At 52.1% G+C, this 57,671-nt stretch carries 52 protein-coding genes (1 of these 52 cut by a window edge); 15 read left to right on the top strand and 37 right to left on the bottom strand.

Annotated elements, in window-relative coordinates; all coding sequences use genetic code 11:
• The 8 genes from AC0YOA_RS06945 to citZ all read right to left on the bottom strand — a co-directional run.
• Positions 1–650, bottom strand: partial view of an NHL repeat-containing protein gene (locus tag AC0YOA_RS06945; RefSeq protein ID WP_475785990.1) — the 5' portion only. It extends 274 nt beyond the left edge of the window; 650 of the gene's 924 nt are visible here — the first part of the coding sequence; its start codon is at positions 648–650; the stop codon falls past the left edge of the window.
• 89 nt (positions 651–739) lie between these two features.
• Complete coding sequence (locus tag AC0YOA_RS06940) at positions 740–1,540, bottom strand: DeoR/GlpR family DNA-binding transcription regulator (RefSeq protein ID WP_475785989.1); 801 nt, start codon at positions 1,538–1,540, stop codon at positions 740–742.
• A 1-nt stretch (position 1,541) separates the two neighbouring features.
• Positions 1,542–2,498 carry a sugar kinase gene (locus tag AC0YOA_RS06935; protein WP_475785988.1) on the bottom strand — a complete coding sequence of 319 codons (957 nt, stop codon included), beginning with the start codon at positions 2,496–2,498 and terminating at the stop codon, positions 1,542–1,544.
• A gap of 23 nt (positions 2,499–2,521) precedes the next feature.
• Positions 2,522–2,953: a hypothetical protein gene (locus tag AC0YOA_RS06930; RefSeq protein ID WP_210046903.1), complete on the bottom strand. Its 432-nt coding sequence runs from the start codon at positions 2,951–2,953 to the stop codon at positions 2,522–2,524.
• A gap of 77 nt (positions 2,954–3,030) precedes the next feature.
• The gene (gene recQ / locus AC0YOA_RS06925) at positions 3,031–5,250 is read right to left on the bottom strand and encodes a DNA helicase RecQ (RefSeq protein ID WP_475785987.1); all 2,220 of its coding nucleotides are present in this window, start codon (positions 5,248–5,250) and stop codon (positions 3,031–3,033) included.
• A 180-nt stretch (positions 5,251–5,430) separates the two neighbouring features.
• The gene (gene mdh / locus AC0YOA_RS06920) at positions 5,431–6,372 is read right to left on the bottom strand and encodes a malate dehydrogenase (protein WP_475768783.1); all 942 of its coding nucleotides are present in this window, start codon (positions 6,370–6,372) and stop codon (positions 5,431–5,433) included.
• Positions 6,373–6,819: 447 nt separating this feature from the next.
• On the bottom strand, positions 6,820–8,115 hold the full coding sequence (icd, locus tag AC0YOA_RS06915) for an NADP-dependent isocitrate dehydrogenase (protein WP_475785986.1): 1,296 nt from the start codon (positions 8,113–8,115) through the stop codon (positions 6,820–6,822).
• A gap of 142 nt (positions 8,116–8,257) precedes the next feature.
• A complete protein-coding gene (citZ, locus tag AC0YOA_RS06910) occupies positions 8,258–9,373 on the bottom strand; it encodes a citrate synthase (protein WP_210046899.1) in 1,116 nt (371 codons plus the stop codon).
• 338 nt (positions 9,374–9,711) lie between these two features.
• On the opposite strand from citZ, the gene AC0YOA_RS06905 reads away from it, so the two are divergent.
• Positions 9,712–11,241: a Ppx/GppA phosphatase family protein gene (locus AC0YOA_RS06905; RefSeq protein WP_475785985.1), complete on the top strand. Its 1,530-nt coding sequence runs from the start codon at positions 9,712–9,714 to the stop codon at positions 11,239–11,241.
• On the opposite strand, the gene ppk1 is transcribed toward AC0YOA_RS06905, so the two are convergent.
• Positions 11,232–13,295: a polyphosphate kinase 1 gene (gene ppk1 / locus AC0YOA_RS06900; RefSeq protein WP_475785984.1), complete on the bottom strand. Its 2,064-nt coding sequence runs from the start codon at positions 13,293–13,295 to the stop codon at positions 11,232–11,234. The two genes, AC0YOA_RS06905 and ppk1, sit on opposite strands and share 10 nt — an antisense overlap.
• A gap of 248 nt (positions 13,296–13,543) precedes the next feature.
• On the opposite strand from ppk1, the gene ytvI reads away from it, so the two are divergent.
• Positions 13,544–14,653: a sporulation integral membrane protein YtvI gene (ytvI, locus tag AC0YOA_RS06895; RefSeq protein WP_475785983.1), complete on the top strand. Its 1,110-nt coding sequence runs from the start codon at positions 13,544–13,546 to the stop codon at positions 14,651–14,653.
• 736 nt (positions 14,654–15,389) lie between these two features.
• Here ytvI and AC0YOA_RS06890 read toward each other — a convergent pair.
• The 8 genes from AC0YOA_RS06890 to AC0YOA_RS06855 all read right to left on the bottom strand — a co-directional run bounded on the left by AC0YOA_RS06890 (position 15,390) and on the right by AC0YOA_RS06855 (position 25,174).
• The gene (locus tag AC0YOA_RS06890) at positions 15,390–15,782 is read right to left on the bottom strand and encodes an FxsA family protein (protein ID WP_475785982.1); all 393 of its coding nucleotides are present in this window, start codon (positions 15,780–15,782) and stop codon (positions 15,390–15,392) included.
• 1 nt (position 15,783) lies between these two features.
• Positions 15,784–16,290: an acyl-CoA thioesterase gene (locus AC0YOA_RS06885; RefSeq protein WP_475785981.1), complete on the bottom strand. Its 507-nt coding sequence runs from the start codon at positions 16,288–16,290 to the stop codon at positions 15,784–15,786.
• Between the two features lie 173 nt (positions 16,291–16,463).
• Complete coding sequence (gene pyk, locus AC0YOA_RS06880) at positions 16,464–18,218, bottom strand: pyruvate kinase (protein WP_475785980.1); 1,755 nt, start codon at positions 18,216–18,218, stop codon at positions 16,464–16,466.
• Positions 18,219–18,322: 104 nt separating this feature from the next.
• Positions 18,323–19,333, bottom strand: coding sequence for an acetyl-CoA carboxylase carboxyltransferase subunit alpha (locus tag AC0YOA_RS06875; protein WP_210038530.1), 1,011 nt, complete (start codon positions 19,331–19,333; stop codon positions 18,323–18,325).
• Positions 19,323–20,195 carry an acetyl-CoA carboxylase, carboxyltransferase subunit beta gene (gene accD, locus AC0YOA_RS06870; RefSeq protein ID WP_210038529.1) on the bottom strand — a complete coding sequence of 291 codons (873 nt, stop codon included), beginning with the start codon at positions 20,193–20,195 and terminating at the stop codon, positions 19,323–19,325. Before accD ends, AC0YOA_RS06875 begins: the two co-directional genes overlap by 11 nt.
• A 41-nt stretch (positions 20,196–20,236) precedes the next feature.
• Positions 20,237–20,425 carry a glutamate decarboxylase gene (locus AC0YOA_RS06865; protein ID WP_188993185.1) on the bottom strand — a complete coding sequence of 63 codons (189 nt, stop codon included), beginning with the start codon at positions 20,423–20,425 and terminating at the stop codon, positions 20,237–20,239.
• Positions 20,426–20,757: 332 nt separating this feature from the next.
• Complete coding sequence (locus AC0YOA_RS06860; protein WP_475768776.1) at positions 20,758–21,243, bottom strand: phosphatidylglycerophosphatase A family protein; 486 nt, start codon at positions 21,241–21,243, stop codon at positions 20,758–20,760.
• A 217-nt stretch (positions 21,244–21,460) separates the two neighbouring features.
• On the bottom strand, positions 21,461–25,174 hold the full coding sequence (locus AC0YOA_RS06855) for a DNA polymerase III subunit alpha (RefSeq protein WP_475785979.1): 3,714 nt from the start codon (positions 25,172–25,174) through the stop codon (positions 21,461–21,463).
• Between the two features lie 137 nt (positions 25,175–25,311).
• Here AC0YOA_RS06855 and AC0YOA_RS06850 point away from each other — a divergent pair, with 137 nt between their 5' ends.
• The 3 genes from AC0YOA_RS06850 to AC0YOA_RS06840 all read left to right on the top strand — a co-directional run bounded on the left by AC0YOA_RS06850 (position 25,312) and on the right by AC0YOA_RS06840 (position 26,579).
• A complete protein-coding gene (locus AC0YOA_RS06850; protein ID WP_210038526.1) occupies positions 25,312–25,638 on the top strand; it encodes a YtrH family sporulation protein in 327 nt (108 codons plus the stop codon).
• Between the two features lie 3 nt (positions 25,639–25,641).
• Complete coding sequence (locus AC0YOA_RS06845; protein ID WP_475785978.1) at positions 25,642–26,148, top strand: sporulation membrane protein YtrI; 507 nt, start codon at positions 25,642–25,644, stop codon at positions 26,146–26,148.
• Between the two features lie 134 nt (positions 26,149–26,282).
• Positions 26,283–26,579: a YtpI family protein gene (locus tag AC0YOA_RS06840; RefSeq protein ID WP_210038524.1), complete on the top strand. Its 297-nt coding sequence runs from the start codon at positions 26,283–26,285 to the stop codon at positions 26,577–26,579.
• 32 nt (positions 26,580–26,611) lie between these two features.
• On the opposite strand, the gene AC0YOA_RS06835 is transcribed toward AC0YOA_RS06840, so the two are convergent.
• Positions 26,612–27,958: a DRTGG domain-containing protein gene (locus AC0YOA_RS06835; protein ID WP_475785977.1), complete on the bottom strand. Its 1,347-nt coding sequence runs from the start codon at positions 27,956–27,958 to the stop codon at positions 26,612–26,614.
• A 157-nt stretch (positions 27,959–28,115) separates the two neighbouring features.
• Here AC0YOA_RS06835 and AC0YOA_RS06830 point away from each other — a divergent pair, with 157 nt between their 5' ends.
• Positions 28,116–29,468 carry a sensor histidine kinase gene (locus tag AC0YOA_RS06830; RefSeq protein WP_475785976.1) on the top strand — a complete coding sequence of 451 codons (1,353 nt, stop codon included), beginning with the start codon at positions 28,116–28,118 and terminating at the stop codon, positions 29,466–29,468.
• A gap of 115 nt (positions 29,469–29,583) precedes the next feature.
• Here the strand turns inward: AC0YOA_RS06830 and AC0YOA_RS06825 are convergent, their stop codons facing one another.
• Both AC0YOA_RS06825 and AC0YOA_RS06820 read right to left on the bottom strand, forming a co-directional pair.
• Entirely contained in the window at positions 29,584–29,919 is a 336-nt protein-coding gene (locus AC0YOA_RS06825; protein ID WP_210038522.1) for a YlbF family regulator, read from the bottom strand.
• A 183-nt stretch (positions 29,920–30,102) separates the two neighbouring features.
• The gene (locus tag AC0YOA_RS06820; RefSeq protein ID WP_475785975.1) at positions 30,103–30,318 is read right to left on the bottom strand and encodes a hypothetical protein; all 216 of its coding nucleotides are present in this window, start codon (positions 30,316–30,318) and stop codon (positions 30,103–30,105) included.
• 33 nt (positions 30,319–30,351) lie between these two features.
• Here AC0YOA_RS06820 and AC0YOA_RS06815 point away from each other — a divergent pair, with 33 nt between their 5' ends.
• The 6 genes from AC0YOA_RS06815 to AC0YOA_RS06790 all read left to right on the top strand — a co-directional run bounded on the left by AC0YOA_RS06815 (position 30,352) and on the right by AC0YOA_RS06790 (position 37,411).
• On the top strand, positions 30,352–31,719 hold the full coding sequence (locus AC0YOA_RS06815; protein WP_475785974.1) for a YheC/YheD family endospore coat-associated protein: 1,368 nt from the start codon (positions 30,352–30,354) through the stop codon (positions 31,717–31,719).
• Between the two features lie 19 nt (positions 31,720–31,738).
• The gene (locus AC0YOA_RS06810; RefSeq protein WP_475785973.1) at positions 31,739–32,965 is read left to right on the top strand and encodes a YheC/YheD family endospore coat-associated protein; all 1,227 of its coding nucleotides are present in this window, start codon (positions 31,739–31,741) and stop codon (positions 32,963–32,965) included.
• A complete protein-coding gene (locus AC0YOA_RS06805) occupies positions 32,962–34,338 on the top strand; it encodes a YheC/YheD family endospore coat-associated protein (RefSeq protein ID WP_475785972.1) in 1,377 nt (458 codons plus the stop codon). The genes AC0YOA_RS06810 and AC0YOA_RS06805 overlap by 4 nt, the downstream gene beginning before the upstream one ends.
• Positions 34,338–35,495, top strand: a complete 1,158-nt coding sequence (locus AC0YOA_RS06800) for a YheC/YheD family endospore coat-associated protein (RefSeq protein WP_475785971.1) — start codon at positions 34,338–34,340, stop codon at positions 35,493–35,495. Before AC0YOA_RS06805 ends, AC0YOA_RS06800 begins: the two co-directional genes overlap by 1 nt.
• Positions 35,496–35,710: 215 nt before the next feature.
• Positions 35,711–36,256, top strand: a complete 546-nt coding sequence (locus AC0YOA_RS06795) for a GNAT family N-acetyltransferase (protein WP_475785970.1) — start codon at positions 35,711–35,713, stop codon at positions 36,254–36,256.
• A 12-nt stretch (positions 36,257–36,268) separates the two neighbouring features.
• Positions 36,269–37,411 (top strand): YheC/YheD family endospore coat-associated protein, encoded by a 1,143-nt coding sequence (locus AC0YOA_RS06790; RefSeq protein WP_475785969.1) that lies wholly within the window; start codon positions 36,269–36,271, stop codon positions 37,409–37,411.
• Between the two features lie 78 nt (positions 37,412–37,489).
• Here AC0YOA_RS06790 and AC0YOA_RS06785 read toward each other — a convergent pair whose 3' ends face one another.
• From AC0YOA_RS06785 to moaA, 12 genes are all read right to left on the bottom strand, one after another.
• Positions 37,490–38,179, bottom strand: a complete 690-nt coding sequence (locus tag AC0YOA_RS06785; protein ID WP_475786622.1) for an HAD family hydrolase — start codon at positions 38,177–38,179, stop codon at positions 37,490–37,492.
• A gap of 109 nt (positions 38,180–38,288) precedes the next feature.
• Entirely contained in the window at positions 38,289–39,446 is a 1,158-nt protein-coding gene (locus AC0YOA_RS06780; RefSeq protein ID WP_475785968.1) for a phosphodiester glycosidase family protein, read from the bottom strand.
• Positions 39,447–39,694: 248 nt separating this feature from the next.
• On the bottom strand, positions 39,695–40,264 hold the full coding sequence (locus AC0YOA_RS06775; RefSeq protein ID WP_210038514.1) for a manganese catalase family protein: 570 nt from the start codon (positions 40,262–40,264) through the stop codon (positions 39,695–39,697).
• A gap of 66 nt (positions 40,265–40,330) precedes the next feature.
• Positions 40,331–40,591 (bottom strand): spore coat protein CotJB, encoded by a 261-nt coding sequence (locus AC0YOA_RS06770; RefSeq protein WP_210038513.1) that lies wholly within the window; start codon positions 40,589–40,591, stop codon positions 40,331–40,333.
• Between the two features lie 8 nt (positions 40,592–40,599).
• Complete coding sequence (locus AC0YOA_RS06765; protein ID WP_210038512.1) at positions 40,600–40,818, bottom strand: spore coat associated protein CotJA; 219 nt, start codon at positions 40,816–40,818, stop codon at positions 40,600–40,602.
• Positions 40,819–41,155: 337 nt separating this feature from the next.
• A complete protein-coding gene (locus AC0YOA_RS06760; RefSeq protein ID WP_475785967.1) occupies positions 41,156–42,502 on the bottom strand; it encodes a hemolysin family protein in 1,347 nt (448 codons plus the stop codon).
• Positions 42,503–42,529: 27 nt separating this feature from the next.
• Positions 42,530–43,666, bottom strand: coding sequence for a radical SAM/CxCxxxxC motif protein YfkAB (gene yfkAB / locus AC0YOA_RS06755; protein WP_475785966.1), 1,137 nt, complete (start codon positions 43,664–43,666; stop codon positions 42,530–42,532).
• A gap of 213 nt (positions 43,667–43,879) precedes the next feature.
• On the bottom strand, positions 43,880–44,995 hold the full coding sequence (locus AC0YOA_RS06750) for an HD-GYP domain-containing protein (RefSeq protein WP_475785965.1): 1,116 nt from the start codon (positions 44,993–44,995) through the stop codon (positions 43,880–43,882).
• A gap of 180 nt (positions 44,996–45,175) precedes the next feature.
• Positions 45,176–46,021 (bottom strand): undecaprenyl-diphosphate phosphatase, encoded by an 846-nt coding sequence (locus AC0YOA_RS06745; RefSeq protein ID WP_210038508.1) that lies wholly within the window; start codon positions 46,019–46,021, stop codon positions 45,176–45,178.
• Positions 46,022–46,058: 37 nt separating this feature from the next.
• Positions 46,059–47,525 carry a bifunctional metallophosphatase/5'-nucleotidase gene (locus tag AC0YOA_RS06740; RefSeq protein ID WP_475785964.1) on the bottom strand — a complete coding sequence of 489 codons (1,467 nt, stop codon included), beginning with the start codon at positions 47,523–47,525 and terminating at the stop codon, positions 46,059–46,061.
• A gap of 24 nt (positions 47,526–47,549) precedes the next feature.
• Entirely contained in the window at positions 47,550–48,023 is a 474-nt protein-coding gene (locus AC0YOA_RS06735) for a hypothetical protein (RefSeq protein ID WP_475785963.1), read from the bottom strand.
• A 51-nt stretch (positions 48,024–48,074) separates the two neighbouring features.
• Positions 48,075–49,076, bottom strand: coding sequence for a GTP 3',8-cyclase MoaA (gene moaA / locus AC0YOA_RS06730; protein WP_210038505.1), 1,002 nt, complete (start codon positions 49,074–49,076; stop codon positions 48,075–48,077).
• Between the two features lie 100 nt (positions 49,077–49,176).
• Here moaA and AC0YOA_RS06725 point away from each other — a divergent pair, with 100 nt between their 5' ends.
• The 3 genes from AC0YOA_RS06725 to AC0YOA_RS06715 all read left to right on the top strand — a co-directional run bounded on the left by AC0YOA_RS06725 (position 49,177) and on the right by AC0YOA_RS06715 (position 52,393).
• Positions 49,177–49,902, top strand: a complete 726-nt coding sequence (locus AC0YOA_RS06725; RefSeq protein ID WP_475785962.1) for a molybdenum cofactor biosynthesis protein — start codon at positions 49,177–49,179, stop codon at positions 49,900–49,902.
• A 172-nt stretch (positions 49,903–50,074) separates the two neighbouring features.
• Positions 50,075–51,166 (top strand): ThiF family adenylyltransferase, encoded by a 1,092-nt coding sequence (locus tag AC0YOA_RS06720; RefSeq protein WP_475785961.1) that lies wholly within the window; start codon positions 50,075–50,077, stop codon positions 51,164–51,166.
• Positions 51,167–51,337: 171 nt separating this feature from the next.
• Positions 51,338–52,393 carry an HD-GYP domain-containing protein gene (locus AC0YOA_RS06715; protein WP_475785960.1) on the top strand — a complete coding sequence of 352 codons (1,056 nt, stop codon included), beginning with the start codon at positions 51,338–51,340 and terminating at the stop codon, positions 52,391–52,393.
• Positions 52,394–52,450: 57 nt separating this feature from the next.
• Here the strand turns inward: AC0YOA_RS06715 and sufB are convergent, their stop codons facing one another.
• From sufB to sufC, 5 genes are read right to left on the bottom strand one after another with little or no spacing between them, the layout of a single operon-like run.
• The gene (gene sufB / locus AC0YOA_RS06710) at positions 52,451–53,848 is read right to left on the bottom strand and encodes a Fe-S cluster assembly protein SufB (protein WP_210038501.1); all 1,398 of its coding nucleotides are present in this window, start codon (positions 53,846–53,848) and stop codon (positions 52,451–52,453) included.
• A 41-nt stretch (positions 53,849–53,889) separates the two neighbouring features.
• On the bottom strand, positions 53,890–54,318 hold the full coding sequence (sufU, locus tag AC0YOA_RS06705; RefSeq protein ID WP_210038500.1) for a Fe-S cluster assembly sulfur transfer protein SufU: 429 nt from the start codon (positions 54,316–54,318) through the stop codon (positions 53,890–53,892).
• Positions 54,305–55,531 carry a cysteine desulfurase gene (locus AC0YOA_RS06700; protein ID WP_475785959.1) on the bottom strand — a complete coding sequence of 409 codons (1,227 nt, stop codon included), beginning with the start codon at positions 55,529–55,531 and terminating at the stop codon, positions 54,305–54,307. The genes sufU and AC0YOA_RS06700 overlap by 14 nt, the downstream gene beginning before the upstream one ends.
• Positions 55,528–56,835, bottom strand: coding sequence for a Fe-S cluster assembly protein SufD (gene sufD / locus AC0YOA_RS06695; RefSeq protein ID WP_475785958.1), 1,308 nt, complete (start codon positions 56,833–56,835; stop codon positions 55,528–55,530). The genes AC0YOA_RS06700 and sufD overlap by 4 nt, the downstream gene beginning before the upstream one ends.
• Positions 56,836–56,853: 18 nt before the next feature.
• Entirely contained in the window at positions 56,854–57,633 is a 780-nt protein-coding gene (gene sufC / locus AC0YOA_RS06690; RefSeq protein ID WP_210038497.1) for a Fe-S cluster assembly ATPase SufC, read from the bottom strand.
• Positions 57,634–57,671 lie beyond the last annotated feature (38 nt).

Here is a 57,671-nt window from a genome sequence, read left to right as displayed (position 1 = left end):
GGCATTTTCATATCGTCGGTAATAAAACGCTTGTGCTGGCCGTCCAGAGTGAACACTTGAATCCGGTTGTTGCCGCGGTCCGCCACGTACAGCTCCGGCTCCTCGCCGCGCAGATCGACGGATATGCCATGCGGGCAATTCACTTGTCCGGTCTCGCTTCCTTTTCCGCCCCATGAACGGATCAACTGACCTTCGCTGTCGTATTGATGGATCCAGCTTTGCCCGTACCCGTCAACCACATAGATATCGCCGTTTGGCCCCACAGCAACGTCAGTCGGCACAAATTTGCGATCCTCATCGTAAATGTCCGGCAAATCAGGTGTTCCGATGGTCAGAATTTCTTTTCCGTCCAACGTTGTTTTGACCACGATCCGGCGGGAAGTGTCCGTCAGGTACAGATACTGGCCATCACTCTCCTGATGCAAATAAAAGCCGTGGGCGCCGCCAACGAACTGCTCTCCCCAGCTGCGCAAAAAATTCCCTTCCTTATCGAACACGATTACCGGATTGTTCCCCGTGTGGAAGACCAGTACATTCTCATCGGCGTCCACGACGATACCATGGGTATAACCAAATTCAACTCCCTCCGGAAGCTTCGCCCAGCCTTCGGCAACTTCATAAACATGTGTTCCAGATCCCATCTCAGCCATTATATTCACTCCTTTTAGTTTTCTTCGTAAATGCTCAACCTATGAATTCCATGGCGGCAAGGCTTATCCTGCTTACCGGCAAGAAATAATTATTGCTGGTCCGGCTCCTCGCGATGCTCCGTGACAAAAACTTGAATGCCATGGGCATTTGCCACGGACGAAAGCTGCTGCGGCAGCGGCATATCGGTAATAAAGCCCTGAAGCACCGACAGCGGGGCAATCGAGAACAGCGAGGTCCTTCCTATCTTGGTATGGTCAAACATCGCATATGTCGCTTGCGAACGGCTTATCATCGCTTTGGCCATATGGGCTTCCTGCTCGGAATAGGTTGTGATCCCGCCCGTGGAGGACACGCCGTCCACTCCGAGGAACATTTTGCCCAGATTAAGCTGTTCCAGCATGCCTTCCCCCAGCGGTCCGCACAGCTCGAAGCTGTTGTGGCGCATCAGGCCCCCGGTTACGACCACCTGGATATCGCTTCCTGCAAGCTCCATCGCCACATTCACGGTATTCGTTACGACGGTAATCCCCCGGCGTGTTTTGAGCAGCTTGGCCAGATAATAATTGGTCGTGCCGCCTGAGAGCCCGACCACGTCCCCTTCATTAATCAGCTCCGCCGCAGCTGCTGCGATCCGTTCCTTCTCCAGAAACGACAGCCCCTCCTTCTCGGCAAAAGGGAGCTCTCTCACAGCATTCATGCCGTCGTACATAGCGCCGCCGATCGTACGGATGACCGGCTCCGCCTTCTCCATCAGCTCAAGGTCGCGGCGCGCCGTCGCTTCCGAAATGTGAAAGCGGTCCACAACCTCCTGAATGGTAATCCGGCCCTGCCGCTTAAGCACATTCATTATTTGTTCTCGTCTGCGTTGTCCTTTTGAACCATCAGCCATTTCAGCGTTCCACCCAGGCCTTATCCGATAATCGCTGATCGACGGACGCCCAGTCGGGAAGCGCTTCCCAATCGCCGCGCATTTGAACGACAAGCGACCCGCTTATACTGCCCAGACGCACGGCCTCCACCGGGTTCATTCCCTTCAGAAGGCCTGTCAGAAACCCCGAGCAAAAGCCGTCTCCCGCCCCGACGGTATCCACAACTTTATCCGCTTTGTAGAAGGGCACTACCTGGGATTCCCCATTTTCGATCACGATGGTTGTGTCGTCCACGCCCTTGACAATACACACCGCGTTCAACTGCTTCAGCTTCGTTTTCACTTCATCCAGATTGTCCGTTTCGTAGAGAAGCTTAAGCTCGTCCCAGCCAGGCAGAAAATAATCGGCCTGCTCCGCCAGCGGGAGCACAACACGCCGGGCTTCTTCAATCGTCCACAGCTTGAGGCGCAGGTTGGGGTCAAAGCTCACCTTCACTCCCGCCTTCTTCGCTGCGGCAACCGCCGCAAATACCGTTTCACGGGCGCTCTCGCTGATCGCAAGCGTAATGCCCGTCACATGAAGGATCCTGCAGCCGGCTATGTAATCCAGATTCAGATGCTCGGGCCGCATCTTGCTTGCCGCCGAATGCTTCCGGTAATAATGAACCGCGAGCTTCCCTGCGACCGTTTCCCGGAACATTAATCCGGTCTGTTCGCCTGGCGTCAGCCTGGCCTCGGAAACGTCGACGCCTTCTCCTCGCAGCTGCTTGAATATTGCACGACCGAACGGGTCTTCTCCCAATGCGCCAAACCAGCCGACTGAGCAGCCCAGTCTGGCCGCTCCGATCGCCACGTTGCTTTCGGCACCGCCGAAGCCCTGCTCAAGGGCAGCGGCTCCTTCAAGACCGCGATGCTCCTGCGGCATGAACAGCGCCATTGTTTCGCCGAAGGTTAATAAATCCGGTACTTCATTGGTCAAGCGTATCGCCCCCCAGTGTTGGATTACATATCTTTATAAATCGGGAATTTCATGAAATAGATAATGACCAGATAAACCAGCAAAATGATGATGCTGAGCGTACGCGCTTTGCCAATGTTTGACGTTGCGCTTTGCCCTGCCTGGATGGATGCGACAATCTGTTTAAGCGGCTTCGTCACAATTCCGCCAATTGCTGCAATAGCGAGGAATAAGACGATAACCAGAATCATCCAAACAACCTCATAATCCCCCTGCGAAATCAAATATCCGCCTGTCAACAGCTGCAAGACGAGAAAATATTGCGCGATTCGGTTCGCAGACACCAGACCTTCCGCAAGTCCGGCTTGTCCGGCACCATTGAGCTTCGTAGCGCGTCCGATCAAGAATGGAAGCACGATATAAAAACCCATGCCTGCAGCGCCGATCACATGCAGAAAAACCATTACATTCAACATTTCTTTTCCTCCTGCCACTCATATACAATCCCATCAAGTATACTAGAAGAATCGCCCAAATTCAAAAGAGAAATGGCCTATTTTCCGCCATGCGACAAACTGAGCTTCATCATGACCGCTTTAATGGCAAAATAATCGATTTCATCCGGCAGCGCTTCCTTGATCGGCTTCAGCTTCTCCGCTCCCAGCCGCATAATCGTCTCTGCAATGAGCGCTTCATGCTCTGTGGGGATAAAACCATCCCACTCGATCGTTTCACCTTCCTCGGCGCAGCGCAGCAAATGGTTCTCGATCGTAATTCTGCCCATATCGCGCAGAGCAGCGATTTCAGTAATGGAGCGCCCTTCCCGCAGCAGCGCCAATGATTGCATATGGCTGCTCAGGCCCACATCCGTGACGGATATCGCCGCTCTGCCTCGCCCGCCGGTCGAAGCGACAGGTCCTGCCTTTCCTCTCTCTTCTTCATCCGTCTTCATAACCGGGGAAAATGAGTCCATTTGCTGTGGGCTGCTGCCCAACTTAAAGCTTCTGACAATGGCAATGACATCGCTGCCGTATTTTCCGGCTTTTGCCGCCCCCACCCCTTTGACAGTGAGCAGCTGCTCGGTCGTAACAGGCTGCCTGTCGGCAATTTCACGCAGTGCAGCATCGAAGAACAGCATAAACGGCGGTACATGCTCGCGCGCCGCCGTCTCCTTGCGCCAATCGCGAAGCGCCTCGAACAAGGGAGTGTTCTCCGTCTGGCTTGCGCTTGAAGCTGTTCTGCGCTTCGCAGCCGTGCTGCGCCGCCTGAACACGGTTTTCTTTCCCTCCAGCACGGGCAGAGCCTCTGCCGTCAGGGATACCGTAGGAAATTCTCCCTCACTTATGCGCATATAGCCTTCCGCCACCAGCCAGTAGAGCCAGTCGGAAATGTCCTTCTCCACCCAATCGCGCAGCAGCGCGTACGTGGACAGACGGTCCAGACCGAATTCGAGAATACGCTTCTCGCGGGAGCCCTTGAGCACCTTGGCCGCGAGCGCGATGCCGAACCGGCCTTTCAGCCTGCCCACGCAGGACAAGGCCTTCCTTGCATCCTCCGTCATGTCCAGCTTCTCGCTCTGATCCAGACAATTGCTGCACTTGCCGCACTCGGGAACATCGGCTTCGCCAAAATAGCTGACGATAAACTGCAGCAGGCATTTCTCCGTACGGCTGTAATGCATCATCGTGTACAGCTTGTTTAATTGAATCCGCTGTCTGTCCGGATCGGTTGTGCTCCGCTCGATCAGGAAGCGCTGGACCTGAACGTCCTGCGGCTCGAACAGCAGCACGCATTCGCTCTCCTCCCCGTCGCGCCCCGCACGGCCCGCCTCCTGATAATAGGACTCCACATCGCTTGGCATCTGCCAATGGATGACATAACGGACATTCGGCTTATCGATGCCCATGCCGAATGCGTTGGTTGCGACCATAACCCGTGCTTCGTCGAAACGGAATTTCTCCTGCGCTTCAGCCCGCTCATCATCGCCGAGTCCTCCATGATATTTGCCCGCCGATACGCCCAGCCTGCTCAAGTCGGCACAAACTTCTTCGGCTTCCTTCCGGGTAGCCGTGTAGATAATGCCCGATTGATCCGGCCGCTGCGCCACATAATCACGCAGAAATTTCCGTCTGTCTGTCCCGGTCACAACCGACAAGCTCAGATTGGTCCGGGCAAAACCGGTCACAAACACATTGGGCCGACGAAGTCCGAGCATGGCCGAGATATCGTCTGACACCTCGGGAGTGGCTGTTGCCGTAAAAGCCGCAACCGGCGGCCGGTTCTCCAGCCTCCCGATCCAGCCAGCCAGCTGTCGGTAGCTCGGCCGGAAATCATGTCCCCACTGCGAAACGCAGTGAGCCTCATCGATGGCTATAAGGGGGATGTGCAGCTGGCTGGCTAGTGATTCGAACATTGTCCCATCCAGACGCTCCGGCGCAACGTAGAGCAGCTTGTAGACGCCCTGAGCGGTCTTTCTCACGACCTCCCGATAAGTCGCTGCATCCAGAGAGCTGTTCAAGTAGGCAGCGGATACACCCAGGCGGCCAAGCGCGTCGACCTGATCCTTCATCAGCGAAATCAGCGGCGATACGACAATCGTTGTGCCTGGCAGCAGAATCGCCGGCAGTTGATAGCAGACCGACTTTCCTCCGCCTGTAGGCAGAATCGCCAGCGTATCCTTGCCTTCCAGCAGACCTTCGATTATATCCTGCTGTCCTTTGCGAAAGCTGTCAAAGCCATATACCTCTTTAAGCATCCGCTGTGCTTGCTCCATCCTGATTCCTCCTTCCCAACTAAAAAGATGGCCTCGCCGCCTCTTGGGCGGCAGCGGTCATTTCTTCCCTCAAACTTTTATAGAAGTGAAACTAATACCTGCTATCAGGTTAAAAAAATGAAGACCCTGACAACAATCAGTCAGGGTCTCATGTCCTTCATGAGTACAACGGCTTTGGAATTAACTGTTAACGACAGAGATGACGTTGCGAACCGAAACGGCGGATTTCTCCAGAGCGGCTTTCTCATCCCCGGTCAGATCCAGTACAAAAATCTTCTCGATTCCATCGCCGCCCAGCACGACTGGAACGCCCATGAACAGGTTGTCATAGCCATATTCGCCTTCCAGCAAAGCGATTACTGGCGTAATCCGCTTTTTATCCTTCAGAATCGCTTCAGTCATTTGGACCAGCGATGCTGCAGGCGCGTAATAAGCGCTGCCGTTGCCAAGCAGGTTGACAATTTCGCCGCCCCCAACGCGTGTGCGCTGTACAATGGCTTCGATACGGTCAGCCGGAATCAGCTTCTCGATTGGAATGCCGCCCACATTGGAGTAACGAACGAGCGGAACCATGTCATCGCCATGGCCGCCAAGCACGAAGCCGCGGACGTCTTCAACCGATACATTCAGCTCTTGGGCGATAAATGTGCAGTAACGGGCTGTATCCAGTACGCCGGACTGACCGATTACGCGGTTTTTAGGGAATCCAAGCGCATTGTAAGCCACATAAGTCATGGCATCAACAGGGTTGGAGAGAATAATAACATAAGCGTTCGGGCTGGTTGCTTTGATGTTCTCGCATACCGATTTCACAATGCCGGCATTGGTGTTGACCAGATCGTCACGGCTCATGCCCGGTTTGCGGGCGATCCCTGCAGTGATAATCACAACATCGGAATTTTGTGTATCGGCATAATCGGAAGTACCGATGATGTTGGCGTCGCTGCCTTGTACGGGCGTGGACTCCATCATATCAAGCGCTTTTCCCTTAGTTGGGTTTTCCAGCTGCGGGATGTCAACAAGAACAACATCGCCCAGTTCTTTCTGTGCAAGCATAAAAGCCGTCGTAGCCCCGGTAAAGCCTGCTCCAACAACGGTGATTTTTTTCCGTTTAATCGCCATTATCCATTGCCTCCCAAAAATTTCTTCGCTATTGTTTCTCAGCTCTTCGCCTTTATCCCATCGCTCTCGGTCCTTGTCTCTCCGCACTCGGTCCTTGTCTCTTTCGCACTTGATCTTTGTCTCTTTCGCACTTGATCCTGTCTCTTCGCACTAGGTCCTTGTGCTGTTGCTTCTCAGACCTTCTTCCATCGCCCTTGACCTAAGTCGCCCCAAGCGACCCCTCGAACGAACACTAAAAATGCGTGCCATGAACTGCATCGGCCGATGAGGTTCATGGCACAAGCATTCCTCGCTCAAACACCCCAGCGCCTGTCCGGCACCCACGTTACTCAACGGGTGTCCAGAGGGCAAGCCCTCGGGGTCCCCCTTCCAGGGGGATTTAGGGGGTCATCCCCCTGGATACGGGGCCAATCCAATCAAAACTATTTTAAAAATTAACCGGGTAATCTATACCAGGTTCTTGATGATCTCATCAGCAAACGCCGAGCATTTAACTTCAGTCGCGCCTTCCATCAGACGGGCAAAGTCATAAGTAACAGTTTTATTGTTAATCGACGTTTCCAACCCTTTGTAGATCATATCAGCCGCTTCCAGCCAGCCAAGATGCTCCAGCATCATAACGCCGGACAAAATAACTGAACCCGGGTTTACAACATCAAGATCCGCATATTTTGGAGCCGTACCATGAGTCGCTTCGAAGATAGCGTGTCCAGTCAGGTAGTTGATGTTCGCGCCTGGTGCGATCCCGATACCGCCAACTTGTGCAGCAAGCGCATCGGACAGATAGTCGCCGTTGAGGTTAAGCGTAGCAATGACATCAAAGTCAGTCGGACGAGTCAGTACTTGTTGTAGGGCGATATCAGCGATTGCGTCTTTCACAATCAGCTTGCCTGCAGCTTCCGCGTCCTTCTGTGCTTTGTTCGCAGCATCCGTGCCTTCTGCTTCTTTAATGCGGTCGTATTGACCCCATGTGAATGTTTTGTCGCCGTATTCCTGCTCGGCCACTTCATAACCCCAGTTTTTGAAGGCACCTTCGGTGAACTTCATGATGTTTCCTTTGTGTACCAGGGTCAGCGTTTTACGGCCGTGTTTCAGCGCGTACTCGATAGCTGCACGGGCAAGTCGCTTGGAGCCTTCAGCCGAAACCGGCTTGATGCCGATACCGGAGGTTTCCGGGAAGCGGATTTTGTTAACGCCCATTTCTTTTTGCAGAAACTCAATGACTTTCTTCACTTCGGCCGAACCTTCTTGATATTCGATACCTGCATAGATATCTTCTGTATTCTCACGGAAAATAACCATGTTAACCAGTTCAGGACGTTTGACCGGTGAAGGCACGCCGTCAAAATAACGTACAGGACGCAGGCAAACATACAGATCAAGCTCCTGGCGAAGCGCCACGTTCAGGGAACGGATACCGCCGCCGATAGGCGTAGTCAATGGACCTTTGATAGCAACCATATATTCACGGATAGCCGTAAGCGTATCTTCCGGCAGCCATTCTCCATAGTTATTGAATGCTTTCTCGCCGGCAAACACTTCGTACCAGGCGATTTTTTTCTCGCCGTTATAGGCTTTCTCAACAGCTGCGTCAAGCACGCGCTTGGATGCCTTCCAGATATCGCGGCCTGTTCCGTCGCCTTCGATGAAAGGAATAATCGGGTTGTTTGGAACCTGCAGTACGCCATTGTCAATCGTAATTTTTGCGCCTTCGGTCGGAAGATCGTATTGTTTAAGCTGCATGAATAAATTACCTCCTGAATGTTTGTTGGATATGAAGTTTACATAACACGACGGGAGCTCGCTGCATGGCCACTATTATATGGCCATGCGCTGGCACCCCGTCACTCTTAAGCGGATTATGATAGCCGCCGGCAGCGGATTTCTACTGACGCTGTGCAATCGGCGTCACTTTTTGATCAACCGGACCGACGTACTCGGCACGCGGTCGGATAAGACGGTTATTCTCATACTGCTCAAGAATATGCGCGGTCCATCCGGATACACGGCTGATCGCGAAGATCGGCGTGAACAGGTCCCGAGGGATTTTGAGCGATGTGTAAACAGAGGCGGAATAGAAATCAACATTAGGCTTGAGGCCTTTTTGACCCGTCACGATCTCTTCAATCTTGATGGACATTTCATACAAATCCATATTGCCTGTCAGCTTGCCAAGCTCGCGCGACATTTTTTGCAGATGCTTCGCGCGCGGATCGCCGTTCTTGTAGACGCGGTGGCCGAATCCCATGATTTTCTCTTTATTGGCGAGTTTCTGGTTGATCACGGCCTCTACATTAGCAGGCGTGCCGATTTCTTCCAGCATCACCATGACCGCTTCGTTCGCCCCTCCGTGCAATGGACCCTTCAAAGCGCCGATAGCGGAAGTAACGCCCGAATAGATGTCCGACAAGGTGGCAACCGTAACACGGGCGGCAAATGTGGATGCATTCAGCTCGTGGTCGGCGTGAAGCACAAGTGCCTGATCCAGCGCCTTAACCGCTACCTCGTCCGGCTCTTGTCCTGTAAGCATGTATAGGAAATTGTGGGCAATCGATACGCCCGTTTTAGGAGCGACCGGCTCTTTGCCTTCACGAATACGGGCAAATGCAGCGACAACAGTTGGAAGCTGAGCCTGCAGTTTAACCGCTTTATGGATATTCGCTTCTTGTGACATGTCATTGGCGGATTCATCATACAATGCCAGACTGGAAATCGCCGTCCGTAGGCTGGCCATTGAATTAGCTTCCTTAGGATAAAGCTTGAGCTGATCTAGCACACCTGCCGGAATGGGCGCGTATTCTCCGAGCTGCTTTAACAACTCGTCCAGTTCCGGCTTCGTCGGCAATTTTCCATACCATAGCAGATAGGCCACTTCTTCAAAAGAAGCGTTAACCGCCAGGTCATCGATGTCTATACCGCGATAAGTCAATACGCCATCAATAATCGAGCTGATGGATGACGTAGTAGCGACGATCCCCTCTAGGCCTTTGGTTGCTGTCATTTTTTTCTCTCCTTTAACCTTGGTTTAATGATTCGCAAAATACCAAAAAATGGTTTCGATATCCGTATCGTCAAGTTAATCATATCGGATTTTGACGGGGAAGTGAACATAAACCGATATAAAAATGCTTTATCAGCGCCATCAAAAAAATTTTATACTTATTTGCCGCGTAATGCAACGATCATGCCCCTTGTGGCAAAATTGACATTTGAATTCCCGAAAACACCCCTTTGTGTAAAGCCCGGCAAATGTTAAACTATAGAGATGATTCGGGCACAACTATGCAAAGCATCAGACATAGCGGCAGGTACATAATTCTTGAAACCGGAGGCTCAATTATGACGGAACAACGCATCGGCATCATAGATTTGGGCTCCAATTCCATCCGGCTTGTCGTATACGAGCGGACGGCAGGAGGAGCTCACCGGGTTATTGACGGCAGCAAGCGGTCGGCGCGGCTCAGCGAACAAATCGATGAGAATGGCGCACTGCCGGATCATGCTACGGATGAGCTGGTCGATACGATCAACCATTTCCGCCTGATTTGCGCGCATCACCGCACCGGCCACATCCGCGCGGTCGCAACAGCAGCTATCCGCAATGCGGCCAATCGCGAGCACATCCTCTTTCGCCTCGAGGCCGAGACCGGTCTGCCCGTTGAAATCATCACTGGCGTGCAGGAAGCCAGCTACGGCTTTCTCGGGATGATCAATTCCATGAATATCAATGACGGTTTTCTCATTGATATCGGGGGCGGCAGTACGGAAGTCTCCTTATTCAAGGACCGCACGCTGATGCAGGCAGTTTCTTTCCCCTTCGGCTGCGTCAGCCTGACCAAGCGATTTACTCAAGGCGGACAGCTGCCGGACGACAGGCTGCAGGCTCTTGAGCATTTCATCGAGAAGGAAGTGCGCAGCGAGTCCTGGATCAGACATTCTCCTGGTCTTCCGCTTGTCGGCATAGGAGGCACCGTACGGGCTTTGGGCAAAGTGCATCAGGCGGTTACCCGCTACCCGTTCGAGAGCTTTCACAACTACTCCATGACCGATGAATCCACTGAGGATCTGTTCCATCTGCTTCGCGGGCAGCCGCTGGATAAACGCAACAAAATACCGGGCTTGTCGAAGGACCGCGTTGACATAATTGTACCAGGCATCACTATTTTGCGTACGCTTTACAAGGTCATGGAGGCTTCCCATTATATAGTTTGCGGCTCCGGCTTGCGCGATGGATTGTTCTTCTCCACCCGCTTTCCAGAGCGCCCGAAGCTTGACAATGTACTCAGCTACAGTGTGAACAATCTCGCCGCTTTGCATCCGGAGGCGCCCAGGCAGCACATGGCGCAGGTAAACCGGACGGCCCTGCAGCTCTTTGATGCTATGCAGAGCAGACATTCGTTCCCGGAGCAGGCCCGCTCATGGCTGGATACAGCCTCCACTCTTTACAGAATCGGGGCAAGTATCGACTATTATGAGTATAACAAGCATACCTTTTATCTGATGGTTAATTCTCATATCAATGGCTTATCCCACCGGGAAACGCTGCTTTGCGCAGCCATTGCCTCCTACAAAAGCCGTAACCGCGTGCGGCAGCAGGCAGCTGTCTATAAACCGTTGGTCTCTGATGAGGATATCGCAATCATCAGCATGCTTGGTTCTCTCCTGCAGCTGGCCATTGCGCTGGACCGCAGCGAAACCCAGGCTATTGGCCGGCTTGCAATTGAACAAGCAGACGGCAAGCTCCATCTGCGGGCGGTTATGGCAGAGGGCTCCCTCATCGTCGAACGCAAGGAAGTTGATGCGCTGGCGGTTGATTTTAGAAAGCTGTGGGGCTGCTATCCCGTTCTTTACCCGCCCGATTACCGGTAGGTTTTCCATTTCTTAATATTTATCGCTTTGAACTGGCTCCGCATTGGCGGCAATTCATTGTTGACACGGGCATAAGAACCGTTAGGCAGCAGCTCACGGGCCTTCATGTTGTCGTTCAGGTTGAGCTGTAGAATATTGAACAGATTCCGGCGTAAACGGGCATCAAATACCGGGCACATGAGCTCAATGCGGCGCGTCAGATTACGGGTCATCCAATCGGCGCTGGACAAATAAATCTCTTCTTCACCGCCGTTATGGAAATAAACAATGCGGGAATGTTCGAGAAACCGGTCTACGATGCTGATCACCCTGATGTTCTCGCTCAGACCCGGCACACCTGGACGAAGGCAGCACACGCCCCGTACAATTAATTCTATTTTTACCCCCGCCTGGGAAGCCTCATACAGTTTATCAATCATTTCCTGATTGGATAAGCTGTTCATCTTGGCAATAATTCTGGCAGGCTTGCCGGCAGCGGCATGCCCCTTCTCTCTCTCAATCAGGGTGAACAGCTTCTGCTTGAGATCTGTGGGAGCAACGCCGAAGGCCTTCCACTCGTATGGCGAAGAATAACCGGTCACCTCGTTGAAAAGCGCCGATGCGTCTGCTCCGATTACCGGATGGGAAGTGAATAAACCGATATCGGTATACAATCTTGCTGTGTTTCCGTTATAGTTGCCTGTTCCCACATGGACATATCTTCGCAGCATCTGCTGCTCCCTGCGGACGACCAGCGTGATCTTGGCATGTGTTTTCAAACCGACAAGACCATACACGACATGACAGCCCGCTTTTTCCAGCTGACGCGCCCAGGCGATATTCCGCTCCTCGTCAAACCGCGCTTTCAGCTCAACCACCACCGTTACCTGCTTGCCTGCTTCCGCGGCCGCGGCTAAAGCTTGTACGAGAATTGATTGCCCGCTTACCCGGTACAAGGTCATCTTGATAGCCAGCACATCCGGATCCTGCGCGGCTTCCGTCACAAAATCATCCACCGCTTCAAACGATTCATACGGGTGGTAAAGCAGAACATCCTCCTGGCGCAGCACGGAAAAGATATTGTCCGTTTCTTCGAATTCCTGCGGATAAAGGGGCTCAATCTTCTCAAACCGCATTGATTCGTAGCCGGGAAGCGAGCTTGCGAATTTCATCAAAAAGCTTAAATCAAGCGGACCATCGATCTCGATGATATTATCGCCCTGTTCAAGCTCCTCTTTCAGCATTTGCAGCGCATAGGGATGCATGCCCTTGCCGAATTCAAGGCGAACCGGAAGACCCCAGCGGCGGCGGCGTATTTCCTTTTCAATCTCTTCCAGCAAATCTTCCGCCCCTTCTTCATTGAGGGTCAAATCCGCATTTCGGGTCAACCGGAATGGATGGACGGCGATGGTTTTGTATCCGTAGAACAGCGTGCTGATATGCCTTTCAATCAGCTCTTCCAGAAAAACAAATTCCTTTTTCTTGCTGTTCGTTCTGCAGGGAACCGGCACAAGCCGCTGTAAAATGGAAGGAACCTGGATAATGGCAAAGAATGGCTCTTCCTCAGGCGGCATTTCCTCTTGTCCCAGCAATACGGCCAAATAAAGCTCTCTTGTATGTAAAAGCGGGAAAGGCCTGCTCTGATCCACCGCCATTGGCGTCAGCACCGGAAACACAATTTCATGAAAATATTCATCCACGGCATGCAGCTGCATGGCGCTCAGCTCGTCCATCGTCCGGAACGTAATTCCTTCTTTATTCAGTCCCCGGAGGACCTCGCGATAGGCTTTGTATTGATCGGTCACCATCTGCGAGGCACGCCGCATCAGTCGTTTCCACAATCCATCGGGCGTATAGCCGGTAAAATCCTTCTTGGTATAGCCGGCCTTGATCTGGTCCTGGATCCCAGCCACGCGAACACTCATAAATTCATCCAGATTGCTGGACATAATAGCGAGAAATTTTGCCCGCTCCAGCAATGGATTGTTGGAATCCTGAGCCTCCTCCAGAACGCGGCGGTTAAACTCAATCCAGCTCAGATCACGATTAACATACGGGGACATTGACTTGTTCATTGCAAGACTCCTCCTGTAGAAAAAGCACGGTTAACCCCATTATGTGGGAGTTCTATTACGTTCATGTTAAGGGATTGTTAATGACACGTAAAGTGAAGGCATTTTTTTACGTTTTTTTGGTAAACCTTCCATCCCAATGCTACAATATTCAAAAGGGTTGCCGGTCCACCCATATGGAGCGTGAATTTCACCTGTGAGAAAATGAACCGGCTTCGCACGTTTTTTGATTCACAAAGGGAGGAACGTCCATGGATCGTGCGCTAGGAAGGCGGATTGGCCGCGGACTGTTTGTGGTCATCGGAATTTTTTTACTTATCCTTGTCATAATTTATGTAACTCCGCTTGTTTATCCTTTCATTATCGGCTGGCTCCTTGCTTTTGCCATTAATCCGCTTGTTAATATGATGCACCGAAAACTGAAAATTCCCCGCTGGATTGGCGTCACCTTGTCGCTTTTTATCGTGGTGCTGGCCCTGGTAACGATCGTATCCGCGCTTGTTACGCGCATTGTTGTGGAAATCATTCATCTATCGAAATCACTGGACAGCACGATCGAATGGTGGCGCAATGAATTTGAACGCGTCGTGGCCTCAACGGAAATTCAGGATTTGATCGAAAAGCTGAATGCCTTCTACCAGAACAATCCTAATTATCAGGAGACCATCAACTCCCGCATATCCGATACCGCCAATCTGCTCGCCAAAACCAGCTCCACCATTATCAGCACAATCCTCAACAGTATTGTGAACCTTATTTCGTCGCTTCCCAATGTGGCGACAATCACGGTTGTCGTGCTTCTCGCGGCTTTTTTTATTGGAAAAGACTGGTACCGTCATGTGGGCAAAATGTCCGGCTGGATTCCCGATGACATCCGCAAAACGACCTCTGTTGTCTGGAACGATCTGATCCGGGCCCTCTTCGGCTATCTGCGCGCCCAATTTATTATGATTTCCATTACTGCTGTCGTCGTTACCCTTGGCCTGCTTATTCTGAGAGTCGACTATGCCATTACCATTGGCATCCTGATTGGAATCGTCGATTTGCTTCCCTATCTTGGCGTTGGAGCAGCCATGGTGCCATGGATCGCCTACACGTTTATCTATGGCGATATTTCTCTCGGTATCGGACTATCGGTGCTTTATGGCGTCATCCTCGTGGTCCGTTCATCCGTCGAGCCCAAAGTGCTGGCAAAAAGCGTCGGACTCGATCCGCTTCCCACGCTTATTGCCATGTTCGTTGGTCTTAAGCTGTTCGGCATCGCGGGCTTGATCGCCGGTCCCGTGTCTCTTGTTATTCTGTCCACGATTCATCGTGCTAATGTTTTTCGGGATTTGTACAGGTTTGTTATGAGAAGGTAGTGCCCTCCCTAAATCCCTCCGGAGGAGGGACCCCAAGGGCCGCGGGCCCTCTGGACACCCGGATTGAATAACGTTGGAGCTGCACAGAAACGCTCTGTAGTTACTGCCTGCTCCCTCCCTAAATCCCTCCGGAGGAGGGACTCCAAGGGCCGCCGGCCCTCTGGACACCCGGATTGAATAAACGTTGGAGCTGCACAGAAACGCTCTGTAGTTACTGCCTGCTTGGATCGTTTTCGTCCCTTACGGGACACACTTGCCAGTTGGCGCACCCGGGGTGGTGCCTGGTGGACTTCGTCCCTTAGTAACGTGAGAGTAACAGAGTCTACCTTCAGGTGACTGCTTGCTGGAGGTTTACTCCCTCCCTAAATCCCTCCGGAGGAGGGACTCCAAGGGCCGCCGGCCCTCTGGACACCCGGATTTTGTAACGTTGGAGCTGCACAGAAACGCTCTGTAGTTACTGCCTGCTTAGATCGTTTTCGTCCCTTACGGGACACACTTGCCTGTTGGCGCACCCGGGGTGCCTGGTGGACTTCGTCCCTTAGTAACGTGAGAGTAACAGAGTCTACCCTCAGGTGACTGCTTGCTGGAGACTTACTCCCTCCCTAAGTCCCTCCGGAGGAGGGACTCCAAGGGCCGCCGGCTCTCTGGACACCCGGATTGGGTAACGTTGGAGCTGCACAGAAACGTCTATAGTTACTGCTTGCTTGGATCGTTTTTGTTTATTGATATACTTTCTTTATTTTCTATGGATAGTTAATGCGCCGCCGCGGAGCTTGCGTTCCAGCCACCGGAGAATGGCCATGCGGTAGAATGGGCGGGTGAGCGGCAGCAGGAGCGTGATGCCCACAATATCTGTCAGGAAGCCCGGAAGCAGAAGCAGCACTCCACCAATCAGAATACAAAGACCGTTTAACATGGCATGGCCCGGAGGCTGACCCGTCTGCATCTGACGCTGCACATCCACCAGTGCTTTGCGCCCTTCCATTCTGGACAAATATGCTCCTGCAAATCCCGTTATTATAATCAGCAGAAAAGTCAGCCACCCTCCAATCAAATGACCCACCCTAATGATTCCCCATATTTCTATGGCCGGAATGATGATGATAGCAGCAATAATCCATTTTAACATTCTAATTCCCCTCTTCTTGATCAGTCCTGTCGCCGGATACGGCAGCAAGCAGCTTATAAAGCTCCGGGAAAGCCTTGTCCAGCCTTGAAGGCCGCATATCCGCATTGACCCATACATGGCGCGTGCCGCCCCTTAGAAGCAACTCTCCGGGCAGCTCTGCTCCCCGTAAGGTCTGCGGGAATGAATCTTCTTCCTTTATCTTGCGCACTTCTGAACGAAAGGATAGACGGACCGGTGAAAAGTTTTCAATGGTGGTACAGATTAGAACCAGGTCGTCATACCGCGCAGGCGCCACGTAACTGCATGTCAAATCCACTACCGGTAAAAGCATTCCCTGTTCTTCGATTTTTTTGTATGGATAACCGAAAAAACGGATCAGCTCGGTTCGTCCAATCTCCATCCATGTTACATAATTACTATGAAAAACAACGCCCATCTGATCCGTTTCCTGATATCTCACCCGCAGCGGATGCAAATGCCACAGCTTGTCCGGTCGGTTCTCTGTCAATGTATTCACAACCTTTTTTACGTTGTTGAACTGCAAAAGGTAACAATTATCGAATGATCGCTGCAGGCCAAGCATAGGCCCATTTTAACCTTTCTTCCAGTTAAAGTAAAAGCGATGGTGCATGCGCACCATCGCTTTTACTTTAACTTTCTATTATAAAACAGGTTTTAAATTTACAGCACCTTCGCCTGACCGGAGTAGATAACGCCTACCTCGGCATAGACGGTTACTTCCATGCCATCATGCAGCGTCTCCAGAGCGTTATGGACACCAAGAATTACCGGAAGTCCAAGGTTGAGGGCCACGATGGCCGCATGGCTGGTTACGCCGCCCTGCTCGGTAATGACCGCTGCCGCTTTTTGGATGGCGGGCATATACTCCCTATCCGTCGAAACGGTGACCAGAATGGAGCCTTCTGTCGTTTTGGCGATCGCTTCCTGGGGTGTGCGCGCCGTAACGACTTTACCGGTTGCGCTTTGGCTTCCGATTCCTTGTCCTCTGGCCAGCAGCTCGCCAACCGTATGGATTTTGATCAGGTTCGTGGAACCGGAGCGTCCTACCGGCACACCAGCCGTAATGACGACCGTATCGCCCAGCTTAACCAGCCCGGAATCGATTCCGCCGCGAACGGCGATATCGAACATGCCATCTGTCGTTGTGGCGGGAGTTCCCTTGACAGGGATGATGCCCCAAGTGAGCGATAAGCGCCTCAGCACCTGCTCAATAGGCGTAACGGCGATAATCGGTGATTTCGGACGATATTTGGATACCATTCTTGCCGTATAGCCGCTCTCCGTCGAGGTGATGATCGCTTTGGCATTCAAGTCCAGCGCCGCATTGGCCACAGCCTGGCTGATCGCCTCTGTAACGGTTGTTTGCTGTGCATTGGCCTGCTTGGTGAACATTTCGCGATGGTCCAGCGCCGATTCCGCGCGAACTGCGATGCGGGCCATTGTTTGCACCGACTCCACCGGATATTTGCCTGCTGCCGTTTCACCCGAGAGCATGATCGCATCCGTGCCGTCAAATATCGCATTGGCCACGTCGCTTGCTTCCGCGCGCGTCGGACGCGGGTTCCGCTGCATTGAATCCAGCATTTGCGTAGCGGTAATAACCGGTTTGCCTGCGCGGTTGCATTTGAAAATCATATCTTTTTGAACGAGCGGCACTTCTTCAGCCGGAATCTCGACACCAAGATCTCCACGCGCCACCATCAGGCCGTCGGATACTTCAAGGATCTCGTCCAGGTTGTCAACGCCCTGCTGATTTTCGATTTTGGAAATGATCTGAATATGGCTGGCATTATGGCGCTCCAGCAGCTCGCGAATCTCCAGCACATCGCTTGCTTTACGCACAAATGATGCCGCTATGAAGTCTACATTCTGTTCGATTCCAAAAATGATGTCATTGGCATCTTTCTCCGTTATGCCCGGCAATGAAATGTGAACGCCTGGAACATTGACACCTTTTTTGCTTTTGATGGAGCCGCTGTTGACAACCCGGCATTGAATCTCCGTGCCATGTACGCCTTCAACCGTCAATCCGATCAAACCGTCATCGATAAGTATAGTCGAGCCTATATGGACATCGGAAGGCAAGTCCGCATAGGTTACGGGAATACGATTGCGGTCGCCAAGAATCTCCTCGGTCGTCAGGGTGATGGTGTCATCCTGATTAAGCTCAATCGGTTCCTCTTTCAATTTGCCCAGCCGAATTTCCGGACCTTTCGTGTCCAGCAGAATCGCAACTGTAGCCCCAAGCTCCTGACAAGCCTGGCGGATATTTTTGATACGGTTTCCGTGCTCTTCAAAATCTCCATGGGAGAAATTAAGACGGGCTACGTTCATTCCTGCATTGATAAGCTTCTTGGTGTTTTCCAGTGATTCGCTGGAAGGGCCGATCGTACAAACGATTTTTGTTTTACGCATAAGTAAATTCCATCCTCCGTATAATCCATTTGCTTTATTTTAGAAATATCGGTATCTGACCACCGATGTTATACATAATTTACACATTTTTATTATTAAGCCCCTCAGATCTGGGCAGATTCCACCGTTTCAACTTTTGTTTCCAAGTCCGGTTCGGACGTACGCTCCTGATATTGCCCGATTCTGCGGAATTTCTCATATCGGTCATCTATCAGCTGCTCGGCAGTCAAGCTGCTAAGCTCCTGCAAATGCCGCGTAACCGCGTCTTTAATGAATTCGGACTGTGCATGCAGATCACGATGCGCCCCTCCCTGCGGCTCAGGGATAATCTCTTCGACAATGCCGAACCCGACCAGGTCATCGGCTGTGATCTTCATCACCGATGCCGCTTCATCCGCTCTCGCCGCATCCTTCCAAAGAATGGATGCTGCGCCGTTAGGCGAGATGACGGAATAAATGGCATTCTCGAGCATCAGCACGCGATTGCCGACTCCCAGCGCCAGCGCTCCGCCGCTTCCGCCTTCACCAATCACGACACAAATGATCGGTACGCCGAACGTCGCCATCTCGCGCAGGTTGCGGGCAATCGCTTCGGATTGGCCGCGTTCCTCGGCGGTATTGCCGGGATAAGCGCCCTTCGTATCAATGAAGGTTATGATCGGACGGCGGAATTTGTTGGCCTGCTGCATAAGCCGCAGCGCTTTGCGGAAGCCTTCGGGATGCGGACTCCCAAAGAAACGGGCAATGTTGTCCTTCGTATCCTTGCCGCGCTGGTGGCCGATAACTGTAACCGGTATGCCGCCCAGCTTGGCCAGCCCGCCAACAATAGCCAGATCGTCTGCAAACAGGCGGTCACCGTGAAGCTCCATAAAATCGGTGAAGATCGCCTGTATGTAATCAAGCGACGTCGGGCGCTGATGATGCCGGGCCAAATGCATTTTTTGTGCCGGAGTAAGCTCACTGTAGAGATCCTCCTGAAGCTTGGCGCAGCGCTCCTCCAGACGGGAGATTTCCTCGCTGAAATCAATTCCCGAATCGATGCCGATTTTCTTCAGCTCATCGATCTTCTTGCGCAGCTCGCTCAGCGGCTTCTCAAATGGCAAATCAACCGCCATGGGTGTCCCCCCCTTTAACAGCATGCATATCAAGCAGCTTGCTCAGCGTCGATTTCATATCCTTGCGGTGCACGACTTTATCGAGCTGACCGTGCTGAAGGTTGAACTCCGCCGTCTGAAAATTATCAGGCAGCTTCTGACGAATGGTCTGCTCAATGACGACCCGGCCGGCAAATCCGACAAGCGCGCCGGGCTCGGCCAAATTGAAGTCGCCAAGCATGGCAAAGCTTGCAGACACCCCGCCTGTCGTGGGATCGGTCATAACGGAAATATAAAGACCGCCGTCTCCCTGGAATTTGGCCAATGCCGCACTGGTCTTGGCCATCTGCATCAAGCTCAATATGCTCTCCTGCATCCGGGCTCCGCTGGACGTGGAGAAAATGATAACAGGCAGCTTCTTCGCATGGGCTTGTTCGATCGCGCGGGTGATTTTCTCACCGACAACCGAACCCATACTGCCTGCGAAGAAATCAAAGCTCATACAGGCAACAACGACAGGGAATCCGCCAATCGTGCCTTCGCCGGTAACAACGGCATCCCGCAGTCCGGAGCTTTTCTTCTGTGCCTCAAGCTTGCTCGCGTAGCCGGGAAAGCCCAGCGGATCGACCGACTCCAGCTCGGCGTCGAATTCCGTCAGCTTGCCTTCATCCAGCGTGATCGCGATACGCTCCCAGGCGTTCAGGCGGAAATGATGGCCGCAGCTTTGGCATACTTTGAAATTCTTCTCGATTTCTTTATTGAACTGAATGTTTCCGCATTTAGGGCATTTGGACATCAGACCTTCGGGAATGTCCGGTTTGGTACGCTGCCCGCCAGATGGGATTGTTGCATATTTTCTTTTATGAAATAAGTCCTTGAACACAGATTACACCTCTTTGGGGGCGCAGTAGTTTATGTTATCGCTCACGAGTTCAAAATATTGTTTAACATTTCCTGCACTTCTTCCAGTTCTCCGGACGGGACCAAGATTTCGTATTGTTGTTTGGACACGTTAATCGGTCGGATCTTTACGAGAAACCCTTCCTGCGTCAGCCGGTTTTTGATGCTCTCCGCAATTTTTGCCGTAGGCGCGATATAGATAACCGTCCACATGAAGGAACCTCCTGAACTTGGGTAAGAAGAATATCTGGCAACGTTTTCCGGCGATGTCAGGTTTCTTCCCTCAAAAAATCATGGGTTAAGCAAATTTGCAAACTCTAAACCTATTCAATCCGTTAAATCCATTTTCGCCAAAACATGCACCTGCGCAATCCCTGCTCTATTATCCTGCTTCTATACGCTGGCCTAGCGCATCATTCACTTGGTAATACCACGTCACCTGGGCATATGATCTCATAATGATAGCATATGTTTAGTTTTCACCGCAACGGCGCTTCGGGGGAAGCTGTTCCCCCGTGCCTCAATTCCTGTAAATTTCATTGCGGTCATGGAATATCATACCGGTTGGCTTTGGTGTCCTGGTGGGCGATTCGGGCCGATGCAGCCGCGGCCAGGCCCGCGACAAGATCATCGAGAAACACATGAATGCCCTGGCCTTTCTCATTGAGCTTCTTGATAATTCCAGGCTTTACTTTGTCCAGATAGCCAAAGCTGGTCAAGCCGATCATCCCGTAAACATTGGTAATGCCAAGAGCCAGCGTTTCGTCAACGCCATAGAGCGATTCATCCGCTTCCATAATGGCCTGCAGCGGCTCCGGCAGGAGACCGCGCTCTGCCAGCTCATCCAATGCAATGCCCGTAAACAGCACATACTGCACCTCGCGCTTGGACAGCACCGTCTCCACGCTTTCTTCGCATTCCTGAATGGTCAGCTGCGGGTTGTACGGACTTTGCAGGGACAAGACAATTTCTGCAATGTCCATTGTGGATACGCCTCGTTTAAGCAGCCATTTTTCCATATCGGATGACATTGATGATCCCCCCGCGGTCAGCTTGTACGAAATGCAGCAACGGCCGCCTGGCCAGAACAGGCGTGTGTTCCCTGCGTCGTCAAGCAGCTAGATAGGTGCTTCGCGCCACGGGCATTCATCATGCGTCGAGCAAACCAGCGAAGCTCCATGTCTCCTAAATGTATGCGGGCGGAAAATAACATGTGCATGAATTTCTTAAAGAAGATTGCAGCCCCTTTTACTTCACGACCGCCGAGCCTCTGCCAAAAAGCGATTCAATTTGCGTGAGCAGCTGCGGAGAAGGCTTCACCCGGTAGGAGGCGCTCAAGGCAACCGTCTTCTGCTCGCTTTCATAGAACAGGACGGTTTCGAGCGGTCCCGAACTGCCCGCGAGCAGCGACTTGAGCCGCTCAAGCGCATCGGGCGCCTCGCGTCCTGACGCTATCTTGATATACACCCGCTGCTGCTTCTTCTCAGCAGCCTGCACTGCCGGACGCGCGACGGAACTGCCTGCCGATCCGCCTCTTGCAGAATCCGTCCGCGGTTCCCTGCCAGCGGATGCGCCTGAAGGAGTTGCCGGCTTCGCCGAAGCAAAATTCATGGACGCCTTCGTCGTGTTCGCCGCGGGTGGCGTCTGGCCCCCCCCGGTTCTCGTCAAGGGTGCAGTGCGCCCCGCCGCATTGGAGCTTCCGCGGGATGACTTGGCCCGCCCCTGGCCCTCCAGCCGCTGGACCTGTCCGGCCAACTCTCCGTCCGTATGGCCTTCAAGCGGAATCATATCCTCCACAATCAGCTTAAAATCATCATCCTGATGCTGCACGGTCGCCAGCATAATCACAAGGCCGCCCGGGCTGATTTGCTGGGCATACCGCTTCCACGAGGTGGGGAAGACGACCGCTTCCACCCGCATTATCCGGTCCTCTATTTCCAAAAAAGCCATTGCCTGACCCTTGCGGGTTGTGAACGGCTTGACAGATACAATCATGCCCGCGATCAGGGCGCTTCCGCCTTCGGGGGCTTCCGCAAGCTCCACGAGCCGGTCAAGCGGAAGCGTCGACAGCTGCTGCTCATAATCATCAAGGGGGTGGCCGGATAAATACAGTCCCAACAGCTCCCGCTCAAAAGCCAGCAGCTGACCGGTTGTAAACGGCTGTACCTGGGGCATTTCCACATCCCAGTTCTGGACCTCGTCAAAGCCGAACAGCTCGATCTGCAGCTCTTCCCGCTCCTTGCGCCATTTGAGCGCCGCCTCAACGGTCTCATCAAGAGCAGCTACCAGCTGCGCTCTATGGTCGGCAAGACTGTCGCAGGCTCCGGCCTGAATCAGAGATTCCAGCACCCGCTTGTTGACGACGCGAAGGTCGACTCGTCGGCAAAGGTCGAGCAGGCTGTCGAAGGGACGGTCGGCACGCTCCTTCAGCAGCGATTCGATCGCCTGCGTTCCGACATTCTTGATCGCGGCAAGACCGAAGCGGATCGCTTGGCCCACAGGCGTGAAGCTGACATGGCTTTCATTGACATCGGGAGTGAGCACCTCGATCCCCATCCGGCGGCTCTCATCGACGTATTCCGCCGTTTTCCGCAGATTTCCCGTTACGGAAGCCAGCATGGCCGCCATGAAAATGACCGGGTAGTTGGCTTTCAACCACGCGGTCTGAAAGGCCAGCACGCCATAGGCCGCCGCATGGGCGCGCGGAAATCCATAATCCGCGAAACGGACAATCATATCGTAGACAAGATTCGACTCCTCAGCCGTATAGCGCTGCTTCAAGCTGCCTTCGACAAAATGCGCCCGCTGTTCGTCCAGCACCTCCCGCTTCTTCTTGGAGACAGCGCGCCGCAGTAGATCGGCTTCGCCAAGGGAAAAACCGGCCATGGATGAGGCAATTTGCATGATTTGCTCCTGATAGACAATAATGCCGTACGTATCGGCCAGTATCGGCTCCAAGTCCGGATGCGGATACTCCACCATAATCGCACCGTGCTTGCCTTGTATATATTTAGGGATAAATTCCATGGGTCCCGGGCGGTAAAGCGCCACAACGGATACAATATCTTCAAATTCCGTCGGTTTCAGATCGCGCAGTACACGTCTGACGCCGGAGGACTCCAGTTGAAAGATGCCTGTCGTCTCGCCGCGCGTCAGCATCGCATAGGTAGCGGGATCGTTATCCGGAATAAATCGGAAATCCACCGTAATGCCATGCTGGAGCTTAACCCAATTCATGGCGCGCTCCAGAATCGACAAGGTACGCAGGCCAAGAAAATCCATTTTCAGCAGGCCGATAGCTTCCAGATGCTCCATCGAATACTGCGTCAGCGCCGCCTGCTCGCTTCCCGCCTGCAGCGGTACATAATGCGTCAGCGGCTCCCCCGATATCACGACCCCTGCCGCATGGGTGGACGCATGGCGTGGCATGCCTTCGACCTTCATAGCCATCTGCAGCAGCGCCTCCGTCTTGGGCTGCCGCTCGCTGGCTTCCCGCAGCTCGGGGCTGATGCGGAGCGCTTCGGCGAGCGTTACGCCCAGCTGATGGGGAATCAGCTTCGCGGCGCGGTCCACCTCGGCGAACGGCACCGCCATCGCGCGTCCCACATCGCGGACCGCCGCCTTCGCGGCCATGGTACCGAAGGTAATAATTTGCGCAACATGATCTTCGCCGTATTTCGCCGATACGTAGCCGATAACTTCATCCCGGCGCTCATCATTGAAATCGATGTCGATGTCGGGCATTGAAACCCGCTCGGGATTGAGAAAGCGCTCGAACAACAGCTTGTATTTTAGCGGGTCCACATCCGTAATCCGCAGGGTATAGGCAACCAGACTCCCCGCAGAGGAGCCGCGGCCAGGACCGGTGCGGATGCCCTGCTCATGGGAAAAGCGGATAAAGTCCCATACGATAAGGAAATAATCGCTGAAGCCCATGCTGTCAATAACGGAGAGCTCATAGGCAAGACGATCTTCCGCCTGCTTACGGTATTCGGGATCGGTTTCCCACCGGGGCTGCGCATTATAACGCGTTTCCAGACCTTCCGAGCACAGCAGGGACAAGTACGAGGCCGAAGTCATCCCTTCCGGGATGGGACTGAAGGAAGGCAGAAGCGCCCGGCCGAATGTCAGCTCCAGCTTGCATTTATCGGCGATATCCAATGTCCGCGCAACTGCCCCGGGCGCCTGGCGGAACAGCGAATCCATCTCGTCGCCGCTCTTGAGGTACATCTGATTGGTCAGCATTTTCATCCGGTCGGTATCTTCCGTTGTCTTGCCGGTTCCGATGCAAATCAGTACATCCTGTACGGCTGCGTCCTCCGGAAGAATATAATGGACATCATTGGTCGCAACCAGCGGAATGCCTGTTGTCTTCGACAAGGCGATCATTTCCTGAACCACTTTCTTCTGATCCAGCATGCCGTGATCCTGCAGCTCCAGATAAAAATCATCGCCGAATATATCCCGGTAGCGAAGCGCCGATTTCATCGCCTGCTCCGGCCGGTTATGGAGCAAATGCTGCGAGACCTCTCCGTTCAGACAGGAGCTCAGACAAACCAGCCCCTGCGAATATTTTGCCAGTGATTCCAGATCCACCCTCGGTTTATAATGAAATCCTTCCAGATGGGCGATCGATGTCAGCTTCATCAAATTGCGGTAGCCTGTTTCATTCTTCGCCAGCAGGATCAGATGGTAGGTCGGATTATCCTTGCGCGCGCCTTTCTCAAAGCGCGAGCCTGTGGTCAGATAGACCTCGCAGCCGATAATGGGCTGAATTCCCTGCTCCCTGCAGGCTTTATAGAATGGAATGGCGCCGTACATGACCCCGTGATCGGTCAATGTCAGCGCCTTCATGCCGAGCTCTTTGGCCCGTCTAACCAGATCCCGAATCCGAGCCGCACCATCCAGCAGGCTGTATTCGCTATGAACGTGTAAATGTACAAAGTTCGTTTCGCCGCTCATCGCCATCTATTCCTTCCCGTTAGTCGATGCATCATTTTATATCATTTTATCATATTGAAGGCGTGCACGCCCATACAATGAAGTAGGGGGGACGAGCGTTCCTCCCGAATCCGCCAGAGGCAGGTGTAGCGTCAACGATGAATCCTCTATTAGCGAAAGCCATCATAGATTTCTTTATCGCTTTCGGCGTTGTATTCGGCGGCTCGATGCTGGCGGGCATCGGGTCTGTCTTCGTCCTCATGCCGCCCGCCGCGATCATGCTCAAAACCGCCTCCCAGCTTAAAATATGGGCCCTGGTTGCTGCCGTTGGAGGCTCCATCGATCCGCTCCGTGTAATCGAGAGCAATTTTATGGAGGGCCATCTTTCGCCGGTCGCCCAGCAAATCGCTTTTATTATGTGCGGTTTTCTCGGCGCTCACCTGGGAACCGAGCTTATCAGATGGATGTGCAGAGGGGCGGTCTAAGGCATGAGAGTCCCCCCATTCGAGCGTTATGCCAGATTCTCGCAGGGGGCTGCCCTGCTTGTTGTCGGAGCGATTATCGGAGCGGCCGTATATCAATCGATATTTTTTATGAGCTTCAATTCTCTGAAGAATGTAACGATGGAGATGGAAGATAAGCTGCAGCAATACGAGGATGATATTAAAAGACTCAACCAATTCAAGGACCAGCATACCGTTATCAAAAGCATTCAGCCCGTTCTCGAGGAAGCGAGGGAAAAGCCGGTTTCCCCGCCGCTGGATGAATTAACGAAAAACGAACTGAAAAAACGGATCAAGGAGGATCTTAGCGTCTTAATCGGACGAAGCATCTATGATATTGACTCCGATGCCAAGCTGGCCCGCCTGCTGCTCGAAAGCAAGGTCTATATGGATGTCCACGGAAGCAATTTTCGGGTTGAGATCAAAACCATGCTCGTTGTCGATAATGTGCTGCGGGTTTGGTTCGTGCCCGTGAAGCTCACACCCGGATAGAATTTCATATGCCCGGAACTTTGTTAAAACTCTTCATCAAATCCGGGGGCTCGCACATTTCGCAAGCACTGTTTGCTTATGATACAATGGGGCTACTATTCTATCGTTTTTAAAAGGAGCTGCTTAAACCCGTTATGGTTGCTACCCTGCATTGGCTGTTGCTTGCTTTGATTGTATTAACCTCCGTGCTTTCCGTCACCTTCAGCTTCAAATCACGCCGGTCAGCCGACCCGCGGACAAGAGGGATGAACGCCGCACGCACCAATATCTGCATGGGGATCATGCTCGTACTGATTGCCTTATTCTTCATGCTGGCTTACAGCGGCTCCACGATCAAGGTGGTGTTCGGCGCGCTGTTTATCGTGCTCGGGCTGTTCAATCTGTTTGCCGGTCTGCGCAATCACAGCGTCTACCGCTCGATGAAGTCCTGACGGATTGAACGGCTTCAACTTAAAAAAGTCCATCAGTACGGATCAATCAGCTGTACCGTCAGCATAGCCTTTGCGGCCAGACCGCCCGGATCATCCACTTCCACTTCAAGCTTGGCGCTTTTACGGCTTAATTCCAGCAAGCGGGGAACAATCACAACCTCGCTCTCAAGCTGAACCGGACGGACAAAATAGCTCGTCATGCTCTCGATCACATGATCATGCTTTCCAAGCTCGCGGATAAGACTGCGGGCCGCCTGCGTCATGAGCGTGACGAGCACGCCTTCGGAAATGGTTCCAAGCGACCCCGACATCTGCGGAGTAATTCTCCCCTTGCAGCTCCAGTCCCCTCCCGGCCCCTTCAGCAGCTTCTCGAACCCGGCGCCGATCAGATCGTCAAAGGTATCTCCAGACTCCTGCTGTTTCCCGGTGTACCTCATGGCCTCCAGCACCTCGCTGCGGCTGATCGCGGCCAGCAGCTTGCGGTTCTTGTCGACTATCGGCAGCAGATCAATGCTCTCCGCCGCCATCGTATGCGCTGCGGATGCGATCGGGATATTCGGCGCGGCCGTTATGGGGCTGCGCGACATCAGCTTGTCCACCAATTGCGTATCCATAGCCCCCTCTGCATCTTTAGCCGTCATCATGCCCACTACGCGACCGCGTTCATCCAGTACGGGAAAACGGGAGCCTCTCGTCCGTTTGGAGAGGCGGTAGAAATCCGCAGCCGTTTCGCCAAGGCGCATCGTTACGACCGGCCTGCTGTAGGTGACGATATCCTCGACCAGCATGACTTTCTGCCGGATAAGCCGGTCAAACATCGCCCGATTGATCATGGACGCGACGGTGAACGTATCATGCTTGGAAGAAATGATGGGCAATCCGAGCTTGTTGGCCAGCTGGGTGACTTCATCGCTGGTGCCGAAGCCGCCCGTGATCAGAACGCCGGCGCCCTGCTCCAGCGCAATCCTGTGGGCACCTTCCCGGTTGCCGACGATCAGCAGGCTGCCTGTATCGATATAACGGATCATGGCAGCCAGCTCCATCGCCCCGATAACCAGCTTGTGCAGCGTTTTATCAAGTCCCGCCGCGCCCCCGAACAGCTCGCCTTCCACAATCTCCGCGACTTCGCCAAAGGTGATCCTGTTCTGCGCGCCTCTTTTTTTACGCTCAATCCGAACCGTTCCGATTCTCTCTTTGGTATTGACCAGACCCAGCGTCTCCGCTTCCTTGATCGCTTTGTAGGCTGTACCTTCACTGACAAACAGATCATCCGCCATTCTGCGCACGGACAGCTTGGTACCTACTTTCAATTGTTCAATATAGTGCATAAGCCGCTCATGCTTCGTCGGCGTGTCCTGCCCTTTTTCCCCGGAAGTCACCTGTGCTGCCCCCTCTCCGGTGCTAATATAATAATAGATGTTTCCATTTTAACAAAAAAGCTAGTAAAGTAGAGCATGGATAATCTGCAACTACAGGCAAGGCGAGTCCTGCAGCATGCTGTCACCATCTGATTTATGTAGCGAAGGAGTCTTTCTTATGCCGGTATCTTGGGAACCTATATTGTCCATGCTTGAACAGCTGATTGCCCTTACGATTCCCCAGGCTTTCTTTTATACATGGTTCGGCTTTATGTGGCTTGGCATCATTCCCAGGAACGTTGTGAGACGGCTGCTGCTCTTCAGCATACTGAGCTCGGTATATATCGATGCCGCTTATTATATTCTGCCGAAGTGGGCCAATTTAATTAATACCTCCATCGGTTTTTATTTCTGGTTCTCACTCTTCTACAAGGAAATCAAGACGCGCTCCAAAATCTTGATGCTGGTGATGTTTAATATTGTTGCCTTTTTGCACCAGCTCGTTCTGGTTTGGGTTTCCAGCTACTTTGGCGGTATAAACAGCGTTACCGACAGCTCGTTCGGTTTTATGGTGATGTTCTTCGGCCCTTCCTTTGTCATCCTTGCCCTATTGACAGTTTTGATGCAGAAGAAGCAGATTCACCCGGGCAAGCATCTGCTGCCTTTTCTCATTCACGCCCGGTCCAAGCCTTTTTTGAGTCTGATTGTGCTGTTTATGGTAGAGACATGTTTATTCGGGCTGGTCTTCTTTCCTCCTCTGATGGAAAAAGGAGACATCAAGCAGCATCAAATCTGGGCCTTCCTGGCCTTCCTTGTTTTTTTCGCCATTAATTTTGTGTTGATCCGGCTCTTCGCACGTATCCGGAAAGAAGCCATTCATACGACACAGGAAGCTTACATCGGCGATCTCATCCAAATGTTCACCTCCATCCGCGGCCAGCGTCATGATTTCATCAATCATGTCCAGGTCATGTACGCCATGCTGTCGATGAAGAAATATGACCAGCTGCGAAGCTATATGGAAGACATGGTCAAGGAAATCCAGTCTATGACTCTGGCAACCAATGACCTGCCTTCACCGGCGCTGGCCGCGCTCATTCAAGCCAAGATGACGATTGCACAGAGCAATCACATTCAATTTTCCTATCAGATTCCCGAAACCCCCTTGACCTTCCGGGCTGTTTCCAGCATTGATTTTGTAAGAATTATCGGAAATCTGGTCGATAATGCCTTTGATGAAGTAATGAAGCTGCCGGAAACCGAGCGTGAAGTTATCCTGGAGCTGTTTACCAATGATCAGCAGCTTTATATAACGGTAACCAATCGCAAGCATACCTTGTCGGAGGAAGAGATGAAGCGGATACTGGAGCCGGGCTACACAACAAAAAAAGGAAACCACTCCGGCCTTGGCCTGTCCATTGTCATGGAACGCTGCTCCTATTATAAGGGGAAACTTTCGGTGGAATCTGATCTTGAGCGCGGCGTTGTTTTCACGATCAAGCTGCCGCTTCATAATGTGCGCGCCAGTTGATTTCCACGAGGAAGCCCCGGGAATGACACATTAACCAAAAACATTGAATGCAGCCTATATGCAAATAAAGCCCGAAATCGGCTTCAATCACCGGCATCGGGCTTTGTTGCTGCTTCTATTCCATGATTTCTCGAAGGGATTCTGTAACGATCCTGGTCACATCATCGAACACAATGCTGAATTGTCTTTCCGCATCAAAGGCGCGTTGCAGCAGCGGGTTTTGCGTAACCACTTCATACAGCTTATCCATCATTTCCACATCTGCGGGCGAAGGCTGTTCACCGGCCGCCATTTTTTGCTGCAATCCTGCCTGCTTCTCGCGAAAATCGTCCATCATCCGCTTGGCATCGGGATTGCTCCGCGCTTCCTTCAGTGCAGCATGCAATTCCTTCGCTTCTTCGCTATCTTTCAACGCCCGTGTAAGCTCATGCGCTTGGTCATATACATTCATGTTACATAACGCCTCCTTCAATATGATTGCTCTTGACAGCATGTTATTGAAACATATCCCTATATCCTATATACCCCGGTACAGGAAGTCAAGTCCCGCCCCTTATCCGGCGCGGATACCAGGAGTCGGCTGCCGCCCAAATATTGGATCTCTGTCCGTCAGAGAGGCTGCCTGACCCCATTCTCATATGCAATCCGCCTGTACCCGCAGGAATCCGGCAATCTTCCTGTGATGCCCGAGCTGTCGTTCATCACTGATCTTACGTATGCCAGTTGTCCATTTTCCCTCAAAAGCCAAGCCGCCGCCGGAAATCTGTTCAAGAAGGCTAATCACCAGAGTATAGATGTCCTCATATGATGAATTAATTCGTGCAAAACATCCAAAAACCACTAGCCGCATTCCATCATCCTCCAGCTTGGAAGGAGATCCGCGATGCTGAAATCGAAAGTCGCCGTTCAGGTGATCAGCTCAGGCATCTTGCCGGATGATGCAATCATGCTGGGCGAGACTTATTTGAAACAGTGGAAAATTCCGCATGTCCAGCCGGTTATGCTCAAATTCGGAGCTTTCCGCCAGCCGGTCAAAGTCGTTTCTGTCGAACGGTTTGACGGTATGCGAATTGGGCAAAATCTGGCCAGACGCATGGGAATTCTCGCCAGTACGTCCCTGCGGATTCAATACCGCAGCGAAACCTCTACGCTATCGCTGGGGCCGCTCATCGGCGTACTGATTAGCCGCGACGATCCCACAGCGAGAGACCGGCCATTCGGCTCGATTACATTGTTCTGCAAGGAGCTCGTCGACGCATGCGCCGTTCAAGGTGCCCATGTTTACTTCTTTACCCCAAATCACATTGTCGACAATTCCAGCACCGTCGAGGGCTGGGTCTATGCAGGAGGCTGGAGGAAAATCATCGTTCCCGCTCCGGATGTGGTCAACAATCGGCTTACATCCCGTAAGCTTGAGAACAAATCCAGTGTGCAGCAATTTTTGAGGGAAGTTAAATCCCGCCACAACACGGCTATTTTCAATGAGAAGTTTCTCGATAAGTCGGAGGTTTTTGAAGCGCTGCAGAAGGATACCGCGCTGATCAAATATTTGCCGGAGTCACATGTTTTGCGCAGTCAAAAAATGCTCGTGGCGATGTGCTCAAAGTATTCCACCGTATTTCTGAAGCCGGTGCGCGGAAGTCTGGGCAAGGGCATTATCCGCATATCCCGTCTCGAAAAGGATTCGTACCAGGCGCTATATGCAACGGTAGGCGGCACGCGCAGACAGCATTTTACCAGCCTGCTCAAGCTGTTCAGCTCCATCTCCGGCAAAATGAAGACGGTCCGTTATCAAATCCAGCAGGGATTAAATCTCATTCAAATTGGCGGAAGACCCGTTGATTTTCGTGCTCTCGTCCAGAAGAATGAAACCGGCAAATGGACCATTACCTCCATTGTCGCCCGGACCGCGGGTACGAATCACTTCGTCTCCAATCTGGCGCGGGGCGGTACCCTCAGCACAGCCAGAGAAGCGGTCTCCAAGTCGAATTTAACCGGAACCCAGGCACAGGACGCTCCCGCTCGCCTTCAGCGGGCCGCTCTGGAAATTGCCAAAGGAATCGACACCCACATCCCCGCCCACTTTGGCGAGCTGGGTATAGATTTGGCACTGGATTCGAGCGGACGCGTATGGCTGATCGAGGTCAACTCCAAGCCGTCAAAAAATGATAATACACCTTTGCCTGACCAGAAAATCCGCCCCTCCGTACGCAATATGATCAGATATGCCAGACATTTAGCCGAATTTTAAAGCAAAGGGGGAAGTGGCGATGGCTTACCCGCAAGAATCGATCCATCTTGGAATTATGATAAGCCAGAGGCAGGCTGATGAAGGAGAGTGTGCGGATTCTCCGCCTCTTCAAATGCCGGAGGACCCGTTCTGCCGTCAGTTATGCAAGTTTGGCCGCAAGCTTGGCATCAACGCCTACCTGTTCGACGCCTCATGTCCGCAGCATGCCAGCGCAATTTCCGGCTATACCCTGAATCATGGCGTATGGGAACGGGTAAGCATGCCGCTTCCGGATATTGTCTACGACCGCACCATGTGCAGAACCGCCGGGCAGATTGAGCTGCGCTCCAGGACGCTTGCCGCATTAAAGCAAAAAAAATCATTCATTCTGATGAATGGCTCGCTGCCTGACAAATGGAATGTGCATACTCTGCTGCAGCAGGATGATGAAATGCAGCCGTGGCTTGTGCCCAGCGCCCGTTACGAGGGATCAGGTCAGCTCATTATGCTTGAGAAGCAGCATCCTTACGGATTGTTCCTCAAGCCCTCCGCCGGAACCCACGGCAAGGGAGCTCTTCATGTATTCCGTTCCGGCGGAAAATACCGCATTGAAGGCCGGGACCGGCATAACGGCATCATTGCTTGCGAATTCAATCATTTGCGGGAAGCTGCAGACTGGATCCAGCGCTTCGCCTCCGGTACCTATCTCGTTCAACCGTACCTGCGGTTAAGCGGAGATAATGACCGCCCGTTTGATGTAAGAGCCTTGATTCAGAAAAATAACCGTGGACACTGGTCCTTCACCGGAGCTGCGCTTCGCGAAGGCGAGCGCGGAAGCGTCACCTCCAATCTGCATGGAGGCGGAAAAGCTGTGGGGGCCAGCGAATCGTTAACTCGCCGTTTTGGCGGGGATACCGCAACCAGGCTGCTAGCGGATATCCGCCGGATAAGTCAGCGCGCCGCCGTCCGGCTGGAAGAAAGCTGCGGACGTCTGGCCGAGATCGGCTTTGACTTTGGCATTGAGCCGGATGGCCGGCTGTGGCTGCTCGAAGCAAATGCCAAGCCAGGCCGCGCAGCTTTTGCCGGCGACAAACAAACGGAAAGAAGCGCCGTGCTTCAGCCTCTTCACTATGCCGTATGGCTGGCAAACTGCCAGAATCCTTTTTTCAAACCGACAACCAGAGCGCGCTTCATGCGCCGTGACACTGATCCTATGATTACCGTTGATGCAATCCAAAGGAGATACGTCCAGGAGGTTCATCCATGAGTTTGACTTCGTGCCATGTACATTTCTCACCGCAAAGCGAGAGAATCGTCTACTTGTCGAGCTCGCTCCTTAAATCGCTGAAGCTGGCCGGCAAAAAGTCGGTGCATCTGAAGCTTGGCAAACAAACGATTACTGCAGCTATCAGAACCATAAACCGGCAGGGATCCCACTTATATTTATCAGCCGGTGTCCGAAATTCGATTCGCGTCCCGAAAGCCGGAACGATCTCACTTTTGCAGGATGAGGATAACGAGGTGCAGATCGGGCCGCTGATCGGCGTATTGACCGACTCCGGGCTCGGCTCCACCGGCTCGCCGTTTGGTACCCGGACCGGATATATCCGCCAATTGCTGCGAATGGGGGAGCGAAAGGCTTATTTCTTCGCTTTTACCCCGCGCGATATTGACTGGCAGCAGGAGAAGGTCAACGGCTATTTTCTGAACAGCCAAGGTGGGTGGTACCGTAAAACGGTATCGCTCCCGGATGTGGTTTATAACCGTCTGCCAAGCAGGAGGGCGGAAACCACATCGACGATCACTTCGCTGCGCGAGCGCTTTATCCGCAAGCAAATCCCATTCTTCAACTGGAGCTTCTTTAATAAATCCGATGTATACAAACTGCTTGACCAGGATGTGGAAGCTTTGGTTCATATGCCGGAATCCGCGAACAATCCGCGTCCGGAAAAAATAAAGGAAATGCTGGAAAAACATCAGTTCATTTACTACAAACCAACCGCAGGAAGCCTGGGTATCGGGATCTACAGGCTCACTTATAATCCGAAGCGCGGTTATTTCGCCAGATACCGCCGGAACAATACAAACGTTCTGCTCCGTTTTACAAGCTTCAACTCCCTGATGCGCATGCTGCAGGCACGCCATGGGAGCAGCGGTCTGGAGCGTTACGTCTGCCAGCAAGGCGTGCGTCTGATTGAAATCGACGGCTGCCCGATCGACTTCCGGTTTCATATGCACAAGAATGGCGACAATGAGTGGGTCCCTGTAGGCATCGGCGCCAAAAAGGCTGGCCGCGGCAGTGTTACCACCCACATCAAGAACGGCGGATCGCTGCTGACACCGAAACAGGCGCTTAGCAAAACCTTTGGTGACCAGGATGAAGAAATCCTGGAAAAAGCCAAAAGGGTATCGGTTAAGCTGTCAGAGGCCATTGAACGCAACTTCCCTCATACACTTGGAGAGCTGGGTCTTGATCTGGGCATCGACAAGGATGGCGAGGTCTGGATGTTCGAAGCGAACGCAAAGCCGGGCCGATCGATCTTCAGTCACCCGGCGCTGCGTTCTGAAGGCCGCGCTTCATTAAGCCACATTCTGGATCACTGCATGTACCTCAGTAATTTCCGCAGGGGGAATGACTGATGGACGGCGTTCACCATGAGCTTGCAACGGTCGTTGACATTCAAACCAAACGGCCGGTTCTGGCTATTCTTACAATCGATGATGAGATTATGCTGTTTCGGGGCAACCGCAACAATTTTGCCGATCTCATTATGGCAGGACGCGAGCAGGGCTTCATCGTCTATGTACTGACGGTGAGCCAGCTCAAGCTGACGCGCAATTCATTGGATGGTTTTATCTATGAGGAGGGGACGGACAGCTGGATTCAGCAGAAGCTGCCGTTCCCCGATCTGATTTATAATCGGATTCCGCTGCGGGAGGATGAGCTGATTCCGGAGGTAAAGCGCAAAATTGCCGCCTGCTTGCGAAATCCGCGCGTCATCCTGTTCAACCCTGCTTTTTTTAATAAATGGAGTCTTTTCAAATGGCTGCGGAAGACACCTCACACAAGGCCCTTTATTCCGGCAACAAGGCGTTTGCTCAGCCAGGAGGGTCTGGGCAATATGATGCTTAAGTATAAATTTCTGTACTTGAAGCCGGTAAGCGGCAAAGCAGGCAAGGGCATTATGACCATTCTGCTCCAGCCGGAGAAGACATTCCCCTACCGGCTGAGAATCCAGACGGATAAGAAGAGCATCACCTATAACTGCGGATCGCTGCGCAAGCTTTGGCTGCGGGTCAGAAAGGAGTGTTCCGGAGAACGCTACATCGTCCAGCAGGGCATAAAACTGGCCGCCATCAACGACCGTTCCTTTGATTTGCGGGCGCTTGTTCAAAAAAACCAACGGGGCCAATGGGATATCTCCGGCATTGGCGCCCGGGTAGCCGGATCGCTCAGTATTACGACGCATGTGCCCCGCGGCGGCAGTATCGATGATCCGGAAAGACTGCTCGTCAGCGCATTTGGCCAAGAAGAGGCGCATAAGATTCTAAATAAGACCCGCACCACTGCGCTGCTTATTGCCCGGCAGATCGAACGGGGGGCCCGCCATCGCCTGGTCGAAATGTCGATGGATCTGGGAATCGACCATTCCGGCGGCATTTGGTTCTTCGAAGCCAACTCCAAGCCGATGAAGTTCGACGAGCCCGATATCCGCAAGCAGTCGCTCGATCGTATTTTTCAATACAGCCAGTTTTTACTGCGGAAAAAAGCGGGTAAAAAGGCGGCTCCCGGCTGAAGCCGGAAGCCGCTTAAGCTTTCGAAGCGAGTTTCCATTGGAGATTTCGAAGCAAGTTTTCCTCCGGAAAACTTAAGCTTATGCTTTCGAAGCAAGTTTTCCTCCGGAAAACTTAAGCTTGTGCTTTCGAAGCAAGTTTTCCTCCGGAAAACTTTTAGGAGGTGCAAATCATACAAATCAAACGGCTTTCGCCTGATGAATGGGGCAGAGTCAGGATGAAAATTATCGACTTCGCCTCCCGCTTCGGCGGCAATCGGCTGTCTGCCGCAGGCCTGAGCGAGCTGCGAAGACTCCCTGCCGAATCCCTGGCAGGGCTTGAACGCCGCCTATCCCTGTCTGCATCCGGTCCTGCTGCACTCAATCTTGATTACAGCGATTCTGACGGGATGATGTACACCGCCGGGAGCAGTATGGGCCTTGCAGCCCCTGCTGAGGTTTTGTCAGCTAAAGCGGCGCATTTGAGAACAGATGCGCCACCTGCGGCTGTAGCCATCGCCCTGGAGGGCGGCAAACTGGCCGCCATCGCTTTTGCTGCAGATGCAGGCAAGCGGGCTTGCCTGGTGGTCGTTCATCCCGGTCATCGCGGCCGCCGGATCGGAAGTGCTCTGCTGTCAGAGCTGCGCGGCCACTTTGGCGGTCTTATGTGCAGCGTTGCCGCTGACAATCCCGCAAGTATGCAAATGTGTTTTCATGCCGGAATGAAGGCTATCGAACTTTTTACAGGTCCAACCGGCAAACCAACGCTTCGATTCGAATGCTAGGAGGAGTCCGCATTGGGCCAGCCCGTGCTTGGCATATTAACGCTTTATTTGAACGAGAATGGATTGCTTGAAGAAAAAGCTGTCTATCAGAGAATGACGGCTGCAGGCCGTCAGCTGGATCTGGATGTGTTCGTCTTTACACCGCAGGATGTCAATTACAAGCAGAACCGGATTTTTGCGCATATATTCGATCCCGGCAAAAAAACCTGGACCCGCAAATGGCGTTCATTTCCCCATATGATTTATGACAGATGCCGCATCCAGAAAAGTCACAGATTCGAACAGTTGGGCCGGTTCCGCAAGCAGTATGGCCACCTGACCTTCCTCAACCGGGTGCTGCGCAACAAATGGACGGTATACAAGACCATGCGCATGGAGGAACGCTTCCGGCCCCACCTGCCGCTTACCCGCTTATATGAAAACCCTGGCGATCTGACGGAAATGGTCAAAAAATATCCGCTGATTTATTTAAAGCCTATCAACGGCACCGGCGGACGCGGGATTCTGCGCATTGAGAAGCAGCAGGGAGGAACTTATCTCATTCAAGGCCGTGATCAATCGCGGCGTATCATCACTCCACAGCGTGTACCTCTCTCCGGTTTGCACGGCAGGCTTGCCGGGTGGAATCTGAAGGGGAACCGTTATCTGGTCCAGCAGGGCATACAGCTGAAGCTGCCGAATGGGCGGGTTCATGACTACCGGATGCTCGTGCAGAAGAATAGCAGCGGGAACTGGGAAGTCACTGGCTGTGCCGGGAGAATCGGGGCATCCCGCAGCATCACCTCCAATCTGCATGGAGGCGGGCATGCCATTACCATGCAGAAGCTGCTGAAGCAGTGGATCCAAAATGAGGAGACCGTCCAGCAGATTACCGACAAAGCCGGTGAGCTGGGCGTACAGATGGCGGCGTTTCTGGAGGAATCCTACGGCAGATTATGCGAGCTCGCGCTTGATCTGGCCATTGACAGGAAGGGACAAATCTGGCTCCTGGAGGTGAACCCCAAACCCGCCAGAGAAGTATTCCTGCAGGCCGGAGAACGGGAAACATACCGCCGCGCGATTACCAGACCTCTGGAGTATGCGGTATGGCTGCATGAACAGAAAAAGCGGCGGAAGGACAATTCGACCTATCAACCAGCAAATCCCGGAACCTGATAACAGTTCCGGGATTTTCTTTGAACTTTTGATTGTATCATACCATGCCACCAGAGTCAGAACGTATCGCTCCCGCTTCTAGGCCCCCGTTTCGGCGGTACGGGATTCCGCATTGCCTACGAGCTCCAGCAGCTGGCGGAAATCTCCGATCAGCGCATCCGCCCCGCTCAGCTCCTCCTGGCGGCCGTACACGGCATAAGCGCAGCCAACCACTCCCAGCCCGTTGCCTCTGCCCGCTTCCACATCGGAGGAGCGGTCTCCAATCATCCAGGCATAATCAAGACCATGATCCTCCATAAGGCGGGCAACCAGATCAACCTTCGTTGACGTCTGATATTCGCCAGCGCTGTACAAGCCGTCGAACAGCTCAGTTAGCGATTTTAGCCGGACAATTTCCCTGACATACCGTTCAAGCCCGTTGCTGGCAACAAACAGCTTGTATCCATTGGCCTTCAGCTGCCGCAAAGTGTTCTCCACATGCGGATAGAGTGAACCCTCGCCTGCTTCCAGACCTTCCACTTCATACTGCAGCAGCAGCACATCCGCACGTTTTCTGGCCGCTTCCGAGCTGCCCGGCATAACCGATTTCCATATATCCTCCAGCAGCATTCCCAGACAGCCAAGCAGCCGCTCCACCGGAGGCGTCGGCTCGTGGAACAACCCTTCCTCCCGCAAAGTCTGGAAAATCCGTTCATGAACGCCCAGAAGCAGCGTGTCCGTCTCGAACAAAGTACCATCCATATCAAATATAAGCGCCTGCGGCTTCATCAATCTGCTTTCGTTTGGCAAGTTCCTTCGCTCTCCTTCCAAGTCTCCCATAATGATAATGGAAAAGAGCAGAATCGTGCAAGCTCGAAACCAAGTTATCCTTGCCGGTCTACCACTTGGCCGGGTCGATATCCTCTGGTCCTAATCCATTCCAAATATTAGGGATATCTACCTGCTCGGGATGATCAAAGACCAGAAATGCCGTCGGCAGATACCGCTCGCCATGCTCGGAGGAAGGCTTGTTCAGGATGTGATTGTCCTTCACGAGCACTGTCGAGGAGCCTCCGTCCAAATTTGCGGCTATGACCGCGCCATGCTTCAGCATGATTTGCTGCACATCGTACAGATTCGCGCCAATGCTGTGGCCTGGCTGCCTTCCGTCAATCACGACAAACATTATGGCTCCGTCCGCACGCTGCCCCATCGCCGTGCGCGGCGCGATTCCCCAACCGTCCTTGGCATTCTTGATCAAGCCCTTGCCATTGACGATGATCCGCGGCTGGAACGTAACGGCTTCTTTGACTCCCATGGATTGAATTTCAGCAAGCGAATATTTGCCGGCTATCATCTTGCCCTTCCCGTCAATGCCGACGATCTGCGTCGATTTCTTGCCACCCAAATCCTCGTAGTACACCTTCCCCTGCGAAATCACAAGCCCGATCGGCTGGAATCCGTTTCCTTGCCAGTTGGGATCGGCAAATCCGCCGCCGTTCACACCGGCGATTGCCCCGGTCCGCTTCACCATGCTGGATACTTTCTCCCCCTTGCCGGCCTTTTCCGGTACGCCGAGACGGATTTTGGTGGGATCATTTACGATCATCAAATACCCTTTGTAGCTCGGACCGGAAATGGTTTCAATTTGAACCAGCGGTTTCTGCTCCACCTGTCCGGATTGATCCCCTGTGCCTGCCGGAAGCTGAATAGTGTGGCTGTCGCGTTCCTCTCCCATTTGATTAAACCGGTTCTGGTATTCCTGAACTCTCTGATCCAGTGCCTTCTGTCCGATTATATATTTGGCCCATTGCCGATGCTGCGTAGTGATTAACGTGTCTGCTACCAAGTAGCGAAAATTATTGCCCGATTCTGTGAAGAACATCCAGCCAAGTCCAGAGATTCCTGCCAGAAACGCAGTTAGCAGCAAATATCCCGCAATCCGCGCAAAACGGGATTTACGCTTCCTGGCACGCTTTCGCGAAGGTGCAGCAGAGCGCGTGGGTGATGTTTTTCTATTCGATGACGCTCTTGAAGTTGAAATCTTCGTATTCATTTGCGTTTAATCGCCTCTTTTCTGCTGTTGCCGCGCTTCATACTTGACGAAGCGGGAGAGGCAAAAGTTTCGATCATCGACTTCACATGCCAATAACAGTGGTATTCCAACAGCATTCGATCTCGATAATGCAAGCGTCAGCAGTCATCTATCGACTCCCTTGACCATCGCAAAAAGAACCCGGCCCAAGTGGGCAGGATTCTCCGGTTGCAAAACTTTTCAGTGCGCGCAGCCTGGTCTTATTAAACTTAATAGACCTTCTTCGTATCCCTGTCCATCTTGATGATTTCCACCGCTTCCCTGAAGCGCAAAGAATGAATGATTTCCCGTTCTCTCAGGAACTTCAGGCTGTCCTGCAGATCCACATCGTCAGTCATATCGATAATCCATTGATAAGTAGCCCTGGCCTTCTCCTCAGCTGCGATATCCTCATACAAATCCGCAAGGGGATCACCCTTGGCAGCAATATAGGCAGCAGTCCAAGGCACCCCCGATGCATTGTTATAGAACAGCGCGCTGTCATGATTGGCAAAATGCTCCCCTAACCCGGCTGCCTCCAGCTGCGCAGGAGTAGCATCCTTCGTGAGCTTATAGATCATTGTGGCAATCATTTCCAGATGGGCAAATTCCTCGGTTCCTATGTCCGTTAATAATCCGACTACCTTATCCGGTATCGTATACCTTTGATTTAAGTATCGCAGCGCTGCCGACAACTCCCCATCCGCGCCCCCATATTGCTCGACAAGATATTTCGCCACCCTCGGGTCGCATTTACTGACCCGCACCGGGTATTGGAGCTTTTTATCATAAATCCACATTCCATACATCCCTCCTGACCGGTTAAACGCTTTTGAGGTGCTTTTACACGCAATGGGCGAGATGGATCACACCTGCCAAGGCCATGGAGTCTCAATCCATTGCCATGGATATTTGGAATAACTGTGGCCAAACTGGAGCAAAGGCCCATACTGCATCTCAAACTCATGGGCGCAGTGCTGCCTCTGCTGGACAAGCTGGTTAAACTGCTGCAAAATCTGCATATCATTGGGATGGGTATCCAAATAAAGTGTTAATTCGACCAGAGCAAAATCCAGCTGCTGAAGCTCAAGCAGCTTGCGGTAATAATTCTCATCCGGTTTATTCATGGCTTCTGCTAGGCCCCCTTCCCGCATCTGGATTCATAGGGACTGAAGAAAGCAGGCCACAGCGTTCCCACCTTCAATGCCTCGGACAATGAAAATTGCGGTAAATTCATGGGCTGGTAGGTAAAATACTGATTAGGGGGCACGACATAGGTTTTCACATATTTTGGGGGACAGGGATCAAACGGGCCGACAAACGGATACCATTCTCGGGTTTGCTTCAAATTCACCTTGGCTCCTCCTTCTTTCTGCCTTCGGATTCGTCCTTCGAGAGCCCATTTTTCAGGCATTCCTTTAGTAAGCATATGACAAGAGCCCAGATTTTGTTCTCATTCAGGAAGATTAATTCTGTTTTTTCACCAAAAATTTGCATAAGTTGTCCATTTCTTTCATATCCATCCGCCTCGTTGATTGCCTCCATGAGAGTGAAAACGCAAAAAAAGCAATCTGCATTCACAATGCAGATTGCTTTTTATTCATAGCGGCGCAGACTGTAACTCAACAATCACGCTGCCATCTCCATGCTCTTATAAGAAGAGCAGCCAAGTAATAAGCCGTCCAGTAGAATCAATCTTCACCGGGAGCTTCGATCTCCAGCAGTTCATCCCTTTGTAGACGAAAAATATTGACGCGCAGCACTCTGAGCCGCTCGCTTTCCGCTACTTCAAACACATAGTGCTTATGCTCGACCTTCTTTCCTTTGACGGGGTTGCCTTCAAGACGGGTGAACAACCAGCCTCCTATGGAATCGACATCATCATCCTCGATATCCAGATTAAACATGTCATTCACATCTTCAATCAGCATCCGGCCATCTACAGAGGTGACATCCCCCTTGACCACAACACTTGGCTGTTCCGTATCGAATTCGTCATGAATCTCCCCGACGATCTCTTCAAGAATCAGTTCAGTCGTGAGCATGCCCGCCGTTCCGCCATATTCATCCACAACAATCGCCAACTGCGAGTGCTTGCGCTGCATCAGCTTCAGCACATGACTGATTTCCATCGATTCGGGAACATTCAGGATGGGACGAAGAAACTTGTGCAGGGTATGCTCCTCATCCGGATCGGCCGTCAGCAAATCCGTAATATGTACAAATCCGATCAGCTGGTCTTTATCCTCGACACAGACCGGGAAACGCGTATGTTTGGTTGCATAGACCGTCTTCATATTCTCGGCAAAATCGATATCGGCATAGAGACAATCCATATCGGTGCGAGGCAGCATCACTTCGCGGGCCAGCCTGTCGGAAAACTCAAAAATATTGTCAAACAGCTTCAGCTCATCCTTGTCGATGATGCCGCTGACCGCGCTTTGATTCATCAGAATACGGATCTCTTCTTCCGTATGGGCCGAATCATGCTCGCTTGCCGGTTTCACACCAATCAGCCTGAGCAATCGGTTGGCGGAGCCGTTGAGCAGCCAGATTGCCGGGAGAAAAATACGATAAAACAGCAGCAGCGGCATCGATGCCCACAGGGAAGTGGACTCCGACTTCTGAATGGCAAGCGTCTTAGGCGCAAGCTCGCCAAGCACAATATGCAGGAAAGTAATGACAAGAAAACCGATAACGACGGATATGGAGGAAATAACCGTTGAGTCGCTCAGCCCGAATTCGTGAAGCAGCGGTTCCACAATCAGATCGGATATGGCAGGCTCGCCTACCCAGCCAAGTCCAAGAGAAGCAAGGGTAATCCCGAGCTGCGTTGCCGATAAGTAAGTGTCCAGCCTGCTGTTCACCTTAAGGGCATATTTCGCGCGCTTATTCCCCTCATTGGAGAGCTGCGTCAGTCTGGATAACCGGACCTTCACGAGCGAAAACTCCGCTGCCACAAAAAAACCATTCAACAAAACAAGGACAAAAACAATAATTAAATTCCAGACAATCTCGCCTGCGTCAAAATGTCCCAATAGGGTGGTCCGCTCCTCTCATCCAATCTAAAGGATAGCTTTTCGAGCCAGAAAATCCACTTCCCTGTAGTACATGTCTTTAACCAATAAATTTGGTCCGCAGCAGGCTGCAGCCGGGCAGTGGCAGTTAACGCTGCCCGCCAGCGGATGGGCAAGCCAGCGCTCGAACAATTCATCGAGCCGGTCTGTGCTGATGTTGCCGAAAGCCGGCACATCAGAGAAATCTGTCACGAATACATCTCCCGTGAACAGATTCACGTTGAGACGGTTCCGCCCGTCCGGATCATTGCGAACCGTTACGTTCGGTTCCGCCGCAAGTCTTGCCAGCAGATTGCGGTCCTCGGCCTCCTCACTGCAGTGAAAGAACGGCAGGGTGCCAAACAGCATCCACAGGGAAGAATCCCGATGATCCAGCAGGTGCAGGATAGCTCTGCGCATCTCCTCTTTATTTATAACCGGTAAATCGGAAGCGAAAGCACTTGGGTACATCGGATGTACCTCATGACGCTGGCAGCCCATCTGCACAATAAGCTGATGAATCTCGGCCATTTTCTCATGCGTCCGGAAATTGATCATGGATTCAGCGGAGACGAAGAGACCGCCCTTGCTTAATTTGCTTGCATTGCTGAGCATTCGCTCATACATCCGGGCAGCCGTTTCACGGGCAACGGGATGACCGCTTTTGGCAAAACCGACTTCGTGAAAATCGTCGGCGTTGGTGTAATTGAACGAAATATGCATCACATCCAGGAACGGGGCAATCTCCTCGTACCGGCTGTAATCCAATGTGATGTTGGAATTGATTTGCGATCGGATCCCCCGGCTGCGGGCGTATTTGAACAGTGGAATCAGATATTCCTTCACTGTTTTGCCAGAAAATGTGGGCTCGCCACCGGTAATGCTGATCGTCTGCAAATGCTCGATTTCATCCAGCCTGCGCAGCATCATCTCCAAAGGCAGCTTGCCTGGCTCAGCCATAACGAGCGTATCCCCCACCGCGCAATGCTCGCATCGCATATTGCATAGATTGGAAATAGTCATCTCCACGCTTGTCAGACGATGCCTTCCAAACTGGCGCAGCGAAACGATCGGATCCCACGGATCATCCGCAGGCGAAGCGGGTCGAACACCCTGTGTACGATCTGTATGTATAACATTTTGCATAGTTTCAGCACCTGACTTTATCATTCGTATTTCCATCATTGTAATATTCGCCGCGTATTGTTGCAAATAATTAACAACGATTCAGCAAATTTCGTCATTTCGAAAGATGGATAATTATAAGAAGAAAAATAACTCACGATCCTCTGGCGGGTAAAGTTGTTAAAAAAAAGAGCCCTATCGGCTCTTTTTCCCAGCTATTATCCCTCCCGGGTCCTACGCCCCGGTTACTTCCGCCAGCTGGGGATCCTCATTGACTCCGGAAATCATCATGGTCAGCTTGGTTGACAAATCAACTTCGTACGGCGCCTTCAGCTCCGTACCGTGTTCGTCCTCCAGGACGCGCACAACGGGACGATGCGGACAGGAAGCGTTAATGTCCACTACAACACCGGTCTCACCGGTCTGGAGCTTTACGGTAACGCCAATAGGGTAAATCGCGACCTTGTCCCGGAACGTCTGGAGCATGCTTTGCTCATACAACGTTCCCGTACCGGTATAGAGCGCCTCCACCGCTTGGTGGGGAAGCATCGGAGATTTGTAAATGCGGGTTGAGGTCATAGCATCGTAAGAGTCCACGAGTCCAATCCACTTGGCGTATTCGTGAATTTGATCTCCTTTGATTCCCCTCGGATAGCCGCTGCCATCCAGTCTCTCATGGTGCTGATAGGCACAGTGGGCGACCAGCAGCGGGATATTCGGCTCATCCTTCAGCAGATAATACCCGCGTTCAGCGTGGCGCTTCATTTCCTCGTATTCATCGCGGGTCAGAGAACCCGATTTTTTCAATACATTGGTTCTGATTTGAGTTTTGCCGATATCATGGAGCATCGCACCAAGACCAATGTTCATTAATTCGTCGCGCGAATAATCGCTGGCAATGCCTAGTATCGTGGAATAGACACAGACATTAAGCGAATGCTGAAACAGATAATCGTCCACGATCCCCATGTTCATCAGCATCAGCATGGCATCCTTCTGGCTGGTGAGATCGTCGATCACCATATTCATAACCTGCCGGAAGGGCTTCGCTATGTAGGGGTAGGTAACCCCGGATTTGCGATTGGGCTTGTCCATCATAGCCCGGAAATTAGTCCGGATTTCATGAAGCGCCCGATGTCTGGTCGCATCGCTGATCAGATCGGGAACAACTATATCAGCCGTTTTGGGATCATGAATATAAACAAAGTTGATGCCGCATTCCCGCAGTCTGGATATCAGCTTGTCGGTCAGCTCGACTTGCTCGGCAAGCAGGACGAGACCTTCCTCTGAGTAGATCTTTTTGGCTAGTTTCATGCCTGCTCGGCATAGATGTATGGGCAATAATCGCATCGGATCGACCCCTGCTTGCTTCAATTTTCCTAATCATGAGGGCATGTCAATCGACCTCGTAATTTTAATGTAAGTTATTTTGGAAAAAAGAGCAATAACTGATTCGCCAATTATCGACAAAAATCATCTTTTTCATGGAATGATAAAAGTCAAGCAGGAAGAAACAACTGTTTTTCCCGCTTATCGCATAATGAAGAACCAGAACAGAGCTGCCAGTATAAACCGGTAGATAGCAAAATGAGTCAGCTTCACCTTTTGAATATGCTTCAGGAACAATACGATTACGAGCCATGCCACCACGAAGGATACAATAAATCCGGTAATAAAGAACGGCAGGTTGTCCCCTTCAATAAACTTGTAATTGTCCAGCAGCTCGTAGCCTGTCGCCACCGCCATGATTGGAATCGCCATCAGGAAAGAGAAATCGGCAGCAGCCTTGTAGCTGGTTCCCACCAGCATCCCGCCGGCAATCGTCGAGCCTGAGCGCGAATAGCCCGGCCATAATGACAAGCATTGCAGAATTCCGATCATAAACGCCTGCTTATAGGAAATATCGTCAATAGTCTCCGATACGACGCGAATCCGTCTCGTACTTGAGAGCCACTCGGCTATAATCATGTAGACGCCGCCCACCACGAGCGCATAGAGGACCGGGGTCTGGTTAAATCCTTCACCCTTGATAACATCCCGCAGGAAGAATGCGGACAGCATTGCGGGCACAATGCCAAGTGCGATATGAATAAGATTAAGTTTGCGTCTTGCTCTGGGGTAAGCGGAAATCCTTCCCAGACTTTCCGTCTGCCGTGACAATCCGAACAGATTGGCAATACGCTTCCGGTAAATCAGGGCAATTGCCAATATGGCAGCCAGTTGGATGACGATTTCGAACGTAACGATCATCTGATTATCCGAGGCGTAACCAAGCAGCTTATTGGTCAAAATCATGTGTCCGGACGAAGATACCGGCAAAAATTCAGTCAGCCCTTCAACAATTCCTAAAATAACAGCATTAATAATATCTCCCATAAAAGCCTGGTTCTCCCTCCTTCATCTCTGGCAGTTGTCAATCGGCCGTTCCATGATTTGTACCTGTCATGGTCCAGCGGGTCTTTCTGCAATCCAAGAGAGCTTGTGTATGCTGCAATTCCAAAGCCAGCACATCCCGAATGAACTCGGGCAAAAAGTACTGAATGTCCTTGCCGTTTTTGATTGTCTCATAACCTACACCGAACGTAAACATGTCTATCGTCCCTACCACGTATTCACGATCAGGGTCAAAGTCCTGCCCGTTTACCGTCAGGGAATGGATCTTGCCATAGGGAGGCCCCTCCGGGTCCCAGCTTATTTCGAGACCGTCAACGGCCAAGGTGCCAAGAACATAGCCCCGGAATCCGAACCCGCGGATCGGCTTATCGATGAATTCCCCAAGAAGGGCTTCTTCCAATGCGCGCAGGAGATCCGGACCGGCCAATCTCATCCGGCAGGGGTTGATGGGAGAAGGACACAGCGCGTGCAGCTCACCCGCCGTTACTTCTCCTTTGGCGAGTCCGCCCAGAAGCTGTCCTGTGTTGACGATGCCAATCTCCGAGTCTGTCCAGCGCCTCAGACCGGCAGCCAGCAAATTGCAAAGCGGCGATTCCTGCTCAACTCTTGCCGGCAGCGGTTCGGACAATCTTGTAATAACTCTGCTGAGACGACGCTGCCCTGCCGCTTTGAAGCCGCCGATTATGGCGGCGGCTTCGGGTTTCTCTTCGTATGCGGCCATCGGTATGCATTCGACATGGAAGGATGGACGTTTAAGGACAGGATCCAGACCAATCTCAATGCGCCCTATATAGTCGCCGAACTTGCCGGCGGCACAGATATAGGTCCTGCCGATCACTTCCGGCTCCTCGAGCAGATGATGCGTATGTCCGCCAAGAATCAAATCGAGGCCTTCGACTTTCTGCGCCATCTGCCGGTCAAAGGCCAAGCCCAGATGCGACATGACGACCAGCACATCGACGCGCTCTCTCAGGGCGGCTGCCTGCTCCGTAACCGCGTCAATGGGATCGCCGGCATTCCAGTCCAGCAGATCATAAAAATCGGCAAAGGCAGCCGTAACTCCAATAATTCCAATCCGGAGACGTCCCTTTTGGATAATCGTGGAAGGCTGCAGCCATGAAGGCCTCTCGCCGCTTGATTTTTGGTGCATATTGGCACAGATCGTCTGAAAGCGCGCATGTTCGCGGTAAGCATCATCCAATTGCTCATGCGTAAAGGTTAAACCCTCATTGTTTCCGAGAGTTACCGCCTCATAGCCCGCCTCATTCAAAAGCTCTATATTCACAAGGCCGTCACTGGCCTCCGTCTCAATTCTCATGCGGTCCATATGATCGCCGATATCCAGAGCGAGCACGTGGTCGCTTCCATATGTACGCCTTGTTTCTGCAATGTAAGTGGACATTTTTGCCGCCAGTTCCAAGCGGCTGTGAACGTCGTTGCTGTGCAACAGAACGACTTCAGGCGCACCAGTCGATGTTTCTTTCATGCCTGCCTCCCGGGTTATAAGGGATTACCGCTTTATTCGCATATCTTGCGGAGAAAACGTGCTTTTGAATCCATACGAGACTTCCCCCCTGCTTGCTTCCTCATGCAGAAAACGGCACATGACCACGCTTTTTACGTTCAGACATGCGCTTGAGCCGTTTGGAACATAGAGCCGGATAGGCCCGCCCTTCTGCAGCGGCTGCCCCCCTATCGCATATTGAACGGCAGCTTCCGCAAGCTGTTCCCAAGGAATGACCGCTTCAAAGGAATCCGCACCTTCCACTTTAAGATGACTGGGCTCCGGAGTCTGCTGCCCGATTCCCTGCAAGGTGCGCCAGGCGGCATACCAGGCTGCAAAATCAAAGGCATCTCCCCCTGCTTCCGGCACACGCTCCGACAAGGCAAAAACATTCCCCGCAAGCAAAGCCATCTGCTCCGGGGACGTTTCACGCAGCGGTTGACCGAAATGGTCAATCATTATCGTTCGGGAAATACTCATTTATTATTCCTCCAGCTATAATCTGTACTCTACTTTCGCAATTGTGAGACCCTAACCGCCGATTTGGGACATTCTCCTTGCGGTAGGCTCGTGGCTTTGGGCTTCGTCAGACAGCTTGGCTGCCATCTCATGATTAAGCGGCTTGATATCCATCGCCCGCATATATACGGCACGCAGCGCCTCCGGATTTCCAAGCGCAGGCTTTACGCTAAGCTCATCCACCCAGTACAGGCAGGGCTTAATGCTCCCATCCGCCGTCAATCTCAGACGGTTACATCTTTGGCAGAAGTGATCGCTGACGGGATGAATCAGGCCAAACGAGCCCAGTCCGCCTGCAATGCGATAATCCTCGGAAGGACCGTTCCCGATAATAGAGTCCAGGCGTTCTATATCAAGTTTGCGTTCCCGGGCAATTTCCAGAACACGCGTTAAAGGCAAATAATGATTTTTCCAATTTTCGTCGGCGTGCCCGATCGGCATGTACTCAATAAAACGGACATGCAGCGGATGCTCATAAGCCATCTGAAGAAAATCACCGATTTCATCCTCGTTGACGCCCTTAAGCAGCACGCAATTGAGCTTTATCGGGCTGAAACCCACTTTCGCCGAGGCTTCAATGCCGGCCATGACCCTTTTCAAATCCCCTCGTCTGGCAATAAACTGAAACCGTGCCGGATCGAGCGTATCCAGACTGATATTTACCCGGTTGACTCCGGCTTCTCTCAGCGCCCCGGCTTGATCTGCCAGCAGAACACCGTTGGTTGTCAGCGATATATCGCGAATACCGGGAATTGCCGCCAACCGGCGCACCAGTCCGTCCAGGCCTGGACGCACAAGCGGCTCGCCTCCTGTAATGCGCAGCTTTGAAATACCGAGGCTCGCGCCCACCTCAACAACCTCAACTATATGATCATAAGACAGCAAATCGGAGGAAGGAGCAAATTCAACGCCTTCTTCCGGCATGCAGTATAAACAGCGTAAGTTACAACGGTCCGTCACGGATATTCGCAAATAATCATGAACACGTTCGAACCGATCCGTTAACCCCGGCATAGTCCGCACTCCCCTTCATGTAGCTGCTTCTAGCATAACATTTTTCAAATGATTATGGTATGCTGTAGAGATCATTAACGAAGATACGAGAGGTTAAAACATGAGCAATCAATGGAATATTCAGTTGTTCGCCGGCCTGGCTGAGCGATTGGCAGAACCGGCAATCCGTCTGCAGCTTGAAGAAGACCAAATCCCTGTCAGTGCGTTGAAACAAGCTCTGATTGTCCGATATCCCGCACATGAATCGTTAATAACAGCCTCATTCATGGCCTCCAACCAGTCCTATGCCGCTGATGACGATATTGTGAAATGCACGGACGAGCTTGCTCTGCTCCCTCCCGTCTCCGGCGGAGAGCCGGTGCCTGCCGCAGATGCGGACAATGGTTTGTTTGCCGTCACGGAGCAGCCGCTGTCTGTTGAGACAATCACCGCTAAAGTCATCGCGCCCGAGAATGGAGCCACCTTAACGTTTACGGGCACCACAAGAGAATGGACCGAGGGGCAGCGGACGGTCCGTTTGGAGTATGAGGCTTATATACCCATGGCGCTCAAAATGCTTCGGCAAATCGGCGATGAAGTGTCGCAGAAATGGCCGGGCGCGCGTTGTGCAATCGGGCATCGCATCGGTGTAGTCGACATTGCCGAAATCAGCGTTGTCATCGCGATCTCGACACCCCATCGGGATGCCTGCTATGAAGCAAGCAGATACGCCATTGAACGGCTTAAGGAAATAGTGCCGATATGGAAACGGGAGATATGGGAAGACGGCTCGGAATGGAAAGGCCACCAGCAAGGCCCCTGGAATCCCATCGCCCCACCATTATAAAGCAGCTGCGGCTAAAAACCAGCTTTGGATCCTATGAAGTTGTTCTGTCTGTCGGAGATGCTGTATCGGCAGTGCAGTGAAAAAACGCAGTCCATGATTCCGAAACCGTTTTTCTGTCTTTGTCAGGGAAACTGTTTCGGGCAGCGCGCAGAAAAACTTTAGGAGGCTCCGCATGACTTTTCACGATAAGGACAGCACAGATTACAATTCCAGGTCAGCGGAGCAGCCCCCCGCTTCTGCTGATCGCTACTCCAGACAGATCCGCTTCGCTCCTATCGGGGCAGCGGGGCAGCGAAGCATCGGTGAGAGCAGCGCTGCCGTAGTCGGCATGGGCGCGCTCGGAAGCGTTGCAGCCCAGCATCTTGTACGGTCAGGCATCGGCCGAATCCGCATCATTGACCGCGATGTAGTGGAATGGAGCAACCTGCAGCGGCAGATGCTGTACACAGAAGAGGATGTGCAGCGCATGCTGCCCAAGGCGGCCGCGGCGGCAGAGCGGCTGAGAAGCATCAACAGCTCTGTACGCATCGAACCGATGATCCTTGATCTGACAAGCGCAAACGCGGAAGAAATTCTGGACGGGGTCGATCTTATTATAGACGGATCCGATAATTTCTCCGTTCGTTATTTGATTAACGATATCAGTTTGAAGCTGGAGATTCCCTGGATCTACGGAGGAGTCGTCGGCGCATCCGGCATGACCATGTCCTTCATTCCGGAACAAACGCCATGCTTCCGCTGTCTGTTCCCTGTACCGCCTGCTGCAGGCTCTGTAGACACGTGCGAAACGGCTGGCGTTATTTCCCCTGCCGTCGATCTGATTGCCTCCATGCAGGCAGCAGAAGCGCTCAAGTGGCTTAGCGGCAATGCTGCGGCCATGCACGGCACTTTGTTCCAGGCAGATCTGTGGCAGCACCGCTACACCCCGCTGAATGTCTCCAAATCCAAGCGCAGCGACTGCCCGGCTTGCTCCCGGCATCAATACAGCTACCTGGATGACAATGAGCTGGAATCGGCAGCTGTATCGCTGTGCGGGCGCAACACGATGCAGATTTCGCCGCGGCAAAACAGCAAAATCAATATGGATGCGTTAGCCGCAAGGCTCAGGCAGGCTGGTAAGGTCGAGCAAAATCCGTTTCTCATCCGTTATCGGCGGGATGAGCAAATAACAGCCGTTTTGTTCCCGGATGGAAGAGCCCTCATTCAAGGGACGGAGGACCTTGTTGTCGCCAAACGCATTTACAATGAAATATATGGAATTTAAAGATTCAGTCTGCTCCCGGTCCCGCAATCAAAAATAATCTGATTTACCTATATATTTGCTCATATATTCATATAAATTTTTATAATTCGATTTGCTGTTATTGCCAATTCCACTTTTTGTTGCTACCATAGACATAACAATTGATTGGACAACTGTTACTTGAGGTGGAGCATGAGAGTACATCTGACGGAGCTAAAAGAGGGAGATCGGTTAACCCATGATACGTTCAACTCCTACGGACTGAATGTACTTTCCAAAGGGACCGAGCTGAATGCCAGGGAAATATCCAGGCTGTTCCAGCACCAACTTGATTATGTCGAGATCGAAAGGCGTATCACTGACCATCCACCGGAAAGAACGATCGAATCCAGCGTCAACCCCAGGTGGCTGCCAACAGTTGAACCCGTCTATCAGGAAGTTGTAAACGGTTGCGAGCAGTTATTCATGGATGCTTTTCAGAATGGAAAAATAGCTGAAGAGGACGTTGTCGAGACCTTTCAGCCGCTTGTAGACAATTTCAAAACAGAACGCGATGTCGTGTCCATGCTGCTGCTGCTCAACACGAAGGATGATTACACTTACCAGCATTCCGTTCAGGTGGGCATGCTGTCCTACTATTTATCCTCCTGGCTCGGATATGAAGAGGAGCAGGCGGTGAAAGTCGGCCAAGCCGGATTTCTTCATGATATCGGCAAGTCCCGGATTGAGGCAAAAATCCTGAATAAGCCTGATCGTCTGACCGAGCAGGAATTTGAAGAAATCAAACAGCACACCATTTACGGCAATCAAATTATTTTAAAATCCTTTGGCCAATCTGTATCGGCAATCGTAGCGCTTGAGCATCATGAACGTATCGACGGTTCAGGCTATCCCTACCGCATTACCGGTGATAAAATGCATCCCGTCTCCAAAATCGTAGCTGTCTCCGATGTCTACAGCGCGATGATTTCTTCTCGCGTCTATCAGAAAAAACGGGATCTGCTGTTTGTTCTGAAAGAGCTGTACCGCATGAGCTTCACTGAATTGGATCCCTTCACAACCCATACCTTTATCAAACATATGATACCCAACTTCATCGGCAAGCGGATCGAGCTTGTGAGCGGCGAATACGGAACGATTGTGATGACACATCCATCCGAATTCTTCCGTCCTCTTATCCAGATCAACGATCAGTTTATTGATCTCACCGTTGACCGCTCCCTTGAAGTAAAGCAAGTATTCATGTAAAAAGAAGCCGGCATGGTCTTTACAGACCATGCCGGCTTCTTTATTTGTTTCAATCGATTAACCGATGCTGCCTTCCATCTCGAACTTGATGAGACGGTTCATTTCAACAGCGTATTCCATCGGCAGTTCTTTCGTGAACGGCTCGATGAAGCCCATGACGATCATTTGCGTCGCTTCCGCTTCGGTCAGTCCGCGGCTCATCAGATAGAAGAGCTGATCCTCGGATACTTTGGATACCGTTGCTTCATGCTCAAGCGTAATGTTGTCGTTCATAATTTCGTTATAGGGAATCGTGTCTGAAGTCGATTCATTATCAAGAATGAGCGTATCGCATTTGATGTTTGCCTTGGAGCCCTCGGAGTTGCGTCCGAATGAAGCCAAACCGCGATAGGTTACTTTACCGCCATGCTTGCTGATCGATTTGGATACGATTGTCGATGTGGTATCCGGAGCCAGATGAGTCATCTTGGCGCCGGCATCCTGATGCTGCCCTTTACCGGCAACGGCGATGGAGAGGACCATGCCTTTTGCGCCGCGGCCTTTAAGAACAACAGCCGGATATTTCATCGTCAGCTTGGAACCGATATTTCCATCGACCCATTCCATGGTTGCATTTTCTTCGGCAACGGCACGTTTGGTCACAAGGTTATAAATATTCGGCGCCCAGTTTTGAATCGTCGTGTAGCGGACACGGGCGTCTTTGAGAACAAGAATTTCAACTACAGCGCTATGCAGAGAGTTCGTGCTGTAGATTGGAGCCGTACAGCCCTCTACATAGTGAACCATGCTGCCTTCATCAGCTACGATGAGAGTACGCTCGAATTGGCCCATGTTCTCCGAATTGATACGGAAGTATGCCTGCAGCGGAACTTCGCATTGCACACCCTTTGGAACATAGATAAAGCTTCCGCCTGACCATACTGCACTGTTGAGCGCGGCGAATTTGTTATCCGCCGGAGGAATGATCGTACCGAAGTATTTGCGGAAAATCTCCGGATATTCACGAAGCGCGGTGTCGGTATCGGTGAAAATAACACCCTGCTTCTCCAGATCCTCCTGCATGCTGTGGTAAACAACCTCGGATTCATATTGAGCGGATACCCCTGCAAGGAATTTCTGCTCCGCTTCGGGAATACCAAGCTTATCAAAGGTTTCTTTGATTTCGGTCGGAACTTCCTCCCACGTTTTCCCTTGTTTGTCCGATGCTCTTACATAGTACTGGATATCATTGAAATCAAGGTCATCCATGTTGCCGCCCCAACGGGGCATCGGCATTTTGTTAAACTGCTCCAGCGACTTCAAGCGGAATTCCAGCATCCATTCCGGTTCGTTCTTGATCTCCGAAATTGTACGCACAACTTCGGGTGTCAAACCTTTACCGGATTCAAAAATCGCCTTATGCTCGTCACGAAAACCGTATTTATAATCTTCCAAATCGGGCATTTGCTTAGCCATTGTAAAGGCCTCCCATCTCTCGAACGCGCATTAAAGCGCGCTTATTGTCGTTTCTCCAACTCAATTCCTTTGCGCAGCGCATTCCAGGAAAGTGTCGCACACTTGATGCGCGCCGGGAATTTGCTCACGCCCGCCAGCGATTCAATATCTTCAAGCTCATCAAACTCCGTTGGTTCACCCTTGATAAAACTGGAAAACTTCTCAGCCAGCGCAAGAGCTTCATCAAGCGATTTGCCTTGGACCGCTTCGGTCATCATAGAAGCGGACGACATGCTGATCGAACAGCCTTCGCCGGTGAATTTGGCTTGTTTTACAATCCCGTCCTGAATTTCCATCTGCAGCGTAATCCGGTCACCGCAGGTCGGATTATTCAGGTTGACCGTTACGGCATCTTCATCCAGCGTACCGCGGTTGCGCGGATTTTTGTAATGATCCATAATGACTCTGCGATACAAATCATCCAATTGCATAACCGAAGAACTCCTTTGTCTGGTGGAGGGCGTCAATCAACCGGTCAACGTCCTCTTCGGTGTTGTATAAATAAAAGCTTGCTCTGGCCGTAGAAGAAACATTCAACCAGCGCATAAGCGGCTGGCAGCAATGATGTCCGGCACGGATGGCAACCCCTTTGGTATCCAATACAGTTGCTAAATCATGCGGATGAACCTCATCGAGATTGAAGGTGACAAGACCAGCCCGATTCTTCTCGGGACCATATATCGTTATGTCATCCATTGCACGAAGCCGGTCATACGCATATGCGGAAAGCTTTTGTCCATGATGCTCGATCGCATCCATGCCAATTTCCTGAAGAAAATCGATTGCCGCGCCAAGCCCGACAGCTCCGGCGATAATCGGCGTTCCTCCTTCAAACTTGTAAGGCAGCTCTTTCCATGTCGATTCATACAAATCAACGTGATCGATCATTTCACCGCCGAATTCGATCGGTTCCATGGCTTCGAGTAGAGCTTTCTTGCCATATAATGCTCCAATTCCCGTAGGACCACACATCTTATGTCCGGAGAAAGCATAGAAATCACAATTCAAATCCTGAACATCCACCCGCATATGCGGCGTACTTTGCGCGCCGTCTACTACCATTATAGCATGATTGCGATGTGCAATTTCGGCAATTTCTTTAATTGGATTAATGACTGCCAGCACATTGGACACATGGGAGATAGAAACAACCTTGGTACGGCTCGTAATCGTCTTCTCCGCATCCTCCAATCTAATGGAGCCATCCGGCTGGAGCGGAATATATTTCAGTGTGGCTCCGGTCGCTTTGGCGGCCTGCTGCCACGGTATTAAATTGGAGTGATGCTCCATAGGCGTTATCACGATTTCGTCGCCTTCGCCGCATACCGTGCGGGCATAACCGGAGGCAACCAGATTAAGCGCTGTGGTCGTCCCGCGGGTAAAGATGATTTCCTGGGGACTGGCTGCATGGAGAAATGCCGCCGTCTTCTCGCGGGCGCCTTCATAAGCGTCTGTTGCACGCGAGCCGAGCGTATGAACGCCGCGGTGAACATTGGCATTGTCCATTTCATAATACCGAACCATGGCATCAATGACGGAACGCGGCTTCTGTGAAGACGCCGCGTTGTCCAGATATACGAGCGGGTGCCCGTTTACCTCTTGATGCAGGATCGGAAATTGTTCCCGAATCGCCTGCACATTCATCCTTCCAGCTTCCTTTCAAGAAGACGCTTGAGCTGTTCACGAACAGCCTCGATCGGAATCTCCGAAACCACCGGGGCGAGGAATCCGTGAATAATGAGCCGCTCCGCGTCCTTTTTTGAGATGCCTCGCGACATCAGGTAGTACACCTGTTCAGGATTTACTTGTCCAACGCTGGCCGCATGACCAGCTTTAACATCATCTTCATCGATCAGCAAGATCGGATTGGCGTCGCCGCGGGCTTTGGGACTGAGCATCAACACCTTCTCGGTCTGTACGCCATTGGCCTTGGTTGCGCCCTTCTCGATCTTCGTGATGCCATTGATGATGGCTCTCGATGAGTCCTTCATAACAGCCCGCGTAACCATGTTGCTCTCGGAGCTGCGCCCGATATGAACGGCCCCCGTCGTCAAGCTCATTTGCTGCGAGTTCTTGCCGATACTGATGACCTTCGCATCCGATGAAGAGCCATTGCCCTTCAGCACAGATTGCGTATCCGACAAAATATGGCCGTCATGCAAATCACCGATTACCCATTCAATGCGGGCATCATTCTCAATGATCGCACGGCGTATCGTCAGATCGATAATACTGTCAGCCATATGATTAACCGTTGCTACCCTTACATGAGCGCCCGGATTTACAAATACCTCGACTACGGCCTGCTTGGTTAGCGCCTGCTGCTCCGCAGTATAGGCGGAAACCACATTATCTACATAAGTAACACGGCTGTTGTTATCCGCAACGATTAGAATATGGGGCGCAAAAGTCGCTTCAGCATCGTCGCTGTAGAACAAAGCCTGCAGCGGCAGCTCGATTTCTGTATTCTTGGGCACGTATAAAAATACGCCGCCGTTCCATATTGCCGAATGCAGGGCAGTCAGCTTGCTCTCATCCTGCTTTACGGCCTGGAACAGATATTTCTGCACCAGATCGGCGTGATCCCGCGCTGCCGTCTCCAGATCGGTAAAGATAACTCCTTTTGCCTGAAGCTCAGGAGAAAGCTGCTTGAACACGCTGCTCGAGTTGCGTTGAACAACGAGTCCTGACGGAGCATTACCCGAAAGCTCCTTCAATGATTCAGGCAGCTCGTCTGCCGAGCGAAGCTCAGCCTCCGGTTTGTAACTGCCCAGCGCTGTCAGTTCCCAGCGGTCAATACGCGTTTTTTCCGGTTTCGGCCATTCCAGCGTTTCCGCAAGCTCAGCGCCCTTGATGCGCAGCGCTTCAAGCCAGGCCGGCTCGCCTTTGTCTCGTGATAACGCTTCGGCAGACTGGCGGTTCACCGGAGTAGTTAGTTGTGTACTCATATTGCTCTTCCTCCTCCGCTAAACCTGTCCGACCGTTTCGTCCACGATGCCCAGTTCTTCTTTGACCCAATCGTAACCTTCGCTCTCCAAACGCGCCGCAAGCTCCGGTCCGCCTGATTTCACGATTCGGCCCTGCATCATAACATGAACAAAATCCGGTGTAATGTAGTTCAGGAGCCGTTGATAGTGAGTGATGATCAGAAAGCCGCGATCCTCGGAGCGCATGGCGTTGACTCCGTTGGCTACGATTTTGAGCGCATCGATATCAAGTCCGGAATCAATTTCGTCCAGAATGACAATTTTGGGCTCGATCAGCATCATTTGCAGAATCTCGTTCCGTTTCTTTTCTCCGCCCGAGAAGCCTTCATTCAAATAACGGTGGGCAAATTCGGGATTCATCTCCAGATCCTTCATCTTGCCTTCCATCAGACGGATAAAACGGATCAGTGAAATCTCTTTTCCTTCTTCCCTGCGGGCATTGATGGCGCTGCGCAGAAAATCGGAATTGGTAACGCCGGTAATTTCGCTTGGATACTGCATGCCGAGAAACAGACCGGCGCGGGCGCGCTCGTCTACGGCCATATCAAGCAGATCCTCCCCATCAAGCGTGGCGGCCCCTTCCGTCACTTCATATTTAGGATGCCCCATAAGCGCCGATGCCAGCGTACTTTTTCCTGTACCGTTCGGTCCCATGATGGCATGAATTTCGCCACCCTTGATCTCAATGTTGATACCTTTCAGTATCTCCTTGCCTTCGATCTCAGCCTTCAAGCCGTCGATCTTGAAATGTGTTGCCATTTAAACTACCCCTTCCAAAGTTCGATGTTCCTATATTT

This window comes from Paenibacillus sp. JT22N12 (assembly GCF_056269365.1).
Note: the sequence above shows the minus strand (reverse complement) of the source record. Positions and strands in the feature narration are given on the sequence as shown.

Coding starts and splice junctions, on each gene's coding strand:
- sufD (WP_475785958.1), bottom strand. CDS start 56,835: ATGAGTACACAACTAACTACTCCGGTGAACCGCCAGTCTGCCGAAGCG.
- AC0YOA_RS06930 (WP_210046903.1), bottom strand. CDS start 2,953: ATGTTGAATGTAATGGTTTTTCTGCATGTGATCGGCGCTGCAGGCATG.
- AC0YOA_RS06720 (WP_475785961.1), top strand. CDS start 50,075: ATGACTTTTCACGATAAGGACAGCACAGATTACAATTCCAGGTCAGCG.
- sufB (WP_210038501.1), bottom strand. CDS start 53,848: ATGGCTAAGCAAATGCCCGATTTGGAAGATTATAAATACGGTTTTCGT.
- AC0YOA_RS06855 (WP_475785979.1), bottom strand. CDS start 25,174: ATGAGCGGCGAAACGAACTTTGTACATTTACACGTTCATAGCGAATAC.
- AC0YOA_RS06860 (WP_475768776.1), bottom strand. CDS start 21,243: ATGTCATCCGATATGGAAAAATGGCTGCTTAAACGAGGCGTATCCACA.
- AC0YOA_RS06815 (WP_475785974.1), top strand. CDS start 30,352: ATGCTGAAATCGAAAGTCGCCGTTCAGGTGATCAGCTCAGGCATCTTG.
- citZ (WP_210046899.1), bottom strand. CDS start 9,373: ATGACAGCAACCAAAGGCCTAGAGGGGATCGTCGCTACTACGTCATCC.
- AC0YOA_RS06725 (WP_475785962.1), top strand. CDS start 49,177: ATGAGCAATCAATGGAATATTCAGTTGTTCGCCGGCCTGGCTGAGCGA.
- AC0YOA_RS06800 (WP_475785971.1), top strand. CDS start 34,338: ATGGACGGCGTTCACCATGAGCTTGCAACGGTCGTTGACATTCAAACC.
- ppk1 (WP_475785984.1), bottom strand. CDS start 13,295: ATGAACAAGTCAATGTCCCCGTATGTTAATCGTGATCTGAGCTGGATT.
- AC0YOA_RS06750 (WP_475785965.1), bottom strand. CDS start 44,995: ATGCGATTATTGCCCATACATCTATGCCGAGCAGGCATGAAACTAGCC.
- AC0YOA_RS06850 (WP_210038526.1), top strand. CDS start 25,312: ATGAATCCTCTATTAGCGAAAGCCATCATAGATTTCTTTATCGCTTTC.
- AC0YOA_RS06805 (WP_475785972.1), top strand. CDS start 32,962: ATGAGTTTGACTTCGTGCCATGTACATTTCTCACCGCAAAGCGAGAGA.
- AC0YOA_RS06775 (WP_210038514.1), bottom strand. CDS start 40,264: ATGTGGATTTATGATAAAAAGCTCCAATACCCGGTGCGGGTCAGTAAA.
- AC0YOA_RS06875 (WP_210038530.1), bottom strand. CDS start 19,333: ATGGCGGTTGATTTGCCATTTGAGAAGCCGCTGAGCGAGCTGCGCAAG.
- AC0YOA_RS06810 (WP_475785973.1), top strand. CDS start 31,739: ATGGCTTACCCGCAAGAATCGATCCATCTTGGAATTATGATAAGCCAG.
- yfkAB (WP_475785966.1), bottom strand. CDS start 43,666: ATGCAAAATGTTATACATACAGATCGTACACAGGGTGTTCGACCCGCT.
- icd (WP_475785986.1), bottom strand. CDS start 8,115: ATGCAGCTTAAACAATACGATCTTCCGACCGAAGGCGCAAAAATTACG.
- sufC (WP_210038497.1), bottom strand. CDS start 57,633: ATGGCAACACATTTCAAGATCGACGGCTTGAAGGCTGAGATCGAAGGC.
- AC0YOA_RS06745 (WP_210038508.1), bottom strand. CDS start 46,021: ATGGGAGATATTATTAATGCTGTTATTTTAGGAATTGTTGAAGGGCTG.
- AC0YOA_RS06905 (WP_475785985.1), top strand. CDS start 9,712: ATGACGGAACAACGCATCGGCATCATAGATTTGGGCTCCAATTCCATC.
- AC0YOA_RS06940 (WP_475785989.1), bottom strand. CDS start 1,540: ATGGCTGATGGTTCAAAAGGACAACGCAGACGAGAACAAATAATGAAT.
- AC0YOA_RS06830 (WP_475785976.1), top strand. CDS start 28,116: ATGCCGGTATCTTGGGAACCTATATTGTCCATGCTTGAACAGCTGATT.
- AC0YOA_RS06770 (WP_210038513.1), bottom strand. CDS start 40,591: ATGAATAAACCGGATGAGAATTATTACCGCAAGCTGCTTGAGCTTCAG.
- AC0YOA_RS06840 (WP_210038524.1), top strand. CDS start 26,283: ATGGTTGCTACCCTGCATTGGCTGTTGCTTGCTTTGATTGTATTAACC.
- mdh (WP_475768783.1), bottom strand. CDS start 6,372: ATGGCGATTAAACGGAAAAAAATCACCGTTGTTGGAGCAGGCTTTACC.
- sufU (WP_210038500.1), bottom strand. CDS start 54,318: ATGCAATTGGATGATTTGTATCGCAGAGTCATTATGGATCATTACAAA.
- AC0YOA_RS06785 (WP_475786622.1), bottom strand. CDS start 38,179: ATGAAGCCGCAGGCGCTTATATTTGATATGGATGGTACTTTGTTCGAG.
- AC0YOA_RS06700 (WP_475785959.1), bottom strand. CDS start 55,531: ATGAATGTGCAGGCGATTCGGGAACAATTTCCGATCCTGCATCAAGAG.
- AC0YOA_RS06845 (WP_475785978.1), top strand. CDS start 25,642: ATGAGAGTCCCCCCATTCGAGCGTTATGCCAGATTCTCGCAGGGGGCT.
- ytvI (WP_475785983.1), top strand. CDS start 13,544: ATGGATCGTGCGCTAGGAAGGCGGATTGGCCGCGGACTGTTTGTGGTC.
- AC0YOA_RS06890 (WP_475785982.1), bottom strand. CDS start 15,782: ATGTTAAAATGGATTATTGCTGCTATCATCATCATTCCGGCCATAGAA.
- AC0YOA_RS06820 (WP_475785975.1), bottom strand. CDS start 30,318: ATGCGGCTAGTGGTTTTTGGATGTTTTGCACGAATTAATTCATCATAT.
- pyk (WP_475785980.1), bottom strand. CDS start 18,218: ATGCGTAAAACAAAAATCGTTTGTACGATCGGCCCTTCCAGCGAATCA.
- AC0YOA_RS06740 (WP_475785964.1), bottom strand. CDS start 47,525: ATGAAAGAAACATCGACTGGTGCGCCTGAAGTCGTTCTGTTGCACAGC.
- AC0YOA_RS06715 (WP_475785960.1), top strand. CDS start 51,338: ATGAGAGTACATCTGACGGAGCTAAAAGAGGGAGATCGGTTAACCCAT.
- AC0YOA_RS06735 (WP_475785963.1), bottom strand. CDS start 48,023: ATGAGTATTTCCCGAACGATAATGATTGACCATTTCGGTCAACCGCTG.
- AC0YOA_RS06780 (WP_475785968.1), bottom strand. CDS start 39,446: ATGAATACGAAGATTTCAACTTCAAGAGCGTCATCGAATAGAAAAACA.
- AC0YOA_RS06865 (WP_188993185.1), bottom strand. CDS start 20,425: ATGTGGACGGTTATCTATATCGCGCCTACGGCAAAAATTGCGGAGAGC.
- moaA (WP_210038505.1), bottom strand. CDS start 49,076: ATGCCGGGGTTAACGGATCGGTTCGAACGTGTTCATGATTATTTGCGA.
- AC0YOA_RS06825 (WP_210038522.1), bottom strand. CDS start 29,919: ATGAATGTATATGACCAAGCGCATGAGCTTACACGGGCGTTGAAAGAT.
- AC0YOA_RS06795 (WP_475785970.1), top strand. CDS start 35,711: ATGAAAATTATCGACTTCGCCTCCCGCTTCGGCGGCAATCGGCTGTCT.
- recQ (WP_475785987.1), bottom strand. CDS start 5,250: ATGGAGCAAGCACAGCGGATGCTTAAAGAGGTATATGGCTTTGACAGC.